51 protein-coding genes, 1 pseudogene and 2 riboswitches (1 of these 54 only partly in view) are annotated in these 56,427 nt (G+C 72.1%); of the genes and pseudogenes, 19 read left to right on the top strand and 33 right to left on the bottom strand.

What is annotated here, in order from left to right; all coding sequences use genetic code 11:
* Positions 1 to 79 carry the end of an alpha/beta fold hydrolase gene (locus ACWDD7_RS30230; protein WP_450459741.1) on the top strand. It extends 704 nt beyond the left edge of the window, so only the last 79 of its 783 coding nucleotides appear in the window; its start codon lies off the left edge, out of view; its stop codon occupies positions 77 to 79.
* Between the two features lie 26 nt (positions 80 to 105).
* On the opposite strand, the gene mnmA is transcribed toward ACWDD7_RS30230, so the two are convergent.
* The 4 genes from mnmA to ACWDD7_RS30210 all read right to left on the bottom strand — a co-directional run bounded on the left by mnmA (position 106) and on the right by ACWDD7_RS30210 (position 4,047).
* Positions 106 to 1,227, bottom strand: a complete 1,122-nt coding sequence (gene mnmA, locus ACWDD7_RS30225; protein ID WP_450459740.1) for a tRNA 2-thiouridine(34) synthase MnmA — start codon at positions 1,225 to 1,227, stop codon at positions 106 to 108.
* Between the two features lie 314 nt (positions 1,228 to 1,541).
* Positions 1,542 to 2,711, bottom strand: a complete 1,170-nt coding sequence (locus ACWDD7_RS30220; protein WP_450459739.1) for a cysteine desulfurase family protein — start codon at positions 2,709 to 2,711, stop codon at positions 1,542 to 1,544.
* Between the two features lie 859 nt (positions 2,712 to 3,570).
* Complete coding sequence (locus tag ACWDD7_RS30215) at positions 3,571 to 3,849, bottom strand: DUF4190 domain-containing protein (RefSeq protein ID WP_351866758.1); 279 nt, start codon at positions 3,847 to 3,849, stop codon at positions 3,571 to 3,573.
* A 30-nt stretch (positions 3,850 to 3,879) separates the two neighbouring features.
* Complete coding sequence (locus ACWDD7_RS30210) at positions 3,880 to 4,047, bottom strand: hypothetical protein (RefSeq protein WP_351866761.1); 168 nt, start codon at positions 4,045 to 4,047, stop codon at positions 3,880 to 3,882.
* 145 nt (positions 4,048 to 4,192) lie between these two features.
* Here ACWDD7_RS30210 and ACWDD7_RS30205 point away from each other — a divergent pair, with 145 nt between their 5' ends.
* Positions 4,193 to 4,819: a TetR family transcriptional regulator gene (locus ACWDD7_RS30205; RefSeq protein WP_351866764.1), complete on the top strand. Its 627-nt coding sequence runs from the start codon at positions 4,193 to 4,195 to the stop codon at positions 4,817 to 4,819.
* A gap of 27 nt (positions 4,820 to 4,846) precedes the next feature.
* On the opposite strand, the gene ACWDD7_RS30200 is transcribed toward ACWDD7_RS30205, so the two are convergent.
* The 5 genes from ACWDD7_RS30200 to ACWDD7_RS30180 form a co-directional block, all read right to left on the bottom strand.
* Complete coding sequence (locus ACWDD7_RS30200) at positions 4,847 to 5,626, bottom strand: ABC transporter permease (RefSeq protein WP_351866767.1); 780 nt, start codon at positions 5,624 to 5,626, stop codon at positions 4,847 to 4,849.
* Positions 5,623 to 6,618 (bottom strand): ATP-binding cassette domain-containing protein, encoded by a 996-nt coding sequence (locus ACWDD7_RS30195; RefSeq protein WP_392214441.1) that lies wholly within the window; start codon positions 6,616 to 6,618, stop codon positions 5,623 to 5,625. Before ACWDD7_RS30195 ends, ACWDD7_RS30200 begins: the two co-directional genes overlap by 4 nt.
* An 82-nt stretch (positions 6,619 to 6,700) precedes the next feature.
* Positions 6,701 to 7,540 (bottom strand): DUF4097 family beta strand repeat-containing protein, encoded by an 840-nt coding sequence (locus ACWDD7_RS30190; RefSeq protein ID WP_351866773.1) that lies wholly within the window; start codon positions 7,538 to 7,540, stop codon positions 6,701 to 6,703.
* Between the two features lie 82 nt (positions 7,541 to 7,622).
* Positions 7,623 to 8,132, bottom strand: a complete 510-nt coding sequence (locus tag ACWDD7_RS30185; RefSeq protein ID WP_351866775.1) for a toxin-antitoxin system HicB family antitoxin — start codon at positions 8,130 to 8,132, stop codon at positions 7,623 to 7,625.
* Between the two features lie 216 nt (positions 8,133 to 8,348).
* A complete protein-coding gene (locus ACWDD7_RS30180) occupies positions 8,349 to 9,227 on the bottom strand; it encodes a LysR family transcriptional regulator (protein ID WP_450459738.1) in 879 nt (292 codons plus the stop codon).
* A 98-nt stretch (positions 9,228 to 9,325) separates the two neighbouring features.
* On the opposite strand from ACWDD7_RS30180, the gene ACWDD7_RS30175 reads away from it, so the two are divergent.
* The gene (locus ACWDD7_RS30175; protein WP_351866781.1) at positions 9,326 to 9,691 is read left to right on the top strand and encodes a YybH family protein; all 366 of its coding nucleotides are present in this window, start codon (positions 9,326 to 9,328) and stop codon (positions 9,689 to 9,691) included.
* Between the two features lie 24 nt (positions 9,692 to 9,715).
* Here the strand turns inward: ACWDD7_RS30175 and ACWDD7_RS30170 are convergent, their stop codons facing one another.
* Complete coding sequence (locus ACWDD7_RS30170) at positions 9,716 to 10,579, bottom strand: thioesterase family protein (RefSeq protein WP_450459737.1); 864 nt, start codon at positions 10,577 to 10,579, stop codon at positions 9,716 to 9,718.
* Between the two features lie 153 nt (positions 10,580 to 10,732).
* On the opposite strand from ACWDD7_RS30170, the gene ACWDD7_RS30165 reads away from it, so the two are divergent.
* Positions 10,733 to 12,031 (top strand): alpha/beta hydrolase, encoded by a 1,299-nt coding sequence (locus ACWDD7_RS30165; protein WP_450459736.1) that lies wholly within the window; start codon positions 10,733 to 10,735, stop codon positions 12,029 to 12,031.
* Here the strand turns inward: ACWDD7_RS30165 and ACWDD7_RS30160 are convergent.
* The 9 genes from ACWDD7_RS30160 to ACWDD7_RS30120 form a co-directional block, all read right to left on the bottom strand.
* Positions 11,940 to 12,599: a trimeric intracellular cation channel family protein gene (locus ACWDD7_RS30160; RefSeq protein ID WP_450459735.1), complete on the bottom strand. Its 660-nt coding sequence runs from the start codon at positions 12,597 to 12,599 to the stop codon at positions 11,940 to 11,942. The genes ACWDD7_RS30165 and ACWDD7_RS30160 overlap by 92 nt on opposite strands.
* A 374-nt stretch (positions 12,600 to 12,973) precedes the next feature.
* Entirely contained in the window at positions 12,974 to 14,545 is a 1,572-nt protein-coding gene (locus tag ACWDD7_RS30155) for a dipeptide ABC transporter ATP-binding protein (RefSeq protein ID WP_450459734.1), read from the bottom strand.
* Positions 14,542 to 15,627, bottom strand: a complete 1,086-nt coding sequence (locus ACWDD7_RS30150) for an ABC transporter ATP-binding protein (protein ID WP_450459733.1) — start codon at positions 15,625 to 15,627, stop codon at positions 14,542 to 14,544. Before ACWDD7_RS30150 ends, ACWDD7_RS30155 begins: the two co-directional genes overlap by 4 nt.
* Positions 15,624 to 16,631: an ABC transporter permease gene (locus ACWDD7_RS30145; RefSeq protein WP_351866800.1), complete on the bottom strand. Its 1,008-nt coding sequence runs from the start codon at positions 16,629 to 16,631 to the stop codon at positions 15,624 to 15,626. Before ACWDD7_RS30145 ends, ACWDD7_RS30150 begins: the two co-directional genes overlap by 4 nt.
* A gap of 72 nt (positions 16,632 to 16,703) precedes the next feature.
* A complete protein-coding gene (locus tag ACWDD7_RS30140; protein ID WP_450459732.1) occupies positions 16,704 to 18,452 on the bottom strand; it encodes an ABC transporter substrate-binding protein in 1,749 nt (582 codons plus the stop codon).
* A gap of 53 nt (positions 18,453 to 18,505) precedes the next feature.
* Complete coding sequence (locus tag ACWDD7_RS30135; protein WP_351866806.1) at positions 18,506 to 19,504, bottom strand: ABC transporter permease; 999 nt, start codon at positions 19,502 to 19,504, stop codon at positions 18,506 to 18,508.
* A gap of 297 nt (positions 19,505 to 19,801) precedes the next feature.
* Positions 19,802 to 20,620, bottom strand: coding sequence for an enhanced serine sensitivity protein SseB C-terminal domain-containing protein (locus tag ACWDD7_RS30130; RefSeq protein ID WP_450459731.1), 819 nt, complete (start codon positions 20,618 to 20,620; stop codon positions 19,802 to 19,804).
* Positions 20,621 to 20,774: 154 nt separating this feature from the next.
* Entirely contained in the window at positions 20,775 to 21,536 is a 762-nt protein-coding gene (locus ACWDD7_RS30125; RefSeq protein WP_450459730.1) for an enhanced serine sensitivity protein SseB, read from the bottom strand.
* Positions 21,537 to 21,580: 44 nt separating this feature from the next.
* A complete protein-coding gene (locus tag ACWDD7_RS30120; RefSeq protein WP_450459729.1) occupies positions 21,581 to 22,264 on the bottom strand; it encodes an AAA family ATPase in 684 nt (227 codons plus the stop codon).
* A 176-nt stretch (positions 22,265 to 22,440) separates the two neighbouring features.
* Positions 22,441 to 22,538: riboswitch (glycine riboswitch) on the top strand.
* Positions 22,539 to 22,651: riboswitch (glycine riboswitch) on the top strand.
* 44 nt (positions 22,652 to 22,695) lie between these two features.
* Here ACWDD7_RS30120 and gcvT point away from each other — a divergent pair.
* The 4 genes from gcvT to ACWDD7_RS30100 all read left to right on the top strand — a co-directional run bounded on the left by gcvT (position 22,696) and on the right by ACWDD7_RS30100 (position 27,029).
* Positions 22,696 to 23,814, top strand: a complete 1,119-nt coding sequence (gene gcvT, locus ACWDD7_RS30115) for a glycine cleavage system aminomethyltransferase GcvT (RefSeq protein WP_351866817.1) — start codon at positions 22,696 to 22,698, stop codon at positions 23,812 to 23,814.
* A 130-nt stretch (positions 23,815 to 23,944) separates the two neighbouring features.
* The gene (gene gcvH / locus ACWDD7_RS30110) at positions 23,945 to 24,325 is read left to right on the top strand and encodes a glycine cleavage system protein GcvH (protein WP_351866820.1); all 381 of its coding nucleotides are present in this window, start codon (positions 23,945 to 23,947) and stop codon (positions 24,323 to 24,325) included.
* Between the two features lie 14 nt (positions 24,326 to 24,339).
* Entirely contained in the window at positions 24,340 to 25,605 is a 1,266-nt protein-coding gene (gene glyA, locus ACWDD7_RS30105) for a serine hydroxymethyltransferase (RefSeq protein ID WP_351866823.1), read from the top strand.
* A gap of 56 nt (positions 25,606 to 25,661) precedes the next feature.
* The gene (locus ACWDD7_RS30100; protein ID WP_392214424.1) at positions 25,662 to 27,029 is read left to right on the top strand and encodes an L-serine ammonia-lyase; all 1,368 of its coding nucleotides are present in this window, start codon (positions 25,662 to 25,664) and stop codon (positions 27,027 to 27,029) included.
* On the opposite strand, the gene ACWDD7_RS30095 is transcribed toward ACWDD7_RS30100, so the two are convergent.
* Positions 27,016 to 27,411: a hypothetical protein gene (locus ACWDD7_RS30095; RefSeq protein WP_450459728.1), complete on the bottom strand. Its 396-nt coding sequence runs from the start codon at positions 27,409 to 27,411 to the stop codon at positions 27,016 to 27,018. The genes ACWDD7_RS30100 and ACWDD7_RS30095 overlap by 14 nt on opposite strands.
* Positions 27,412 to 27,496: 85 nt before the next feature.
* Here ACWDD7_RS30095 and ACWDD7_RS30090 point away from each other — a divergent pair, with 85 nt between their 5' ends.
* Positions 27,497 to 28,051: a GH25 family lysozyme gene (locus tag ACWDD7_RS30090; protein WP_450459727.1), complete on the top strand. Its 555-nt coding sequence runs from the start codon at positions 27,497 to 27,499 to the stop codon at positions 28,049 to 28,051.
* 51 nt (positions 28,052 to 28,102) lie between these two features.
* Here ACWDD7_RS30090 and ACWDD7_RS30085 read toward each other — a convergent pair whose 3' ends face one another.
* Positions 28,103 to 28,315, bottom strand: a complete 213-nt coding sequence (locus ACWDD7_RS30085; RefSeq protein WP_285559990.1) for an EF-hand domain-containing protein — start codon at positions 28,313 to 28,315, stop codon at positions 28,103 to 28,105.
* Positions 28,316 to 28,374: 59 nt separating this feature from the next.
* Positions 28,375 to 29,286 (bottom strand): MerR family transcriptional regulator, encoded by a 912-nt coding sequence (locus ACWDD7_RS30080; protein WP_450459726.1) that lies wholly within the window; start codon positions 29,284 to 29,286, stop codon positions 28,375 to 28,377.
* A 49-nt stretch (positions 29,287 to 29,335) separates the two neighbouring features.
* Here ACWDD7_RS30080 and ACWDD7_RS30075 point away from each other — a divergent pair.
* Positions 29,336 to 29,959, top strand: a pseudogene (locus tag ACWDD7_RS30075) (GNAT family N-acetyltransferase); the annotation flags it as partial.
* Between the two features lie 153 nt (positions 29,960 to 30,112).
* Here the strand turns inward: ACWDD7_RS30075 and ACWDD7_RS30070 are convergent.
* From ACWDD7_RS30070 to ACWDD7_RS30045, 6 genes are all read right to left on the bottom strand, one after another.
* Positions 30,113 to 31,300, bottom strand: a complete 1,188-nt coding sequence (locus ACWDD7_RS30070) for a YVTN family beta-propeller repeat protein (protein WP_450459725.1) — start codon at positions 31,298 to 31,300, stop codon at positions 30,113 to 30,115.
* Positions 31,300 to 32,100 (bottom strand): polysaccharide deacetylase family protein, encoded by an 801-nt coding sequence (locus tag ACWDD7_RS30065; RefSeq protein WP_450459724.1) that lies wholly within the window; start codon positions 32,098 to 32,100, stop codon positions 31,300 to 31,302. The genes ACWDD7_RS30070 and ACWDD7_RS30065 overlap by 1 nt, the downstream gene beginning before the upstream one ends.
* A gap of 67 nt (positions 32,101 to 32,167) precedes the next feature.
* Complete coding sequence (locus tag ACWDD7_RS30060) at positions 32,168 to 32,671, bottom strand: ATP-binding protein (RefSeq protein ID WP_450459723.1); 504 nt, start codon at positions 32,669 to 32,671, stop codon at positions 32,168 to 32,170.
* 315 nt (positions 32,672 to 32,986) lie between these two features.
* The gene (locus tag ACWDD7_RS30055) at positions 32,987 to 33,754 is read right to left on the bottom strand and encodes an enoyl-CoA hydratase/isomerase family protein (protein WP_351866848.1); all 768 of its coding nucleotides are present in this window, start codon (positions 33,752 to 33,754) and stop codon (positions 32,987 to 32,989) included.
* A gap of 101 nt (positions 33,755 to 33,855) precedes the next feature.
* On the bottom strand, positions 33,856 to 35,082 hold the full coding sequence (locus tag ACWDD7_RS30050; RefSeq protein WP_450459722.1) for a L,D-transpeptidase: 1,227 nt from the start codon (positions 35,080 to 35,082) through the stop codon (positions 33,856 to 33,858).
* Between the two features lie 170 nt (positions 35,083 to 35,252).
* Positions 35,253 to 36,476 (bottom strand): L,D-transpeptidase, encoded by a 1,224-nt coding sequence (locus ACWDD7_RS30045; protein WP_351866851.1) that lies wholly within the window; start codon positions 36,474 to 36,476, stop codon positions 35,253 to 35,255.
* 269 nt (positions 36,477 to 36,745) lie between these two features.
* On the opposite strand from ACWDD7_RS30045, the gene glgX reads away from it, so the two are divergent.
* Positions 36,746 to 38,977, top strand: coding sequence for a glycogen debranching protein GlgX (glgX, locus tag ACWDD7_RS30040; RefSeq protein WP_450459721.1), 2,232 nt, complete (start codon positions 36,746 to 36,748; stop codon positions 38,975 to 38,977).
* A gap of 113 nt (positions 38,978 to 39,090) precedes the next feature.
* Positions 39,091 to 39,597: a SigE family RNA polymerase sigma factor gene (locus ACWDD7_RS30035; protein ID WP_351866857.1), complete on the top strand. Its 507-nt coding sequence runs from the start codon at positions 39,091 to 39,093 to the stop codon at positions 39,595 to 39,597.
* A 17-nt stretch (positions 39,598 to 39,614) separates the two neighbouring features.
* Here the strand turns inward: ACWDD7_RS30035 and ACWDD7_RS30030 are convergent, their stop codons facing one another.
* Positions 39,615 to 40,193 (bottom strand): hypothetical protein, encoded by a 579-nt coding sequence (locus ACWDD7_RS30030; protein WP_450459720.1) that lies wholly within the window; start codon positions 40,191 to 40,193, stop codon positions 39,615 to 39,617.
* A 25-nt stretch (positions 40,194 to 40,218) separates the two neighbouring features.
* Here ACWDD7_RS30030 and ACWDD7_RS30025 point away from each other — a divergent pair, with 25 nt between their 5' ends.
* Entirely contained in the window at positions 40,219 to 41,034 is an 816-nt protein-coding gene (locus tag ACWDD7_RS30025; protein ID WP_450459719.1) for a dolichyl-phosphate beta-glucosyltransferase, read from the top strand.
* On the top strand, positions 41,031 to 42,266 hold the full coding sequence (locus ACWDD7_RS30020; protein ID WP_450459718.1) for a hypothetical protein: 1,236 nt from the start codon (positions 41,031 to 41,033) through the stop codon (positions 42,264 to 42,266). Before ACWDD7_RS30025 ends, ACWDD7_RS30020 begins: the two co-directional genes overlap by 4 nt.
* On the opposite strand, the gene ACWDD7_RS30015 is transcribed toward ACWDD7_RS30020, so the two are convergent.
* Genes ACWDD7_RS30015 through ACWDD7_RS30005 form a run of 3 tightly spaced genes read right to left on the bottom strand, consistent with a single transcriptional unit; the run spans position 42,236 to position 46,411 of the window.
* A complete protein-coding gene (locus ACWDD7_RS30015) occupies positions 42,236 to 42,793 on the bottom strand; it encodes a GNAT family N-acetyltransferase (RefSeq protein ID WP_450459717.1) in 558 nt (185 codons plus the stop codon). The two genes, ACWDD7_RS30020 and ACWDD7_RS30015, sit on opposite strands and share 31 nt — an antisense overlap.
* 13 nt (positions 42,794 to 42,806) lie before the next feature.
* A complete protein-coding gene (locus tag ACWDD7_RS30010) occupies positions 42,807 to 44,621 on the bottom strand; it encodes an ABC transporter ATP-binding protein (protein ID WP_392218966.1) in 1,815 nt (604 codons plus the stop codon).
* The gene (locus ACWDD7_RS30005; protein ID WP_450459716.1) at positions 44,618 to 46,411 is read right to left on the bottom strand and encodes an ABC transporter ATP-binding protein; all 1,794 of its coding nucleotides are present in this window, start codon (positions 46,409 to 46,411) and stop codon (positions 44,618 to 44,620) included. Before ACWDD7_RS30005 ends, ACWDD7_RS30010 begins: the two co-directional genes overlap by 4 nt.
* 177 nt (positions 46,412 to 46,588) lie before the next feature.
* Here ACWDD7_RS30005 and ACWDD7_RS30000 point away from each other — a divergent pair, with 177 nt between their 5' ends.
* From ACWDD7_RS30000 to ACWDD7_RS29985, 4 genes are all read left to right on the top strand, one after another.
* Positions 46,589 to 48,310 carry an ABC transporter transmembrane domain-containing protein gene (locus ACWDD7_RS30000; protein WP_450459715.1) on the top strand — a complete coding sequence of 574 codons (1,722 nt, stop codon included), beginning with the start codon at positions 46,589 to 46,591 and terminating at the stop codon, positions 48,308 to 48,310.
* Complete coding sequence (locus tag ACWDD7_RS29995; protein ID WP_450459714.1) at positions 48,307 to 50,109, top strand: ABC transporter ATP-binding protein; 1,803 nt, start codon at positions 48,307 to 48,309, stop codon at positions 50,107 to 50,109. The genes ACWDD7_RS30000 and ACWDD7_RS29995 overlap by 4 nt, the downstream gene beginning before the upstream one ends.
* Before the next feature lie 349 nt (positions 50,110 to 50,458).
* Positions 50,459 to 52,114, top strand: coding sequence for a M4 family metallopeptidase (locus tag ACWDD7_RS29990; protein WP_450459713.1), 1,656 nt, complete (start codon positions 50,459 to 50,461; stop codon positions 52,112 to 52,114).
* Positions 52,115 to 52,186: 72 nt separating this feature from the next.
* Positions 52,187 to 52,708: a DUF1990 domain-containing protein gene (locus ACWDD7_RS29985; protein WP_351866883.1), complete on the top strand. Its 522-nt coding sequence runs from the start codon at positions 52,187 to 52,189 to the stop codon at positions 52,706 to 52,708.
* A 48-nt stretch (positions 52,709 to 52,756) separates the two neighbouring features.
* Here the strand turns inward: ACWDD7_RS29985 and glgP are convergent, their stop codons facing one another.
* Positions 52,757 to 55,375 (bottom strand): alpha-glucan family phosphorylase, encoded by a 2,619-nt coding sequence (gene glgP, locus ACWDD7_RS29980; RefSeq protein ID WP_450459712.1) that lies wholly within the window; start codon positions 55,373 to 55,375, stop codon positions 52,757 to 52,759.
* A 324-nt stretch (positions 55,376 to 55,699) separates the two neighbouring features.
* Between glgP and ACWDD7_RS29975 the strand changes: the two genes are divergently transcribed.
* On the top strand, positions 55,700 to 56,427 hold a 728-nt coding region (locus tag ACWDD7_RS29975; protein WP_450459711.1), incomplete at its 3' end, for a maltotransferase domain-containing protein.

The raw sequence follows: 56,427 nt of genomic DNA, 5'->3' as shown, positions 1-56,427 counted from the left end.
CCGGGTCCTGGAGGGGCAGACCCACATGGTGGAGCCCGAGGTGCTCGGCCCGGTGCTGGCCGGGTTCTTCGCGGGGTAGCCGGGTTCTTCGCGGGTCGGGCGGGCCTACGCCGCCGTCGTCGCCCGCGTGGTGGAGGCGATCGTGGCGGAGCCGACGACGCGCGTGCCGTCGTACAGGACGATCGCCTGGCCGGGGGCGACGCCGCGGACCGGTTCGGTGAAGGTGACGCGCAGTTCGCCGTCGACGGGCTCCGCGGTCACCTCGGTCTCGCCGCCGTGGGCGCGCAGCTGGGCGGTGTAGCTGCCCGGGGCGGTGGGGGCGGTGCCGCACCAGCGGGGCTTGATCGCGGTGAGGGCGGTGACGTCCAGGGCGGCGGCCGGGCCGACGGTGACGGTGTTGGTGACCGGGGAGATGTCGAGGACGTAGCGCGGCTTGCCGTCGGGGGCCGGGGTGCCGATGCGCAGGCCCTTGCGCTGGCCGATCGTGAAGCCGTACGCCCCCTCGTGCGTGCCGAGACGGGCGCCGGACTCGTCCACGATGTCGCCCTCGGCCTTGCCGAGCCGCTGGGCGAGGAAGCCCTGGGTGTCGCCGTCGGCGATGAAGCAGATGTCGTGCGAGTCGGGCTTCTTGGCCACCGCGAGGCCGCGGCGCTCGGCCTCGGCACGGATCTCCTCCTTGGTGGTGACCGTGTCGCCGAGCGGGAACATCGCGTGCGCGAGCTGCCTCTCGTCCAGGACGCCGAGGACGTACGACTGGTCCTTGGCCATGTCGGAGGCGCGGTGCAGTTCGCGGGAGCCGTCCGGTCCGACGAGCACCTTGGCGTAGTGGCCGGTGCAGACGGCGTCGAAGCCGAGGGCGAGCGCCTTGTCCAGGAGCGCGGCGAACTTGATCTTCTCGTTGCAGCGCAGGCAGGGGTTGGGGGTGCGGCCGGCCTCGTACTCGGCGATGAAGTCCTCGACGACGTCCTCGCGGAAGCGGTCGGCGAGGTCCCAGACGTAGAAGGGGATGCCGATGACGTCGGCGGCGCGGCGGGCGTCGCGGGAGTCCTCGATGGTGCAACAGCCCCGCGCGCCGGTACGGAAGGACTGGGGGTTCGCGGAGAGCGCGAGATGGACGCCGGTGACGTCATGGCCCGCTTCCGCGGCGCGCGCGGCGGCGACGGCGGAGTCGACCCCGCCGGACATGGCGGCGAGGACGCGGAGGGGGCGCTGCGGAGTCTCAGTCATAACGCTTCCAGAGTACGGGGCGGCGGGAACCGGGCGGCGGTCACCGGACCCCGGAAAAATCATGGATCAGGCCCTTTATGTCTGGTATGGGTGGGTCTATTCTTTAAGTAGACCTACGGGACGAGTGAGGGAGTTCAAGCGGAGTAGCCGACTTCAGCGTGAGACCGCGAGGGATCCGCTGGTGCCGACGTCGACGCTCGGGCTGAGAGGCTGGAAGGTCGCGAGACCGGAAGGCGACCCCCAGATACCTGATCCGGACAATGCCGGCGAAGGGAACCCGCCTCGTAGGTCGCTTCATGCGCTCTCGACGGGGGTCAGGTGAGACCGGCCGCGCGGGCGCGTTCCACCGCCGGGCCGATGGCCTTGGCGACCGCGTCCACGTCCGCCTGGGTGGAGGTGTGGCCGAGGGAGAAGCGCAGGGTGCCGCGCGCCAGGTCCGGGTCCACGCCGATGGCGAGCAGGACGTGGCTGGGCTGGGCGACACCCGCCGTGCAGGCGGAGCCGGTGGAACACTCGATGCCCTGGGCGTCCAGCAGGAGCAGCAGGGAGTCGCCCTCGCAGCCGGGGAAGGTGAAGTGCGCGTTGGCGGGCAGCCGGCCGCCGGGCGCGGGGTCGCCGCCGAGCACGGCGTCCGGTACGGCGGCGCGCACGGCGTCGGTCAACTGGTCGCGCAGGGCGCCCACTTCCCGCGCGAACCGTTCGCGCTGCCGGGTGGCCGTGCGGCCGGCGACGGCGAAGGAGGCGATGGCGGGGACGTCGAGGGTGCCGGAGCGCACGTGCCGCTCCTGGCCGCCTCCGTGCAGGACCGGTACGGGGGTGTACTCGCGGCCCAGCAGCAGGGCGCCGATGCCGTAGGGGCCGCCGATCTTGTGGGCGGAGACGGTCATCGCGGCGAGGCCGGAGGCACCGAAGTCGACGGGGACCTGACCGACGGCCTGGACGGCGTCGGCGTGCAGGGGAATACCGAACTCGGCGGCGACGTCGGCGAGTTCACGGATCGGCATGATCGTGCCGATCTCGTTGTTGGCCCACATCACGGTGGCCAGCGCGACGTCCTCGGGATTGCGGGCGATGGCCTCGCGCAGGGTGTCCGGGTGGACGCGGCCGTGGGCGTCGACGGGCAGGTACTCGACGGTGGCGCCCTCGTGCTCGCCGAGCCAGTGCACGGCGTCGAGGACGGCGTGGTGCTCGACGGGGCTGGACAGGACGCGGGTACGGGCGGGGTCGGCGGCGCGGCGGGACCAGTACAGGCCCTTCACGGCGAGGTTGTCGGCCTCGGTGCCGCCGGAGGTGAACACGACCTCGCTGGGGCGCGCGCCGAGCGCTTCCGCGAGGGTCTCGCGGGATTCCTCGACCGTACGACGGGCCTGGCGGCCGGAGGCGTGCAGGGAGGAGGCGTTGCCCGTAACGCCCAACTGTGCGGTCAGAGCCTCTGCCGCCTCCGGGAGCATGGGGGTGGTCGCGGCGTGGTCGAGGTAAGCCATGGTGGGGAGAGTCTACTTTGGCCGGGTGGCGCACCGGGGTCCCAGGCTCGGCGGCGAGGCGCCCGGCACTCCCCGCCGCGCCCGCCCTCCGCTCGCGCGGCGGCCCGTCGCCCTGCGGAACGTCCGCCCACAGCGGGCGAGCGGCTCCGCGCGACCGGTCACCGGGGGACCGCACCGACCGCCGGCGGCGGAATCGGGGCCACCTCTCGTTGCGGCGGCCGGCGGCTGCCCCGCGGCAGGAGAGACCGGCCACAGGGAGCCACCCACGGCAGGGGAGGACCGTGCCCCGAGGCGGGCGCCGCCGGCCCCCCGTCTCGAAAGCGCACGGCCCACTCGCAGCCGCAGCAGGAGGCCCTTCCCCGAAGAGGATCGGCAGCCGGTCTCGGCGGACCGGCCCAGGTCGACGACTGCGGCAGGAGCGGAAGCCCGCCCCCGAAGGGAATCCACGGCCGCTCGCCACGGAAACGCCGCCGAGATCGACAGCCGCTCACGCGGGAGCCTGCGGCTGCCACGCGGGCAGGAGCGGAGAGGCCGGCCGCGGCGATCTCCGGGAGCCGTCCACGGCAGGGAAGGACCTCACCCCGAAGCGGGCGCCGTCCGCTGACCGCGGCGGAAGCGCACGGCCCGCTCACGGTGGGAAACAGGAAGCCGCTCGCCGAAGGGGATCGGCGGTCGGTCGCGGGGGCATGTCGACCGCTGCGGACCGCGGGAGCGCGGCCGCGGTCGGTGGCCGGTCGCGTTGCTCGTGGCGGGGACGCGGCCCGAGGCGGCAAGGAGCCGGGGGCGCTGGGGGCAGGGGCGGTGCGGCCGGGTCGCGGAGGTGCGGGTGCCGCGGGGCAAGGCCGGTGAACAGCCGGTGTCACAGGCTCCAGGACACCGTGTTCGAGATCTGCATCGCGATCAGCAGGACCGCGAGGTCGGCGACGCCCAGGGTGAGGCCCAGGTAGGCCCGGCCCCGGCGGGACGTGCCGCGCCACAGGGAGACCGCGGCGAGGGCGATGGCGATCGGGCCGAGGAAGAGGTTGAGGACGAGGAGGCCGAGGAGGCCGAGGATGAAGGACGCGACGGCCATGCCGTCGGCGTCGCGGTTGCGGGCGGGGGCCGCGGGACGACCCGTGGCCGGTGCGGTGAGTTGCATGGTGCTCGACTCCTGATGGTCGGTGGGCGGTCAGCTGGCCGAGGTGCGCCGGCGGCGGCCGAGCCGCTCGCGGACGGCGAAGACGCCGAGCCAGACGACGATGACGGCGGCCAGTGCGCCGGTGACGGTCAGCGGTGCGTGGGCGACGGTGCCCAGCACCACACCGAGCAGCATGAGTGCGGCGACGAGGAACAGCATGGGATCAGATCCCCCTCCGAGATGCCTCGCGTTCCAGGCTCTGTGAAGTTTCGGTGAACAGTTGTAGTAACACTTGTTCACTGACTTCGAGTCTAGCGCGTCCGACGGCTTTCCAATTCCAGAGAACAGTTGTTAACTGGATGACATGAGTCACACCCTCGGCATCCGGCAGGCCCAGAAGCGGAAGACCCGGCAGGCGTTCCTCGACGCCGCGCTCGCGCTGCTGGAGGAGCAGAGCCTGAGCAGCCTGGGCCTCCGCGAGGTCACCCGGGCCGTCGGCGTCGCCCCCACCGCCTTCTACCGGCACTTCCGCTCGATCCCCGACCTCGGTGTCGCCCTGGTCGACGAGGCCCTCGGCAGCCTGCACCCGATGGTGCGCGAGACGGTGTCCACGACCGGCGACAGCGAGGAACGCATCTCGCGCGCCGTGGAGTTGATCGCCCACTACGTCGCCGCGCACCCCTCGCACGTCCGCTTCATCGCCCGCGAGCGGCACGGCGGGGTGCAGCCGGTGCGCGAGGCCATCGGCGACCAACTGGCCCGGTTCGCCCTGGAGGTGAAGGCCGAGCTGGCCAAGGACCCCGAGGCGGCGGGCTGGAGCGACGACGACGTCCTGATGCTCGCGCGCCTGTACGTCGACCAGATGCTGATCAGCGCCTCCCTGTTCCTGGAGGCGCTGGAGGGTTCCGCGGAGGAGCGGGACCGGGTGACCCGGCTGGCCACCCGGCAGTTGCGGCTCATCACCATCGGCCGGGACCACTGGCTGGACTGAACTCCCGTACGGCCCGGCCCGCTTGGCTCAGCGCTTGGTGCCGCTGTTGAACTGCGACCTCGACCAGAGGTAGCCGACCAGGGCGATACCCGCGCACCAGGCCAGCGAGATCCACCCGTCGTTGCCGATCTCCGTGCCGCAGAGCAGTCCGCGCAGCGTCTCGGTCATCGGCGTGAACGGCTGGTTCTCGGCGAACCAGCGCAGCCCCGGCGACATCGACCCGGCCGGCACGAACGCCGAGCCGAGGAACGGCAGGAACTGGATCAGCAGCGGCTTGTTGCTCGCCGACTCGACCGTCTTGGAGATCAGGCCGAGCGCCACCGACAGCCAGGTCACCGCGAACGCGATGGCCGCGAGCAGACCGGCCGCGGCGAGCCACTGGAGCGGGCCCGCCCCCGAGCGGAAGCCGATGGCGAGGGCGACGCCCACGACCAGCACGGAGCAGAGCATCGTCTGGACGACGCTGCCGAGGACGTGCCCCGTCATGAACGACGACCGCGTGATGTTCATGGTGCGGAAGCGGTTGATGATGCCCTCGGTCATGTCGTTGCAGACCGCGATCGAGGTCGACATGGAACCGGCGGCCACCCCCATGATGACGATCCCGGGGGTGAGGTAGCCGAGGTACGCGTCCCGGCCGCCCATGCCCGCGCCGATCGAGCCCCCGAAGGCGTACACGAACAGCAGCATCATCAGGATCGGCATCATGGCCGCGCCGAGTCCCACGGACGGGTAGCGGATCGCGTGCTTGAGGTTGCGCCGCAGCATCGTCCTCGAATCCTGCACGGCGTGGGCGAGCGTGCTCATCGGGTCTCCTTGAGGTGAAGCGGGGTGCTGCCGGAGGCGGTGCCCTCGCCGGTCAGGGCGAGGAAGACGTCGTCGAGGTCGGGGGTGTGCACGGAGAAGTCGGCGGCCCGGATGCCCGCCGCGTCGAGCCGGTCGAGCAGGGCGCGCAGCGCGTCCAGCCCGGCGTCGCCCGCCACCCGCAGCGCGAGGTTGTCGTCGTCCCGGGCGGCCCCGGGGAAGGCGGCGGCCGCGCGCTCGTAGTCGGCGGACTCGGTGAACCGCAGCCGTACATGACTGCCGGGGATGCGCGCCTTCAGCTCGTCGGCGGTGCCCTCGGCCACGATCCGGCCGCCGTCGAGCACGGCGATCCGGTCGGCCAACTGGTCGGCCTCCTCCAGGTACTGGGTGGTGAGGAAGACCGTCGTACCGCCCGCGACCAGCGCCCGCACCATGTCCCACATGGTGCGCCGGCTGCGCGGGTCGAGCCCGGTCGTCGGCTCGTCCAGGAAGATCACCTCGGGGTCGCCGACGAGTGTCATGGCGAGGTCGAGCCGGCGCCGCATGCCGCCGGAGAAGGTCGCGGCCCGCTGGTGGGCGACGTCCGCGATGCCGAAGGTTTCGAGCAGTTCCTTCGCGCGGGCGCGCCCTTCGCGCTTGCCGAGGCGGAGCAGGTCGGCCATGAGGAGCAGGTTCTCCTCGGCGGTGAGCAGGTCGTCGAGCGCGGCGAACTGCCCCGTGACACCGATCGCGGCGCGCACCCCGTCCGGCGAGGTGGCGACGTCGTGGCCCGCGACCTGGGCCCGCCCGCCGTCGGCGGCGACGAGCGTGGACAGGATCTGCACGGTGGTGGTCTTGCCGGCCCCGTTGGGTCCGAGCAGCGCGAACACGGTTCCGGCCGGGATGTGCAGATCGATGCCGTCGAGGACGGTCTTGTCGCCGTACGACTTGCGCAGATCGACGGCGGAGACGGCGGCGGGTGACTGCGCACCACCGTGACGCCTTGGTGTGGGCATGACAGAAGAAGGCATGGTGCCCCCCGTTCGAAGGCTGGAGTGGAGTGAGGAGTGAGCGAGTCGGCGGAGCCGGTACGACGGCTCAGTGCCGGGCGCGGCGCACGTCGATGCTGCCGTAGCGGGTACGGGCGCGGACCTTGACGATGTCCTCGGTCCGCTCGGGGGCCTCGGCGGCGGTGAGCGTGTTGCGCACGTGCCCGCGCTCGGAGCTGGCGTCGAGCCAGGCTGCGGTGCCCTCGCGGACACCGATCTCGATGGCGCCGTAGGAGGTCTCCAACTGGACCTCGCCGCGCGCGACTTCGGCGACCCGCAGGGCGCCGTGGGCGGTGGTCGCGACGACGTCGCCCTCGGCGCGCTCGATGTCGATGTCGCCGTTGGCGCCGCTCACCCGCAGATCACCCGTCACGACGCCGACGCCCGTGCTGCCGTGCGAGTTCTTCAGGGTGGCGGGGCCGTGGACGGTGCCGACGCGCAGGCTGCCGGAGCTGGTGGTGATCTCGGCCCCGCCCTCGGCCCGGTCGACGGTGATCGAGCCGTGGGAGACGGTCAGCCTCAGCGGCCCGGCCTCGTCGAGGCGGACGTCGCCGACCGAGGTCTTCACGCGGGCCTCGCCGAGGCCGCCCTCGCCGAACACCTGGACCCAGGAGCCGTTCACGTCGATGCGCGAGCCCGTCGGCAGTTCGACCGTCACCTCGACGGCGCCGGTGGGTCCGATGAAGGTGCGCTCCTTCGTCCGGACGGTCAGGACGCCGCCCGCGTAGGCGACCTCGGTCTGCTCGGCGGCCCGCACGTCCCGGCCGCGCTTGCCGCCGGGGCTCACCTCCACGGCGGTGTCGAGGCGGTCGCTCGCGATGAACCGGATGGAACCGGCGCCCACATGGGCGGTGACGGAGATCGGTTCGGGAGTGTCGAAAACAGGCATGGCTGTGCCGTCCTCATGAGTCCTCGGGACGTCCCCGCAGCTGGGACGCGGTGTGAGTGAAGTGGTCGGGCGTGGGGCGCGGCTAGCGCACCCAGCCCGTGAAGCTCTGTCCGATGGTCTGGACCTTCTCCGCCGGGCGCGGCCGGGCGCCGCCCTCGACCGCCGCCGCCACGGCTCGCACGAGCCAGGCGTTGACCGAGAGCCCCTCCCGGCTCGCGGCCTCCTCGGCCCGCGCCTTGAGCTGCGCCGGCAGCCGCAGATTGACCCGGGCGGTACCCCCCTCGTCGGTGTCGACGGGCACCTGCGGCACCGCGACCGGCTCCGGGGCCGCCGCCACGGGCGCCCCGGCGTCCGGCAGCGACACCACGAAGTCCGGGTCCAGCCCCCGCAGCCGCACATCGACCGAGCCCGGCGCCAGTTCGCGCGTGATCTCGTCCATCGCCGCGGACAGCACGTTGAGCATCGTCAGCCGAGCCGCCGACTCCAGCGGAGCCGTCAGCCTCTCGGCCAACTCCCGGGCTTCGTCTCCACCGGCCTCGGCGGCCACCGAGAGTTCGCGCCGGAGGTTGTCGACATAGGGGGTGAGGTCCATGACGCCATAATGACACCACAATGGCGCCACGCGCAAGGCGAAAGGCACCGCAGGACACCGCGCCTCCCCGAGAACACCTCTGAGCTGGGAGAACGAGGACGCCACCCGGAGTCACGGTGACACCGAGCGCGCTCGACAGTCCTCACGATGCGCCAAAGTGGCACCCGATGGCACCTGGTGGCACCTGGCGGCACCACGTGATGCCATCCGAGGGGCCTATCCGGCGAACGCCCGCCGACCGTGCGCCACCAGCTCACGCACCGCGGGGCCGGACGCCCCCCTCCACACCAGCGCGAGCACCGCGGGCGTCCTGGCGTCCTCGATCAGGCGCGCGGTGAGCCGTTCGGCGTGGCGGGCCGCCATGGACTCGCTCAGGACGGCGACGGCGAGGCCGCGGGCGGCGAGGTCGGCGATGGCGTCGGCGGCGGTGGCCTGAAGGGTGACCACGGGGTGGAGACCCCGCGCGGCGCAGTCCCGGTCGAACACCGCGCGCAGGCCGGTGCCGGGCGGCATGCAGACGATCGGGTGGGCGAGCAGGTCGGACAGACGGACCCGGGGCAGTCCGGCCAGGGGGTGGCCGGGCGGGACGGCGGCGACGAGCCGCTCGCTGACGAGGGTCAGTGCGTCCAGGCCCTCCGGGGCGGTGGCCGCGGCGCCGACGAGCGCCAGGTCGACGGTGCCGGCGCGCACCCCCTCGGCCAAACGGTCGGAGTCGTCCTCCACGAGCGAGATCTCCACGCCGGGATGCGCCCGGTGGAACGCGGCGAGGGCGTCGAACAGCGGGGCCACGGTGCAACCGACGGCCATTCCCACGGTGAGCCGGCCCCGGATCAGATCGGTCACCTCGCCGACCGCCTGACCGACCGCCCCCGCGGCGGCGAGCGCGGCACGGGCGTGTTCGAGCGCGGCCTCGCCCGCGACCGTGAGGGTGACGGTGCGCGCCGAGCGGTCGAACAGGTCGGCCCCCAGCTCCCGCTCCAGTTGGCGGATCTGGGCGCTGACGCCGGACTGGCTGATGTGCACCCGCTCGGCGGCCCGGGTGAAGTTCCGCTCCTCGGCGACCGCGACGAAGTACTCCAGCTGCCTCAGCTCCATGAGCGGGGATTCTAGTTCTCAGAAGTTCCATCTGTTGGACTTCTGACCGGGGTGCGGCCAGGCTGGAACGCGTCGACGTCGGACGTCAGGAGGAAGCCGTGCCGGAGTACGAGAAGGCCATGCGCCCCGAGGACATCACCCGCTTGTTCGTCGAGCGGTCCAACGCGGGGGACGCGGCCGGGGTCGCCGCGCTCTACGAGGAGGACGCGGTGCTGGCCTACCCGCCGGGCGAGCGGACCGTGGGGCGGGAGGCGATCCGGGCGCTGTGGGAGAAGGTGCTGGCGGGGCGTCCCCGTTTCGAGCCGGAGCCGCCGCTGCCGACGCTGGTCAGCGGCGACATCGCGCTCACCGCGACCCCGCCGAGGGACGGGACCGGTGCCCGCGCCCAGGTCGCCCGGCGCCAGCCCGACGGAAGCTGGCTGCGCCTGCTCGACCAGCCCGAGTTCGTCGCGCCCGCCCGTTGAACCCGGCCCGCAGGCGGGCCCGGCTCAGGCCAGCCTGACCCGCGCCAGCTGCCGGGACTGGGCCACCAGCCGGTCCTCGCTGTCCCAGACCTCCGCGTCCTCCTCCAGGAAGCCGCCCGCGAGGTTACGGGTGGTGATGGAGACACGCAGCGGGCCGGGTGCGGGGCGGTGGCGGACATGGGCGGTCAGTTCGACGGTGGGGACCCAGCCCTTGAGACCCATCTCGAAGGCGGTGGGAGGCAGGGCGTCCACGGCCAGCAGGAGGGAGAGGGGGTCGGCGTCGCGGCCGTCGGCGAGGCCGAACCAGGCGCGCATCTCGCCCTTGCCGGAGGGCCTGCCGAGCGCCCAGCCGAGGGTCGAGGGATCCAGCCCGAGCATCAGGCGCTCGGCGATCGCGGAGGTGCCCTTGAGCGGGTCGGGTCCGTCCGCCGGACCGAAGCACTCCTCCAGCGGCGGGATCGCCGGGGGCGCCGCGGTCGTACGGACGTCGTCGGGCAGCGAGGCGAGGTCGCCGTAGGAGGCGAGGACCCGGATGCGTTCGACCTCGTTGCCCTCGTCGTCGTACTGGAAGAGGGACGCCTGACCGGTGGAGAGGGTGCGGCCGGTACGCACGGTCTCCGTGCGGATCACGGCCTTGCCGGGGCGCGACGCGGTCAGGTAGTGCGCGGATATGCTGAAGGGGTCCGGGTGCGGGAGGGCGTCGCCGAGGGCCCGGCCGAGCACGGCCAGCAGATAGCCGCCGTTGACGGCGCCGAGGATGGTCCAGCCGGCCGACAGGTCGATGTCGTAGACGCCGGGCGAGCGGCGGACGACGGCGGTGTCACGGTCGAACTCGCTGTCACCGATCACGGCCCGCGACGGGGCGGGCGCGGAAGCTGCTTCTGCCATGACCGAACGGTACAACAGGCAATTACTAAGCGGTAGCTTTCCCGGGGTCATCGCCGCGCACGCGGCCTCCTCACAGGTGAGGCTTCGGCAATTTCTCGGTAAGTGTCAGGACACGTCCGTAACCTCGGACCCCCGTTTTCCCTCTATCGGGACATGAGCCTCACCGGGACTCCGTTCCTCTACACGACCGTCGTGCTGGCCGTGGTCGCACTCATACTGCCGCTTCTCCTGTGGTCGAAGATGCGCGGCCCCAAGCACCTGCGCACCGCGGCCCGGGTACTGATGCTGCTGTTCGCCCAGGGTACGGCCGTCACGCTGGTCTTCGTGCTGGTGAACAACCAGAACAACCTGTACGACAACTGGGCCGACCTCTTCGGCACCGGCAACCACGTCCAGCAGGCCGCCGACCTCGGCCGCGACGGCACCGGCGGCATAGCGGTCAAGCGCCTGCCCAAGGTCAGGCAGACCTTCACCCAGGCCACGGGGCCCGGCATGCACGCCGCCGGCGGGGTCCGCGTCACCCAGCTCAAGGGCCGGGTCTCGGGCGTCAACGCCGAGGTCTACGTCTGGCTGCCGCCGCAGTACGGCGAGCCGGCCTACCGGCACAAGAAGTTCCCGGTGGTCGAGGTCCTGCCCGGTTACCCCGGCTCGGCGCGGGCCTGGTTCGGCTCGATGAAGGCCCATGAGCAGCTGCTGCCGCTGATGGAGAGCGGCCAGGTGGCCCCCTTCATCATGGTCGCCCCGCGCACCAACCTGCTGGCCGGCGTGGACACCGGCTGTGCCAACATCCCGGGGCAGGTCAACGCGGACACCTGGCTCAGCATCGACGTACCCAAGATGGTCACGGACAACTTCCGCGCCCAGCCGGCCCCGCAGGGCTGGGCCATCGCCGGGTACTCGGCCGGCGCCCAGTGCGCGGTCAAGCTGGCCGTGGCGCACCCGGACCGGTACCGGGCCGCGGTGAGCATGTCGGGCTACAACGACCCGATCGGCGAGCGCAACTCCCTCGCCGCCCAGAACCCCGCCCTGCGCGCCGAGAACAACCCGTACCTGCTGCTGAAGAAGGCCGCGGTGCCGCCGCCCGTCGCGCTCTACGTCTCCGGCGAGTCCGGCGACGGCTACGAGGCGGGCATGGCGCTGGAGTCCGTCGCCAAGGCGCCGACCACCGTGCACGTGGTCTTCCTGCCGCGCAGCGCGGGCGGTCACACGATGGCGCTGTGGCGGCCCCAGGTGCCCGCGGTGTTCCGCTGGCTCACCCTCCAGATGGGCCAGAACCACGCCAAGGGCCGGGACCACTCGGTCACCGGGACCCCCGGGACCGGCATCGGAACCCCCGCGGGAACGGCCGGCGCCGCCGGTACTACTCCTCGGTCACCGTCGACCGGCGGTTCCACGCGCGCGGAGCTCGCCAGTGGTACCGCATCGCGAGCAGGCGCAGCACAAAAGCGGTGACGGCCGCGAACCCACTGGTGAGGGGGGTCAGCGCGTCGTAGCGGATGCACAGCACCACCATGCCCGCGCCGACCATCGCCGGGACCGCGTACAGGTCGCGGTCCCAGCGCAGCAGCGAGGGCACCTCGTTGGCGAGCACGTCGCGCAGCACACCGCCGCCGACCGCGGTGGCGAGGCCGAGCGTCGCCGAGGCGGTCAGGCCGAGGCCGTAGCCGTACGCCTTCGTCGTGCCGCTGACGCAGAACAGGCCGAGGCCGGCCGCGTCGAAGACCAGCACCGCCGTCTGGATCCGCTCCACGTGCGGGTGCAGGAAGAAGACGACGAGCGTGGCGAGCAGCGGCGTGAGGAAGTACCCGAGGTCCGTGAAGGCCGCCGGGGGCACGGCCCCGATCACCACGTCGCGGAAGAGTCCCCCGCCCAGCGCGGTGACCTCGGCGAGCACGGCGATGCCGAACACGTCGAAGTTCTTCCGGACGGCCAGCAGCGCGCCGGAGATCGCGAAGACGAAGATGCCGATCACGTCGAGCGTGTGCTGGACGGAGGGGCTGAAGAACTGTTGGAGCTGCACCCTGACATTCTCACCTGTCCAGCGGGCTGAACCTTACAAAGCCAGGCTCACAGGGCGGGTTTACCTGTGGTGAACAGCCAGGTGCCGGCGGGGTGGTCGACGGGGCCGGTGAGGGGCTGGGTACGCCGCCGTGGGTGACCCGCAGGGTGAAGCGCCGGTTCCCGGTCGGCGGGCGGCGCGGGGGGACGGTGACCTCGTCGCCGTCACGACTGAACCGCGCCTCCGCTCCGTTGCGGCGATCGGGAGGAAGGAGGCCGCGGCGGCGGCCGGGCCCCGCACATGCCGAACGGGAGAGTGCCATGAGTCGTCCCTTTCGGACGACTCCGCACTCTCCCGTTCAGGCATACACATGCCCTTGCTCGGCCGTTTCCCGGCTACTTGCCCTTCGGCTTCCGGGCCTTGGGGGTCTCGTCGGCCTCGGACTCGGGCTCCGGCTCGGACTCCGGCTCCGGCTCCGGTGCGGCTTCGGGCTCCGGGTCGGAGTCGGTGGCGGCCTCCGGCTCGGACTCCTCCGCGGAGGCGGCCTCGGGCTCGGACTCCTCCGCGGAGGCGGCCTCCGGCTCCGATCCGGCCTCGGCCTCGACCTCGGAGTCAGTGGCGTCCTCGGCCTCGGACGTGGCCTCGGGAGCGTCCTCCGCCGCCTCCGGCTTCGACTCCGCCGGGGCCTCGGACTCGACCTCGGACTCGACCTCGACCTCGGACTCGACCTCAGACTTGGCCCCGGAATCGGACTTGGCCTCGGACTCCGCCGCGGCCGGGGTCTCGGCCTCGGACTCGGCCTCGGCCTCGGATTCCGCCGCGCCCTCCGGACGCCCGGAGATCAGCGCGTCCGGCACCAGCTCCGACGCCTCCTTCGCCGCCGACAGCAGGACCGTGTCCTGCGGGGCCTGGTCGGCGAAGTTCTCCGGGTGGTGGCAGGCGACCCGCTGGCCCGGCTTCAGCTCCAGCAGCTGCGGCTCGGTCGTCCGGCAGATCTCCGTCGCCTTCCAGCACCGGGTGTGGAAGCGGCAGCCCGACGGCGGGGCGATCGGCGAGGGCACGTCGCCGCGCAGCAGGATGCGCTCGCTCTTCTGGCCCCGGCGCTTGGTGTCCGGCACCGGCACCGCCGACATCAGCGCCTTGGTGTACGGGTGCATCGGCGCCTCGTACAGCGCGTTGCGATCGGCCAGTTCGACCATCTTGCCGAGGTACATCACCGCGATCCGGTCCGAGACGTGCCGGACGACGGAGAGGTCGTGCGCGATGATGACGTAGGTCAGGCCCAGCTCCTGCTGGAGGTCGTCCATGAGGTTGACGACCTGCGCCTGGATCGACACGTCCAGCGCGGACACCGGCTCGTCGGCCACGACCAGCTTCGGCTTCAGGGCGAGCGCGCGGGCGATACCGATGCGCTGGCGCTGGCCGCCGGAGAACTCGTGCGGGTAGCGGTTGTAGTGCTCGGGGCTCAGACCGACCAGTTCGAGCAGCCGCTGGACCTCCTTCTTCACCCCGCCCTCGGGCTCGACGCCCTGGAGCCGGAAGGGCGCCGAGACGATCGAGCCGATGGTGTGACGGGGGTTCAGGGAGCCGTACGGGTCCTGGAAGATCATCTGGATGTCGCGGCGCATCGGGCGCATGTCCCCGACGGACAGCCGCGTGATGTCCCGGCCCTCGAAGGTGATCTTGCCGCCGGTCGGGTCCTGGAGGCGGGTGATGACCCGGCCCATGGTCGACTTGCCGCAGCCCGACTCGCCGACGACGCCCAGGGTCTCGCCCTTGCGCACCTCGAAGTCGATGCCGTCGACGGCCTTCACCGCGCCGACCTGGCGGCGCAGGATGCCCTTCTTGATCGGGAAGTGCTTGGTCAGGTTCTCGACCTTGAGCAGCACCTCTCGCTCGTCCGGAGCCGACGCCTGCTCGGGGACCTCGGCCTTCGCGGCGGGGTCCGTCTTCTTCGTCTCACTCACAGCTTCGGCGCAATCTCTTCGGTCCAGATCCGCTCACGGTCCTCGGCCGACAGGTGGCAGGCGGACCAGTGTCCGGCGCCGACCAGCTCCAGCTCGGGGCGCACCGTGCGGCTGACGTTCTCCGCGGGGATGTCCGCGTACGGGCAGCGCGGGTGGAAGGCACAGCCCGAGGGGATGTTGATGAGGCTCGGCGGCTGGCCCTTGACCGGGATGAGCCGCTCGGAGGTCTCGCGGTCGATGCGGGGCATCGAGCCGAGCAGGCCCCAGGTGTAGGGGTGCTGGGGCTTCTCGAAGACCTCGGCGGCCGGACCGCGCTCCACGCAGCGGCCGCCGTACATCACGAGGACGTCGTCGGCGATCTCGGCGACCACGCCGAGGTCGTGCGTGATCATGATGACCGCGGAGCCGAACTCCTTCTGCAGATCGCGGATCAGGTCGAGGATCTGCGCCTGGACGGTCACGTCAAGGGCGGTGGTCGGCTCGTCCGCGATGAGCAGCTCGGGGTTGTTCACCAGGGCCATGGCGATCATGGCGCGCTGGCGCATACCGCCGGAGAACTCGTGCGGGTAGCCGTCGACGCGCTTGGCCGGCTCGGGGATGCCGACGCGGTCGAGCATCTCGATGGCGCGCTTGCGGGCTTCCTTCTTGCTGACCTTGTGGTGCACCCGGTAGGCCTCGACGATCTGGTCGCCGACCTTGTAGTAGGGGTGCATCGCGGACAGCGGGTCCTGGAAGATCATCGCCATCTCGCGGCCGCGGAGCTTGCGCACCTCGTCCGGGGAGGCGCCGACCAGTTCCTTGCCGTTCAGCCAGATCTCGCCGGCCATCCGCACGTTCTTGCCGCGCGCGCCGAGGCGGTGCAGGCCCATGACGGCGAGCGAGGTGACCGACTTGCCGGAGCCGGACTCGCCGACGATGGCGAGGGTCTTGCCCTTCTCCACCGAGAAGGAGAGCCCGTCGACGGACTTGACGATGCCGTCGTCGGTCGGGAAGTGCACCTTGAGGTCGCGGACCTCCAGGAAGGCCGAGGGCGCCTTGGCGGTGGCGGTCTCGCCCGTGGCGGTCTTGGAGAGTTCGGTCACGAGAGCCTCACCCGCGGGTCGGCGGCGGCGTAGAGCACGTCCACCAGGAGATTTGCGATGACGACGAAGATGGCGGCGAGCAGGGTCACGCCGAGGATCTTCGGCAGGTCGTTGTCGGAGATGCCCTGCACCGCGTACTGGCCGACGCCGGGCAGCGAGAACACGGACTCGGTGATCACCGCACCGCCGAGCAGCAGGCCGAGGTCCATGCCGAAGACGGTGATGATCGGAGTGAGGGCGGCCCGCAGGCCGTGCCGGACGACGACCGTGCGTTCGGGCAGGCCCTTCGAGCGGGCCGTGCGGATGAAGTCCTCGTTCATCGTCTCCAGCATGCCCGAGCGGGTGAGCCGGGCGTAGATCGCGGAGTACAGCAGGGCGAGCGAACACCACGCCGGGATGAGGGTGTTGGCCCACTGCGCGGGGTTCTCGGTGAACGGGACGTAGGTGCGGCCGAAGATCGGCCACTTGTAGGTGAAGAGCAGGATCGCCAGGTTGCCCGTGAAGAACATGGGCAGCGAGACGCCGGCGAGGGCGACGCCCATGAAGGTGCGGTCGAACAGCGAGCGCGGCTTGAGCGCGGAGACGACACCGACGGCGACACCGGAGAGCAGCCAGAGCACGGCGGCACCCGCGGCCAGCGAGAGGGTGATCGGAATGCGCGAGGTGAGCTGCGGCCAGACCGCGACGTGATCCTTGAAGGAGTAGCCGAAGCAGGGAACGTCGCAGTGCACCGTCTTGGGGCCGAGATTGTAGTCGGCACCGACCACGATCCCCTTGATGAAGTGCCAGTACTGGACATAGACGGGCTGGTCCAGACCGAGGTTGTGCTTGACCGCGACGATGTCCGCCTTGGACGGGCTCTTTCCGATGTACTGCTGCGCCAGTTGATCCGCTGTCTGGCCCACGAGCCGTGGCAGCAGGAAGAAGATGGCGAAGGTGACCGCGGTGACGACCAGCAGCAGGATCACTGCCGCGAACGTCCGGCGGAGGATGTACGAGATCACGGGGACCGGCGCTGGTGCCCGCGGGCCGCGAAGCCCGCGGGCACCAATGCCTTCACCTGCCTTCCGGGGCTGCTACTTCTTCGTGGTGCCGAGGTTGAGGTAGTCGTACTGACCGCTGAAGGCGGCCGTGGAGACCACGTTGGTGGCGTACGGCGAGCGGTACAGCAGGACCTTGAAGTAGGTCAGCGGAACCAGCACGGCGTCGTCCATCGCCTGGGTGTCGATCTGCGCGTACAGGGCGTTGCGCTTGGCCGGGTCCGGCTCGGCGATCGCCTGCGCGAGCAGGGCGTCGACCTTCTTGTTCGTGTACTGCGACAGGTTGGTGTTGCCGGACTGGCTGATCGCCTTGCTGTTCAGGATCTGCTGGAGGAAGCCGTAGCCGGAGGGCCAGTCGGCACCCCACTGCATCATCATCAGGCCGATGTTCTGCTTCTTGTCGAAGCTCGGCACACCCGCGTAGTCGGTGAAGTACTTGCCCTGCGGGTACTGCTTGAGGGTGGCGTTGATGCCGACCTTCTTCAGCGAGTTGATGATCGCGGTGGCCGCGTCCACCTCGCCGGGGCGGTCGGAGCGGGCCGTGATGTTGGTGTTGATCGTCTTCTGGCCGCAGGCCTTCAGCTGGTCCTTGGCCTTGGCGACGTCGCCCTTGCTGCCCGCGGTCGCGTAGACGTCCGCCTTCTGGTAGCCGGTGATGTCCGGCGGCAGGACGGTGGAGGCGATGTCACCGCGGATCGGGCCGCCCATGGCGGTCTGCACGGAGACCTTGTCGATCGCGTACTCGACGGCCTTGCGGCAGGCGACGTTGTCGAACGGCTTCACCTTGGTGTTGATCGCCGCGTAGACCAGGCGGCCACCGTAGGCGTTGTCGGTGCTGGCCTTGCCGTCCGCGGACTTGAGGACGTCCGCCTGGGTGGAGGCCTGGACGCCGGTGCCCGCGAGGTCGACGGTGGCGTCGCCGGACTGGATGTCCTTGTCGATCGTCTCCGGGTTGACCTTCAGGTTGACGACGATCTTGTTGGCCAGCTGCTTGCGCAGCGGGTCGGTCTTCGGGTCCCAGTTCTTGTTCGGGACCAGGACGACCTGCTTGCCCTCCTGGTAGCTCTGGATCTCGTAGGAGCCGGAGGAGACGATGTGCTTGACGTAGTCGACGCCGTCGTCCTTGGACTGCGGCACCGGGGCCGTCTGCGGCGTGGCGACCAGGTAGTCGAACTCCTGGAAGGCCCGGTTCAGGTGGAAGACGATCGTGGTGTCGTCCGGGGTCTCGATCGAGGACAGGCCCTTGGCGTTCTTGTCCTTGTAGGGACCCTTGTACTTGTCGCCGTCCTTCATGAACTGCTGGAAGTAGTTCGGACCGAGCGAGAGCACGTCACGCGCGAAGTTGGACCGCTCGACGGCGTACTTGACGTCCTTCGAGGTGATCGGGCTGCCGTCCTGGTACTTCAGGCCCGGACGCAGCTTGTACGTCCAGGTCTTGCCGCCGTCGCTGGCGACGCCCTTGCCCGCGGCGAGGTCCGGGACCAGGGTGTTGCCCTTGGAACCGGGGGCCGGCTCGAACGTCATCAGCGGACGCGCGTAGAGGCGGCTGAAGTTGTACATGTACGCGTAGTACGTGTTGCCCGGGTCGAACGAGTCCGGCACGTCCGACATCTCGTAGGTGACCGTGCCACCCTTTTTGTCGGACGCGTTGACGACGCTCTTGGTCGCCGCGTTGGCGCCGGCCGCCTTCGGTGTGTCCTTGTTGTCATCGGCCTTGGAACAGCCTGCGAGCAGCAGGCTGGTGGAGCCGATAGCCGCGACCGCGGCCAGCGCTGACCTTCGCATGATGGTCTGCTTCCCCTCCATTGATCGGAAAACTTGATGGGCTCTCTGGCTGCCTAGCGGCTGCGCGGGTCGAGAGCGTCGCGGAGACCGTCGCCGAGCAGGTTGAACGCGAGGACGGTGATGAAGATGGCCAGGCCCGGCACGATCATGTACTGGGGATCGACCTGGTAGTAGGTGACCGCTTCGCGGAGCATGCCGCCCCAGGAAGCCTGGGGCGGCTGGATGCCGACGCCGAGGAAGCTCAGGGACGCCTCGAAGAGGATGTTGGTCGGGATGAGCAGCGTCGAGTAGACGATGATCGGGCCGACCAGGTTGGGCAGCAGCTCACGGAAGAGGATGTACGGGCCCTTGGCGCCCATGCCGCGGGCGGCGTCGACGAACTCGCGCTCACGCAGGGCGAGGGTCTGGCCGCGCACGATCCGGCCGAGATAGGGCCAGTTGAAGAAGCCGATCACGAAGATGAGCACGGCGAGGTGGAGCGGAAGTCCGTTCAGACCGAAGGCGCCGCCCTGGAGGGTTGCGGAGATCGCGATGGCGAACAGCAGCAACGGAAAGGCGAGGAAGACGTCCATCAGCCGGCTGATGATCGAGTCGACCCGGCCGCCGTAGTAACCCGCGATCACACCCATGATCGCGCCGATCACGTTGGACAGGACCGTGGCACCGAAGGCGACGACCAGCGAGACCCAGGAGCCCTCCAGGACGCGGGTGGCGATGTCCCGGCCGAACTTGGGGTCCACGCCGAGCGGGTGGTCCGCGCTCATGCCGCCCCAGCTGCTCTTGGGCAGCGAGGTGTTGGCGTCGATCAGGTCCTGGTGGAAGGCGTTGGGGTCGAGGCCGAGGACGGCCTGCAGGGGACGCGAGAGGACGGCCAGGAGGATCAGCAGGATCACGATGACGCCGCCGGCCACGGCGACTCTGTCACGCTTGAAGCGGGTCCAGGCGATCTGGCCCAGGGAACGACCCTCGATCCGCCCCTTCTCGGCTCCCGCGAGCACAGCCTCAGGCTGCGCGTCGGCTGCCGCCCCGGTGGTCTCGATCGGTGCGGTCACGATGTGCGACCCCTCTCGCCGGTGGTGACCGGCCTGCGCTGCCGCGGTTTGCGGCTTTGTCGACTTGCAAGCGAGCACGAGTTCTTGAGCCTCGTGGTCTGAGTGGGGAGTCTTCAGCGTCTTCGCGATCACTCGCCAGAGCTGACGGTGAAAGTATGCGCAACCGTGATGCACTGCGGAGGATTCCGTTATCCGGACAGTGGGTAACGCCCCTCGGACACGGGTCAGTTGGGACACATCGCCGTAATGCCGCGGTTCGGGAGGTACGGCGGGAACGGCGTCGGAAGCGACGGAACCTCAGTAACCACCGTGGACCGGCGGATAGCCATAGCCCGGCGCCGGGGACTGGAGCTGGGGCTGCGCGGCGGGCGCGGCGGCATGGGCCTCGCGGTCGTAGAACGGGCGGGCGTTGGCCCGCATCCACATCACGACCGGGTCGTGGTCGTCGGTCAGCGCGACGGTGGACACCGGAAGGCCCTCCGGAACGGCGCCGACCGAGCGCTGCATCATCGCGCGCACCGAGTCGACCGCGGCGGGCGAGGTCTCGTACAGGTCCAGACCGATCGCGAGGTACGGCGCCCCGAGCGCGGGCTGCACCCAGGCGCGGCGCAGGGAGCGCAGGGCGGGGGTGCGGTGGGCGTGCTGGGCGAGCAGGGCGTAGAACTGGGGGATCTCGATCCCGGGTTCGGACAGCCGCAGCGGCCCCGCGGGCTGGCGGTCCAGTCCGGTCGCGATGCGGCGCAGGTCCAGCCAGGGGATGCCGACGCCGCCGCCGGGGGCGTGCGGGTTGAGCCAGAGGCCGTAGTGGTCGGGATAGAGGGTGCGGGCGACGTCCAGGCCGTCGACGACCTCGTACGAACGGTTCCAGCCGCTCGCGGACAGCTCCTGGGCGGAGGTGACACAGGGCGCGTAGTGGAAGCCCTCGACCTCCATGTCCCCGTACTGGGCGTCCGGGGAGCCGGCCTGGCCGTGCCACAGCAGCATCCAGATCTGGCCCGCGGAGGGGGTGGCGAGGGCGCGGAGCAGGGCCTCGTACGCGTCGTAGCGTCCGGGCGTGACGTGGCGGAGCGTGTGTTCGACACCGCCGCCGACGCTGCCGCTGTGGCTCGCGCTCACCTTGTCGTGCCCTTCTTTTCAGTACTCCGCGTCGGGGGACAGCTTAAGCGCCTGGTGGCTCGGGGCCCGTGTGTTCGTGCGCGGGTGCGGGTCGTGGTGGGGCGGTCGCGCGGTTCCCCGCGCCCCTTCGGGGCGGGCCGCGCACCGTCGGGTTCTAGTGGGCGTGGAAGGGGCGGACATTCGTCCGCAGCCACTCCGCCACCGGGTCGTCCGTCACGTCCAGCAGGATCAGGTTGACCGGCCAGCGGACCGGGACCCGGCCGAGGGCGCGGCCCAGGGCTTCCAGGGGGAGGGCGCGGAAGTCGCCGTCCCACTGGGACAGCTCCACGCCGACGAACATGACCGGGTCGGCGGTCTCGATCGCGGCCAGGCAGCGGCGGGCGGTGAGGACCACACCCGTCGCGGCGAACTCGGCGGACGCGGCGGAGAGGAAGTCGACCGGGTCGTCCTGCCAGTCGGGCTCGAAGAGGCGGACGCGGCCGCCGGAGGCGGGGCCGTCCAGCGGGGTGCGGCCGGCGCGGCAGAGCTCGGCGACGGCGTCCGGCGGGAGCGGGATGCCGACCGTGCCGCCGGGGTTCACGGCGATGCCCGCCTGCGGGGGCAGGCCGCGGGCGAACTCCACGGCCGGGGCGATGGTGTACGACATGTGGGAGCCGACCGCCTGGCGGAACTGCTCCTCGGAGCTGAACACCGGGACGTACGCCTGGCCGTCGATCTCCAGGGTGGGCAGGTCCAGCGGGCCGCCGCCGGGTCCGCCGCCGGACGGCAGCGGCACCCAGACGAAGCTGCGGCCGAGTACCTCGATGATCCGGCCGCCCGCCGCGGGTATGCCGAGGGAGGCCGACAGCACCTCCTCCAGCTCGTTGCCGGGCCAACCGCCGTGCGGGTGGGGGTGCGCCTGTGCCGGGAAGTCCATCTGCCTACCGCCTGCTGGGAACCACTGCTCTGTGACCATGAAGGCTAGCGGGTACCGGTGACAGTGCCGTACTCCGTGAACACGATCCGCTGCACGGCGTCCGCCGCGGCCCGGTCGAGCAGCACCGCCGAACCGCAGCCCGCGGGCAGTTCGCCCCGCTCCACCGCGCCGAGCAACCGGGCCGTCGTACGGCGGTGGCGGCCGAAGGCGAGCCGCGAGACCGACCGGCCGCGCTCGCGCTGGCCCGCGCGGGCCGTCTCCTCCGGCACGTCCAGCAGGAGCAGGTGCAGGGTGCCGCCGGAGCGGCGGGCGGCGCGGGCGAGCCAGGCGCGCACCCAGGGCTGGGTGCCGCAGTCGTGCACGACCAGGCCCTGTGACGTGCGCAGGGCGCGACGCAGCCCGAGGTAGTGCGCGGCGCGCACCAGGGGGCGGTAGAGGGCGTACGGCAGCAGGCGGGGCAGGCGGGCGGCGAAGCGGGCCCGGGTGTCCTGGGAGTCGACGCGGCGGTCGGTGACCGCGCGGCGCATCAGCGTGGACTTGCCGCTGCCGGGCAGGCCGGTGAGCACCACGATGTCACGGGGGCCGAAGCGAAGGGTGCGCGGGCCGGGGGCCGCCCGGTCGCGCAGGTCCCGCACGAGGGACGCGGGGCGGCCGGCCGCGCGCTCGCGGGCCACGAGGCTCCTCGGCGCCGGGATGCCGGTCGCGTGCGCCATGGTCCTGTTCGCCATGATCGTCCTCCCCTTGTGGTTCGGTAATCTCCCTGCCCGGCCGACGTAAAGGAAAGGTAATGCCCGATGTGCCACGGGCGGGTGCGCGTACCGCCACAGGTCGGTTACGGATACGGCCCCTGACGGGTGGGGGTGCGACGTGCAATGATGTGGCCGCCAACTGCATACCGGCCGTTTGAATCCGCGCGGGAGAGTCCCCAGCAGGCTTCGCTGGGGCGCCGAAGGAGCAAGTCCCTCCCTTGAATCTCTCAGGCACCGTTACCGCGCGGGCGAGGCACATCTGAAAAGCGGGCCGCTGTGACAGCGGCCCCACCCAAGGTGCAAGCCGTGATCGCCCCCCTGGCGGTCCCGGCGAACCTCTCAGGTTCCGATGACAGATGGGGAGGAACGTTCCTCGCCCCATCCCTGTTGCCCTGGGAGACGACCGACCGATGAGCAGTACCGAACTCCGACACACCGCGCTGGACGCCGTGCACCGCTCGCTCGGTGCGACGATGACCGACTTCGCGGGCTGGGACATGCCCCTGCGTTACGGCTCCGAGCGCGACGAGCACGTGGCCGTGCGGACCAAGGCGGGTCTGTTCGACCTCTCCCACATGGGCGAGATCACCGTCACCGGCCCCGAGGCGGCCGACTTCCTGAACATGGCCCTGGTCGGCAACATCGCCTCCATCGGCGTCGGCCGCGCCCGCTACACGATGATCGTGCAGGCCGACGGCGGCATCCTGGACGACCTGATCGTCTACCGGCTCGCCGAGACCGAGTACATGGTCGTCGCCAACGCCTCCAACGCCCAGGTGGTCCTGGACGCCCTGGAGGAGCGGTCCGGCGGCCACGACGTCGAGGTGCGCGACGACCGGGACGCCTACGCCCTGATCGCCGTCCAGGGCCCGGCCTCCCCCGGCATCCTGAAGTCCCTCACCGACGCCGACCTCGACGGCCTGAAGTACTACGCGGGCCTGCCCGGCACCGTCGCCGGCGTCCCCGCGCTGATCGCCCGCACCGGCTACACCGGCGAGGACGGCTTCGAGCTGTTCGTGAAGCCCGAGCACGCCGTCGAGCTGTGGCAGGCGCTGACCAAGGCCGGCGAGGGCGTCGGCCTGGTGCCGTGCGGCCTGTCCTGCCGGGACACCCTGCGCCTGGAGGCGGGCATGCCGCTGTACGGGCACGAGCTGAACACCTCGCTGACCCCCTTCGACGCCGGGCTCGGCCGCGTGGTCAAGTTCGAGAAGGAGGGCGACTTCGTGGGGCGCGCCGCGCTCGTCGAGGCCGCCGCCCGCGCCGAGCAGAACCCGCCGCGCGTCCTGGTCGGCCTGATCGCCGAGGGCCGCCGCGTCCCGCGCGCCGGGTACTCGGTCGTCGCCGGCGGCGAGGTCATCGGCGAGGTCACCTCCGGTGCCCCCTCCCCCACGCTGGGCAAGCCGATCGCCATGGCCTACGTCGACGCGGCGCACGCGGCGCCCGGCACCGAGGGCGTCGGCGTGGACATCCGCGGCACCCACGAGCCCTTCGAGGTCGTGGCGCTGCCGTTCTACAAGCGCCAGAAGTAGACAGCGAGCCCGGTCCCGGTCCCGCCCCCCGCCGGGCGGGCACGTGACCCTGCGCACATTCGCCCGCCCATCGGCGGTCACCACCCTCCCCCCGTCATCAGCACCCCCGCGCGTACAGGAGAATTCAGGCATGAGCAACCCCCAGCAGCTGCGCTACAGCAAGGAGCACGAGTGGCTGTCGGGCGCCGACGACAACGGCGTCTCGACGGTCGGCATCACCGAGTTCGCGGCCAACGCGCTCGGCGATGTGGTCTACGCCCAGCTCCCCGAGGTCGGCTCCACCGTCGAGGCGGGCGAGACCTGCGGTGAACTGGAGTCCACCAAGTCGGTCTCCGACCTGTACTCCCCGGTCACCGGCGAGGTCACCGCGGTCAACGAGAACGTCGTCGACGACCCGTCGCTGGTGAACTCCGAGCCCTTCGAGGGCGGCTGGCTGTTCAAGGTGCGCGTCGCGGACGAGCCGGCCGACCTGCTCTCCGCCGACGAGTACGACGCCCACACCGCCGGCTGAGGAGTCGTAGCCGTATGACTGTCCTGAACACGCCCCTGCACGAGCTGGACCCGGAGATCGCCGCCGCGGTCGACGCCGAGCTGCTCCGCCAGCAGTCCACGCTCGAAATGATCGCGTCCGAGAACTTCGCGCCGCTCGCGGTGATGGAGGCGCAGGGCTCGGTCCTCACCAACAAGTACGCCGAGGGCTACCCGGGCCGCCGCTACTACGGCGGCTGCGAGCACGTCGACGTGGCCGAGCAGATCGCCATCGACCGCATCAAGGAGCTGTTCGGCGCCGAGTACGCCAACGTGCAGCCCCACTCCGGCGCCTCCGCCAACCAGGCGGCCCTGTTCGCGCTGGCCCAGCCCGGGGACACCATCCTCGGCCTGGACCTCGCGCACGGCGGCCACCTGACCCACGGGATGCGGCTGAACTTCTCCGGCAAGCAGTTCAACGTGGTCGCGTACCACGTGGACGAGGAGACCGGCCTGGTCGACATGGCCGAGGTCGAGCGGCTCGCCAAGGAGCACCGCCCCAAGGTGATCATCGCGGGCTGGTCGGCGTACCCGCGGCAGCTGGACTTCGCCGCCTTCCGCCGGATCGCGGACGAGGTCGAGGCGTACCTGTGGGTCGACATGGCGCACTTCGCGGGCCTGGTCGCGGCCGGTCTGCACCCGAACCCGGTCGAGTACGCGGACGTGGTCACCTCCACGACGCACAAGACCCTGGGCGGCCCGCGCGGCGGCATCATCCTCGCCAGGAAGGACTTCGCGAAGAAGCTGAACTCGTCCGTGTTCCCGGGCTTCCAGGGCGGCCCCCTGGAGCACGTGATCGCGGCGAAGGCGGTGTCCTTCAAGGTCGCGGCGTCCGAGGAGTTCAAGGAGCGCCAGCGCCGTACCGTCGACGGTGCCCGCATCCTCGCCGAGCGCCTGACGGCCGCGGACGCCCGTGAGGCCGGGGTGAACGTGCTGTCCGGCGGTACGGACGTGCACCTGATCCTGGTCGACCTGCGCGCCTCCGAGCTGGACGGCCAGCAGGCCGAGGACCGGCTCCACGAGGTCGGCATCACGGTCAACCGCAACGCGGTCCCGAACGACCCGCGTCCCCCGATGGTCACCTCGGGCCTGCGGATCGGCACGCCCGCGCTCGCGACCCGCGGCTTCACGGCCGAGGACTTCGCCGAGGTCGCGGACGTGATCGCGGAGGCGCTCAAGCCGTCCTACGACGCGGAGCCCCTCAAGGCCCGGGTGAAGGCCCTGGCCGACAAGCACCCGCTGTACCCGGGTCTGAACAAGTAAGTCCCCTGGTGGGGCACTCGACGGAGAGTGCCCCACCACTGCCCCAAGGAGTGACCGTGGCCATCTCGGTCTTCGACCTGTTCTCGATCGGCATCGGCCCGTCCAGCTCCCACACGGTCGGTCCGATGCGCGCGGCGCGCATGTTCGCCCGCCGGCTGCGCAACGAGGACCTGCTGGCCTCGGTCGCGTCCCTGCGCTGCGAGCTGTACGGCTCGCTCGGCGCGACCGGACACGGCCACGGCACCCCCAAGGCGGTCCTGCTCGGCCTGGAGGGCGCCTCCCCGCGCACGGTGGACGTGGAGAGCGCCGACGACCGGGTGGAGTCGATCAGGACGTCGGGGCGCCTGGCGCTCCTCGGCGAGCACGAGATCGCCTTCTCCTTCGACGACGACCTGGTCCTGCACCGCCGCAAGGCCCTGCCGTACCACGCCAACGGCATGACGATATGGGCGTACGACGCCTCGGGCGCCGAGCTGCTCAGCAAGACGTACTACTCGGTCGGCGGCGGCTTCGTCGTGGACGAGGACGCGGTCGGCGCGGACCGGATCGTGCTGGACGACACGGTCCTGAAGTACCCCTTCCGCACCGGCGACGAGCTGCTGCGCCTCACCAAGGAGACCGGGCTTTCGATCTCCTCCCTGATGCTGGAGAACGAGCGGGCCTGGCGCACCGAGGAGGAGATCCGGGCGGGCCTGCTGGAGATCTGGCGGGTGATGCGGGCGTGCGTGCAGCGCGGTATGACCCGGGAGGGCATCCTGCCCGGCGGGCTCAAGGTACGCCGCCGGGCCGCCGTCTCCGCGCGCCAGCTGCGGGCCGAGGGCGAGCCGCTGGCCCGCGCGATGGAGTGGATCACGCTCTACGCGATGGCGGTGAACGAGGAGAACGCGGCCGGCGGCCGGGTGGTGACCGCCCCGACGAACGGCGCGGCCGGCATCATCCCCGCGGTGCTGCACTACTACATCAACTTCGTGCCGGGCGCGGACGAGGACGGCGTGGTCCGCTTCCTGCTGGCCGCGGGCGCGATCGGCATGCTCTTCAAGGAGAACGCCTCCATCTCCGGCGCCGAGGTCGGCTGCCAGGGCGAGGTCGGCTCCGCGTGCTCCATGGCGGCGGGCGCGCTCGCCGAGGTGCTGGGCGGCACGCCCGAACAGGTCGAGAACGCGGCCGAGATCGGCATGGAACACAACCTGGGCCTGACCTGCGACCCGGTCGGCGGCCTCGTCCAGATCCCGTGCATCGAGCGCAACGGCATGGCCGCGGTGAAGGCGGTCACGGCCGCCAAGATGGCGATGCGCGGCGACGGTTCCCACATGGTCTCCCTCGACAAGGTCATCAAGACCATGAAGGAGACCGGCGCGGACATGTCGGTGAAGTACAAGGAGACGGCGCGGGGCGGGCTCGCGGTGAACATCATCGAGTGCTGAACGGGATCGCGCATCCGTGCTCGAACCGGGCGATGGCCGAGGGCGAACACCCGAGCCGCCGCCCGGTCCCGAGGGCCCAGGTCCTGCCCGGCGGATCTTCCTGCGGCATCCTAGGTGTAGCGCCAGCGGGTGCGGTCCGGGCGGTCACGGAGACCAGGCGGTCTTCGGCGCCCCGTTGGCAGTGCCAGGTCCTCCGGCTTGCTGCTTCCAGTGGGTCGAAGGTGTGGGCCAGGGTCACCGTCTCGCCGATGTGGCGGGCGAGTTCGCGGCCCAGTTCGTCGTATATGCGGCCGTAGCCGTCGCGCAGCATCATGAGCGTGGTGCCGTGGTACACCGTCCCGCGCCGGCGGGGTTCATCGCGCTCCGGTGTGAGCGGGCGCACCGTCGGTGGCTCCGTCCGGCTGTGGTGAAAGCCCCGCGACCGGGGGCAAGTTTCCGGGGGGCCGCGGGACGGGCACTAACCCTGCATGCTCCACGGCATCGACGTAAGTTCATTCCAGTCCACGTCATATGACACGGACGGTCTCTCCTTCGTCTTCACGAAGGCGACCGAGGGCCGTTCGTACGTCAACCCCCGCCTCGCCGCCCAGACCAAGACCGGCCGCGACGCCGGACTGGTCGTCGGCTTCTACCACTTCCTTTGGCCGGGCAACCTCACGGCCCAGGCCGACTACTTCCTCCAGCACACCCCGGAACGCGCCGGCGACATCCTGGCCGTCGACTGGGAGACCACGAGCGACGGCACCCACGCCAGCAACGCGGAGAAGGACATCTTCATCCGCAAGCTGAAAGATCTGCGGCCGCACAACCGGGTGGTGCTCTACACCAACAGGGACTTCTGGCTGAACATCGACCGCACCTCGTACGCGGGCGACGGCCTGTGGATCGCCGACTACGTCACCGCGGGCAAGCCCCGCATCAAGGCGAAGTGGCGCTTCCACCAGTACGCGAGCCAGCCGCACGACAGGGACCTGGCCGACTTCCCGTCCGAGGCCGCGCTCAAGGAGTGGGCGGCCGGGTGACGCACGCAGGGGTGCCCGCTGTCGGGAGAAGGGGCACCCCTGGCGGGCGGGTCACTTGTTCAGGTAGGTCCAGAACTCGTCGAAGGACAGGACCTGGTCGCCGTTGAGGTCGCGGGTCTTGATGATGGCCTCCGCGACCGCGTCGGTGACGTTCCAGTCGCCCCCCTGGGCGAGGGCGGACTTGAACTCGGCGGCGGTGATGAAACCGTCACCGTTCGCGTCGATCCGCTGGAACTGCTTGCGTGCTTCCTCGATGTCCGCCACCGATCCGCCCCTTTTGTTCGTGTTTCTCGTGCCATACTGGCGTACTGACGCTGGTCAGATTAACTGTCCGCGCGGGCACGAAGTGCCGCGACCACCCAGGCGAAGTCCTCGGCGTGCGGCGGCGCGGGGGTGCGGTTGACGATGGCGACCAGTTCGCGGTATCGGGCGACGCGGTCGTTGAAGCCGGCCGTCATGCGGTCGAGTACGGCGCCCCGGTCGGCGTCGCCGAAGAGGTCGTGCAGGACCGTCTCCGCCTCCGGCGACCCGGGTGCGATGCCGCGCTCGCGGGCCGGGGCCACCAGCTCCACCAGGCGCTTGGCGAACCAGAGGGACCGGCCGCGCGCCTCCCCCGGCGCCCCGTCCGCCGCGTTGAACTCCATCGCCCGGCGCATCTGCGCCCGGAAGTCCGGGTCCTGGAGCATCTCCGCCAACTCCACCCACGCGTCGACCTGTTCGGGCGTGGGGTCGTCCGCCAGATCGACGGTGGTGGCGCGCATCCGTTCCTGGATCTCGGGGTCCACGGCGTCCAGCCCCTGAAGGGTCTCCGCCACGAACTCCGCCATGATCCGCTGTCGTTCGGCCGCCGACAGCCGTGCCAGTCTGTTCATCAGGGTCATCTCCTTCGCGGTCGAGCCGCGTCGCGCGACGGACGACAGCACCGCTCGGGTCACCCGCAGCGACCTGATCTGCGCGTCCAGCGCCGCGACATGCGTCGCCGCCACCTCCGCCACGGTCCGCTCCCCCGCCAGCACCCGCCGGACGTCGTCCAGACCGAGACCAAGCTCACGCAGGGTCCGGATCAGCTCCAGACGGGCGACGTCCGCGACGTCGTACAGGCGGTACCCGCCCGCGGAGCGGGTCACCGGGGTGAGCACGCCCTCGTCGGACCAGTAGCGGATCGTGCGCACGGTCAGTCCGGTGGCCCGCGCCAGCTCGCCGATGGTGAGAAGTCCGGTGCCGTCGTCGTTCATGTCTGGGAGTCTGGGCCTTCCAGCGGGTGGAGACTCAAGGAGCGGCGCCTTGGAGACCTTGCGGGACATTCTCGACGGTGTGGCCCGGGGCGTGTTCCCGGCGGCGGACGGCAGTACGACGGTCGTACCGCCACCCTCGCCGCGGGACGCGGGCGTGCTGGGGTTCACCGCGCACTCCGTCGTCGTCACGGACGAGGACCCCGCATGGGTGTACGAGGCGCTGCGCGCCCCGGACTGTGATCCGCTGGCGGCCGCCCTGCACCCGCGTTTCCTGGCCGCGCTGCTGGAGCGCACCGGCCGGCGTTCGGAGACGGTGGACGCGTTGCTGGTGGGCGCCCCGCTCCCCGGTGGGCCGCCGCTCGCGCTGACGGAGATCCGCGACGTCGGCCATCCGCGCATCCGGTACGCCCTCGGCCGCCGCGACGACGTACGGGCGTGGCAGGCGGAGGGCGGGGTGCTGGTCATGGGGCGCGGGATGGCCGGACGGCTGGAGGTGTCGGTGGAGGTGGACGAGGGGGCCCGGGAAAAGGGCTTCGGGCGGCTGCTGGCGGGCGCGGCCCGGCGGCTGGCCGACGAGCCGGTGTGGGCGCAGGTGGCGCCGGGGAACGCCCGGAGTGTACGGGCGTTCCAGGCGGCCGGTTTCCGTGCCGTCGGCGCGGAACTGCTGCTTCAGCCCGCCGCCTCGGCCGCGGGCTCGGGCTCGGACTCGGGCTCGGACTCGGGCTCGGGCTCGGACTCGGGCTCGGACTCGGGCTCGGACTCGGGCTCGGACTCGGGCTCGGGCTCGGACTCGGACTCGGACTCGGGCTCGGGCTCGGGCTCAGGCTCAGCGGAAGACGCCGGTGTGCCCCAGTGAGTAGCGGCCCGGCTGGGGATAGACGGCGAGGCCGTGCGGGCCGCTGCCGACCGGGATGCGGGCCAGTTCCCTGCCGGTGCGGGTGTCGATGGCGTACACCTCCGCGTCGTAGCGGCCGGACAGCCACAGGACCTTGCCGTCCGCCGAGACGCCGCCCATGTCGGGGCTGCCGCCGCCGGGCAGTTCCCACTTCTTGGTGAGCTTGTTCCGGGCGAAGTCGAAGACGGAGATGGTGCCCTCGCCCCGGTTGGAGATGTACATCTCCCGGGAGTCGCGGCTGACGTAGAGCCCGTGCGCGCCCTTGCCGGTGTACAGGAGCGTCGGCCTGGTGAACCTGTCGCCGTCCAGGACCCACACCCCGTTGGCCATCATGTCGGCGATGTAGAACCGCTTGCCGTCCGGGGAGACCTTGACGTCCTGCGGCATGGAGCCGTGCACCGGCAGTTTCTCCTGGCCGACCACCTTCATCTTCGCGGTGTCGACCTTGAGGATCTCGCCGCTGAACTCGCAGGAGACGATGAAGTAGCGGCCGTCGCGGGAGAAGTCGGCGTGGTTGACGCCGTAGCAGCTGACCGGTAGCGCCTTGGCGGTCTTCATGGTGTGCGCGTCGCGGAACACCAGCTGGCGGTCCATGGAGGCCATGACGACCGCGTACTTGCCGTCGGGCGTGAAGTACAGGTTGTACGGGTCGTGCACGTCGACCGGCTTGCCCGCCTTGCCGGTGCGCGGGTCCAGCGGGGTCAGGCTGTTGCCGAGGTCGTTGTTGACCCACAGGGTCTTCAGGTCCCAGGAGGGCACGACGTGCTGGGGCTGGCGGCCCACCGGGATGGTGTCGATGACCTTGTAGGTCTCGGGGTCGATCACGGTGACGGTGTCGGAGTTGGTGTTGGGGACGTACACCCGGGAGGGGAAGTCCTTGACCACCGGGGAGAACCGGCCCGGACGGTCCGCCGCGTAGATGTCCGCCGGGTCCTCGACCGGGGGCATGCCGGGCAGGACGTTCACCCGGGCCTCGTTCACCTGCGGCTGGACCGGCGGTTTGCTGCCGACGGCCTCGTTCTCGCGGTGCGCGGCCCGACCGCTGCACGCGGACACCAGGGCGAGCGCGGTGAGGGCGGCACCGGCGGCCAGCCGGCGGGCGGCGTTCGTGGTTCGCATCAGCTCAGCAGCTCCGTGGTGGTGACGGCGCGCAGTTCGCGGCGGTCGAGTTCCTTGAGGACGTCGGGGAGGGCGGCGACCGTGTCCTCGTACCCGAAATGCAAACTCACCACCGAGCCCCCGCGCACCTCCGAGAGGACCTTGCGGGTGACGGCGGCGGCGCCGGGGCGGGTGTAGTCGAGCGAGTCGACGTCGTACGACAGCACGTGCGGGTAGCCGGCCCCGCGGGCCAGGCGGGCGACGAGCGGGGAGGCCGTGGGGGCGCGGGAGGGGCGGAACCAGGTGCCGATGGAGCCGGTGAGCCGGCTGAGCCGGTCGGCGCAGTCGGTGATCTCCTTGCGGGCGTCGGACTCGGCGAGGTCGTTGACGGAGATGTGCCGCTGGGTGTGGTTGCCGAGGTCGTGGCCGCCGTCGAGGATGCGGCGGGCGATGCCGGGGTGCTCGTCCAGCCAGGTGCCGACGGCGAGCACGGTGAGGCGGGCGCCGTGCTGTTCGGCGGTGGTGAGCAGGGCGTGGGCGATGTCCGGGGCGCCCTGGCCGTGGAAGGTGAGGGCGACCCGGGGGCGGGTGCGCGGGCCGTGGGCGATCTGGGCGGGCTGTCCGGGGTAGGCGCGGGGCGCCGGGGCGGGCGATGCCTTCACGGGGGCGGACGGGGCCCGTGGGGTGGCGACGGGGGACGCGGTGGCGGTGGTCGGGGCGGTCGAGCCCGTACCGCACCCGGCGGCGAGCGCGCCGCCCGCGACGAGCCCGGCACCCGCCCGCAGCGCGTCGCGACGGTTGGTGGTGGTCACCCGCGCCATTCAAAGGGCGAAAGGTAAGAAAGGGGCGGATTGCCCGAGGAGTGGGCATCGTGCGTCGCGCCCCGCCCTACCGCTCGTTCACCCGCATCTCGAACCACGTCGTCTTGCCGCGCGGCAGCAGGTCCACGCCCCAGCGGTCGGAGAGCTTGTCGATCAGGAACAGCCCGCGGCCGCTGACGTCCAGTTCCTGGACGGGCATCAGACACGGCAGCCCCCGCGAGGGGTCGCGGACCTCGACGCGCATCCAGCCGGGGCGGCAGCGCATGCGCAGGCCGAAGACGCGGGCGCCGGTGTGCCGTACGGCGTTGCCGACCAGTTCGGACACGAGCAGGACCGTATCCTCGGCCAGCTTGGGGGTGAGCCGCCAGGTGCGCAGGACCACGACCTGGGCGAGGCGGCGGGCGGTGGCGGCGGATTCCGGGCGGGACGGCAGCTGGACCTCTCGCTCCGTGGGATCGCCGAACAGTTCGAGCGCCTTGAGCGCCCGTTCGTCCTCGACCGTGGGCGACCAGCGTGCCGCGGACGCGCGGCTGTGTCCCCGCGGCTGTTCGATGCCGTCCAGCCCCGCCATGCCCCCATGATGGCCGTCCTGAGCCGTCTTGGGGGCCGTTCCCGAGGAATACGCCCCCCGCACGCCCCTGCTCCATACCGAGCTATTGGCATATGCCGGCGGCATGTCACTGGCCGGTAGGGCCCGGCTGAGCTGCGAGGACGACTCACTTCCGGGCAATCGCGGGGCTCCCTCGACGAGACAGGCTTAAGGGTGCTTCAAGGCTCCCATAATCCGCCCCAACGAGGGACCCGGATGAGACAGAACGTCAATTAAGAGTAGACGCAAGGGAGTTCAGCCCGACGAGCGGCCTCCTCGCGCCCACCCGCGCCTGGGCTAGAGGAACTTGGCCTTGCCCGGCCCCTCCTCGACGAAGCTGCGCATGCCGCGCTCGCGGTCCTCGGTGGCGAACAGGCCCGCGAACCAGTTCCGTTCGACCGCGAGACCGGTGTCGATGTCGGTCTCCAGGCCGGTGTCGACGGCCTCCTTCGCGGCGCGCAGCGCGATCGCCGGGCCCTGCGCGAGCCTGGCGGCCCAGGCGTGCGCCTGCTCGTAGACCTCGGCGGCCGGGACGACCCGGTCCACCAGGCCGATGGCGAGGGCCTCGTCCGCCTTGACCATGCGGCCGGTGAAGATCAGGTCCTTGGCCTTGGAGGGGCCGACCAGGCGGGGCAGGCGCTGGGTGCCGCCGGCGCCCGGGATCAGGCCGAGGAGGATCTCGGGCTGGCCGAGCTTGGCGTTGTCGGCGGCGATGCGGTAGTCGGCGCACAGGGCGAGCTCGCAGCCGCCGCCGAGGGCGTAGCCGGTGACGGCGGCGACGACGGGCTTGGGGATGCGGGCCACGGCGGTGAACGCGTCCTGGAGGCCGCGGGAGCGCAGGACCATCGCGGTGTGGTCCATGTTCTGCATCTCCTTGATGTCCGCGCCCGCCGCGAACACCCGCTCCCCGCCGTAGATCACCACGGCGCGCACGTCGTCGCGGCGCGTGGCCTCCTCGGCGAGTTCCTTCAGCCGGTCCTGGGTGGCGACGTCCAGCGCGTTCATCGGGGGGCGGTCGAGACGCAGCGTGCCGACGCCTTCGGCGACATCAAGAGTGACGGTCATGCGGTTCAGGTTAACGGCGACTAACGGCGGCGGGCCCGGTGCCGTAGGTCACAGCACCGGGCCCGCACACCGCACAGGGCCTGTCCCACGCCCCGAAGGGCCTACTTCTTCCAGTCCGCCCAGGACATGTTCCACCCGTTGAACCCGTTCGCCGGGTCCACGGTCTTCTCGTGGGAGTGCTTGACGACCACCACGTCGCCCAGGATCGAGTGGTCGAAGAACCACGCGGCCGGCGTCGAGGAGTCGTAGCCGCCCTTCACGTCGCGCAGGCCGATGCAGCCGTGGCTGGCGTTGTAGTTGCCGAAGGCGCCACCGCCCCAGTAGTTGCCGTGGGCGAAGGTGCCGGAGGTGGTCAGGCGCATGGCGTGCGGGACGTCCTTGATGTCGTACTCGCCGCCGTAGCCGACCGTCTCGCCGTTCATCCGGGTCACGGACAGCTTCTCGCTGATGACCATCTGGCCGTTCCACGTGTCGTAGCCGGGCTTGCCGGTGGTGACCGGGAGGGTCTTGATGACCTTGCCGTCGCGGGTGACCTGCATGGTGTGCTTGCTCGCGTCCACCACGGAGACCTGACTGCGGCCGATGGTGAACGACACCTTCTTGTGCTGCTTGCCGTAGACGCCGTCGCGGCCCTCGACGCCGTCGAGGTCGAGGTCGACGGTGACCTTGGTGCCGGACTTCCAGTAGTTCTCGGGGCGGAAGTCGAGCCGGTCGTTGCCGAACCAGTGGCCCTCGACGTCGACCGGCGGGTCCGTCTTGATCTTGATGGACTTCTCGACGGCGTCGGGGTGGGTGATGCCCCGGCTGAAGTTGACGGAGAACGGCATGCCGACGCCGACGGTGGAGCCGTCCTCGGGGGTGAAGTACCCGAGGAAGGTGCTCTTCGGGGTGAGGGTGGTGAAGCGGGAGTCCTTGGTGGTCTCGCGGCCGTCGGTGTCCTTGGCGACCGCGTGCACCGTGTACGTGGTGCCGGCGGCGAGGTGGGCGGACGGCGTCCAGGAGGAGCCGTCGCCGCTGATGCCGCCGTCGACCTTCGCGCCCTTGCCGTCCTTGACGGTGACCTCGGTCAACTTGCCCCGGGCCGCGCTGACTCTGAGGGCGCCGTCGGTGTCGACGCCCGTGGCACCGGACTCGGGCGCGATGCTGACCGCGGCGGTGGACGGGCGGCCCTGCTGGGTCGCGGCGCCTTTGCCGTCGTCGCCCTTGCCGCCGCCACCGCCCCCGCCGCACGCCGCGAGCGACAGCACCAGGGAGCCGGCTATGAGCCCCCCTGCCGCGCGCCGCCGCCGCCTCGCCACCGACGCCCCCGATATCGGCCGCACGTTCAAGTTGTTCTCCCCTCGCCGGGCCTGATCGGCCCGCTCCCCACCACATCGGTGCGCGCATATTAACTGCCCGGTTTTGAGCGGGGTGTCAGGCGAATGTCACCGTTCCGTCGCAACTTCCGCCTGTCACCCGCACCGTCCCCCCGCGCGCCGCCTTGTGGCCGTCCCGGTGGTTATCTCACCGCGGAACCCGCCTTCCAAGCCTGCCAGGACAGGTTCCACCCGCCGTAGCCGTTGCCCGGGTCGACGGTCTTGTCCCGGCTGTTGACGATCTCCACGACGTCACCGACCAGACTGCGGTCGAAGAACCACCCGGCGGGGGTGTCCGAGCTGCCGCCCTGGACGTCCCTGAGGCCCACGCAGCCGTGGCTGACGTTGGCCACGCCGGGGGCGGTCGGGTCCCAGTAGTTGCCGTGCAGGAAGGTGCCGGAGTCGGTGAGCCGCATGGCGTGCGGGACGTCGGGGATGTCGTACTCACCGCCGAAGCCGACCGTCTGACTGTTCATCCGGGTCTCCTCCAGCATCTCCATCACCACCATCTTGCCGTTGTAGGTGGGGTTCTCGGGGGCGCCCGCGGTGATCGGGACGGTGGCGAGCAGCCGCCCGTCGCGCCGCACCTGCATGGTGTGCGCCGCCACGTCGACCAGGGAGGTCTGGCTGCGCCCGATGGTGAAGGAGAAGCTCTTGTCCTGGAGCCCGTAGACGCCCTTGGCGGCCTCGACGTCGCGCAGCCCGAGGTCGACGGTCACCTTGGTGCCGGGCTTCCAGTACTTCTCCGGGCGGAAGTCGAGCCGGTTCTTGCCGAACCAGTGGGGGCGGATCTCCACGGCGGGCCGCGCGCTGACGCGCACGGCCCGTTCGACGGCGGCCTTGTTCACGATGTCCGTGCTGAAGGCCAGGGAGACGATCTCCCCGGTGCCGACGACCGAGCGGTTCTCGGGGGTGGCGTAGGCGATGAACCGTTTGTCGGGGACGTAGGTGGTGAAGGCGGTGTGCCGGGCCGAGCGGCGGCCCCGGGAGTCCAGCGCCACCGCGTCCACGGTGTACCTGGCGGCGAGCGCCAGTTCGTCGTCGTCCGGCCGCCAGGTCAGCCCGTCCGCGCTGAGGTGCCCGGGGACCGGGGTGGCCCGCGCGTCCTGCTCCTTGACGACCTTCACCTTCTCCAGACGGCCGTCGGGCACCCGCACCCGCAGCCGCTGGGTCTGCCGGACGGCCGTGCTGCCGTCGTCGGGGGCGACGCGGATCGCGTCGCGAGGGGCCGGTGTCCCGCCGGGTCTGCCGCCCAGGCCCAGCGGGCCCGAGCCGCCCGCGGTGCATCCGGCCAGCAGTCCGGCCCATGTCAGTACGGCGGCCAGTGCGGCCCCCGCGCGCCGTGCGCGTCGTTGTACGTGCCTCACGCGGTACCCAACGACCGGGCACGCTCCGGGGAAACGTGAGTGCGAGCCATGTGGTGGGCAGAACTGTGGGAAGGACGACACGTCGGGGAGCCGACCGCCGCGCCCGCACCGGAGCCGAGGGGCGCGGCCGCACCGGGTGGCCGGACCTGCCGGCGCCCTGGCACGGCGGGCCGCGCCGGGTCCGTCCGGGCGCCCCAGGGCATGCCCGGCGGCCCGGCGGGGCGGGCTGCGCCGCTCCCGGGCCGAGCCACTGGAAGAGGGGCCGACAGGTGACGAGCGCAGCCGAGCAGCGGGCACCGGCCGGACAGCGGGCCGCGGTACCCCCGACGAACGGCGCCCGGCGCGCCCCGGTACCCGTCCCGGCGGCGTGGCCGGGCGCGCCGACGCCGCTGGGGGCCCGCTTCCGGGTCGGTCCCGACGGGGTGGCGGGCACCAACTTCGCGCTGTGGGCGGCCGGGGCGGAGGCGGTCCGGGTCTGCCTGTTCGACGCGGACGGCGGGGAGACGCGGGTCCCGCTGACCGAGCTGACGCACGAGATCTGGCACGGCTTCGTGCCGGGCGTCCTGCCCGGCCAGCGGTACGGCTACCGGGTGGACGGGCGCTGGGACCCGTGGACCGGCGCCCGCTGGAACCCGGCGAAGCTGCTCCTCGACCCGTACGCGCGTGCGGTGGACGGCGAGTTCACCCTGCCGGCCGAGGTGTACGGCCATGTGCGCGACTGGCCGGAGCAGCACGTCGCCGACACGGTGCGCGACGAGCGGGACTCGGCGCCGTACGTCCCCAAGGGCGTCGTCGTCCACGATGACGACGACTGGTCCGACGACCGCCGCCCCAAGACGCCCTGGGCGGACTCGGTCATCTACGAGCTGCATGTGCGCGGCTTCACCAAGCTGCACCCCGGGATACCCGGACCGCTGCGCGGGACGTACGCCGGTCTCGCCCACCCGGCCGCCGTCGACCACCTGGTGAGGCTGGGCGTGACGGCCGTGGAGCTGCTGCCCGTCCACCAGTTCGCCCACGAGGACCATCTGCTGCGCCGGGGGCTGCGCAACCACTGGGGCTACAACTCCATCGGCTACTTCGCCCCGCACGCCGCCTACGCCGCCTCCGGTACGGCGGGACAGCAGGTCGGCGAGTTCAAGCGGATGGTGCGCGCGCTGCACGCCGCCGGCATCGAGGTGATCCTCGACGTGGTCTACAACCACACGGCGGAGGCGGGTGAGCTGGGGCCGACCCTGTCCCTGAAGGGCGTCGACAACCGCGCCTACTACCGGCTCCAGGACGACGCCCGCCGCTACGCCGACTACACCGGCTGCGGCAACACCCTGCACGTGGTCCGGCCCCAGGTGCTGCGGCTGATCACCGACTCGCTGCGCTACTGGGTGACCGAGATGGGCGTGGACGGCTTCCGCTTCGACCTGGCGGCGGCGCTCGCCCGCTCGATGCACGACGTGGACATGCTGTCGCCGTTCCTCGCGGTGATCGCCCAGGACCCGGTGCTGCGCCGGGTCAAGCTCATCGCCGAGCCCTGGGACATCGGCTCCGGCGGCTACCAGGTGGGCGCCTTCCCGCCGCTGTGGGCGGAGTGGAACGACCGCTACCGGAACGCCGTTCGGGACTTCTGGCGGCACGCGCTGCCCGATGTGCGCGAGATGGGCTACCGGCTGTCCGGCTCCAGCGACCTGTACGCCTGGGGCGGGCGGCGCCCGTACGCCTCGGTCAACTTCGTCACCGCGCACGACGGTTTCACGCTGCGCGACCTGGTGTCGTACGAGCGCAAGCACAACGAGGCGAACGGCGAGGACAACCGGGACGGCGCCGACGACAACCGGTCCTGGAACTGCGGCGCCGAGGGCGAGACGGCGGACGAGGGCGTCCGGGCCCTGCGCCGCCGCCAGTTGCGCAATCTGCTCACCACGCTGCTGCTGTCCACGGGCGTGCCCATGCTGGTGGCCGGCGACGAACTCGGGCGCACCCAGGGCGGCAACAACAACGCGTACTGCCAGGACAACGCGATCAGCTGGCTGGACTGGTCGCTGCTCGAAGAGCCGGGCTGGCGGGCCCTGTTCGAACTGACCTCGCGGCTGATCGCGCTGCGCCACCGCCATCCCGTGCTGCGCCGGCGCGCCTTCTTCTCCGGCCGGGCGCAGACCGCGGACGGGCTGCGGGACCTGGCGTGGTTCACGGCGCTGGGCGCGGAGATGACCGAGGGCGACTGGTACGCCCCCGCCGCCACGCTCGGCATGTTCCTCTCCGGGCGTGACATCCCGGGCCGCGACGAGCGGGGCGCGCAGGTGGTGGACGACAGCTTCCTCGCCGTGCTGCACGCGGGCGAGTCCCCGACCGCCTTCGTGCTGCCGGGTCCGCCGTGGGCCGAGCGGTACGAGGCGGTGGTGGACACCTCCCGCGAGGACCAGTCGGCGGCGCCGGGCACGGTGCATTCGGCGGGCACGGAACTCATGGTGCCGGGGCGGGCGGTGCTGCTGCTGCGGGTCGTCTGAGCCTGTGCGCGGGCCGTGCGTGACGCGGATCACGCCCGCCGGGTGCAGCGCGCGAGGGGGTCCAGGGCCTTTCCCCTTGTGAAGAGCGCCGGCGAGAGACGGAGACCGTGGGAATGGAGCAGGCTCGGGCCGGTGAGTACGACGCGTTCGTGGCGGCCCGCTGGTCGGTCCTGTGCCACCTGGCACGACTGCTCACCGGGGGCGATCGGCACCGGGCCGAGGACCTGTTGCAGGAGTCCTTGGTCAAGCTGTGGTTCGCCTGGCCGAAGGTGGCCGACGAGGCGCCGGAGGCGTATGTGCGCACCGTGCTGGCGCGGGCCGCGGCCCGTTCGGCGCGACGGCGCTGGTGGGGCGAGCGGCCCGTGGAGGAGCTGCCCGAGCCGGCGGCGGCCGGTGACCTGTCGGCGACCGTGGCGGAGCGCTCCCGCCTGGAGGCCGCGCTCGCGCGGCTGACGCCGCGGCAGCGGGCCGCCGTCGTCCTGCGCTACTACCAGGACCTGCCCGACCGGCAGGTCGCCGAGACGCTCGGCTGCCCCGTCGGCACCGCGCGGTCCCATGCCGCGCGCGGGGTGGCCCGGCTGCGGCAGCTGCTGTCGGACGTCAACGAGCCGGTGGGGTGAGTGATGAAGCTCGGGAATCACATGGACGGGACCGGCGCGATCGACGGAGTCGACGGGACCGGCGAGACCCACGAGGCCGACGGGTTCGAGCAGCGGCTGACGCGGCTGATGCACGGGACGCTGGAGCCGGCGCCGTTCGAGGCGCGGCACCGGGAGCGGCTGCGGGCGGGGGTGCACACCCGCCGCCGGGTGCGTGCGGCGTACCGGGCCGCCGGTTCCGCGGCGGTGGTCGCGGGGCTCGGCCTCGGCCTCTTCCTGTGGCCGCACGGCCACACCGAGGTGCGGCCCGGCGCGCCGAGGCCGCGGCCCGCGACGAGTCCGGCGCCCTCGGCGTCCATCTCGCCTACCACGTCACCGAGTTCGTCCTCGCCGCCGGTTTCGTCACCGCCCGGCGCTCCCGGAACGACGCCGTCGAACACCCCGACGGCGACGTCCTCCACGTCGTACCCGCCGACCGCGCCCCCGACGGGGACGCCGTCGAGCACCCCGAGCGCGACGCCCGCCCCGCCCTCCACGCCGACCACGCCCCCGACGACCTCGCTCCCGCCGCCCACCACGACCGCCACCACGACCGCCACGACCGCCACGACCGCCACCGAGTGACACCGAACGGGGAACCACGTGATCAGCATCCGACCGGGCCGGCCGACCGGACCGGCCCAGTCCCCGGCGCCCCGGCGCGCCCCGCTGCCGACGCACCACGACGAGCCCGTACTGGACCTGGTCGTACCGGTGTTCAACGAGGAGAAGGACCTGGAGCCGAACCTCCGGCGGCTGCACACACATCTGCGGGACACGTTCCCCTATCCCTTCCGGATCACCATCGCCGACAACGCGAGCACCGACCGCACCCCGCGCATCGCGGCCCGGCTCGCCCGGGAACTCGCGGAGGTGACCTCGCTGCGGCTGCCGCTGAAGGGCCGCGGCCGGGCGCTGCGGGCGGCCTGGTCGGGTTCGCGGGCACCCGTCCTGGCGTACCTGGACGTCGACCTGTCCACGGGCCTCGCGGCGCTGCTGCCGCTCGTCGCGCCGCTGATATCCGGCCACTCCGACCTGGCCATCGGCACCCGGCTCGCGTCCGGCGCGCGGGTGGTGCGCGGGCCCAAGCGCGAGGTGATCTCTCGCTGTTACAACACGCTGCTGCACTGGGCGCTCGCCGTCGGCTTCTCGGACGCGCAGTGCGGGTTCAAGGCGGTGCGGCGCGAGGCCGCCGAACGGCTGCTGCCGCTGGTGCGGGACGAGGAGTGGTTCTTCGACACCGAGCTGTTGGTGCTCGCCGAGCGGGCGGGGCTCAGGATCCACGAGGTACCGGTGGACTGGGTGGACGACCCGGACAGCAGCGTCGACATCCTCGCCACCGCGCTGGCCGACCTGCGCGGTATCGCCCGGCTGCGGCGCACCCTGGCCGCCGCCCGCCGTCCCCGTACGACCGCATGACCGCGACCCTGCCTCGGCCGCTCGCCCCGGCCCTCGCGCCCGGCTCCCGGCTCCGCGCGGCCGCCCGCCGGCACGGCCCGGTGCTCGCCGTGTTCGGGTCGCTGAAGCTGGTCGGCTTCTGCTCCTTCATGTACCTGCTGTCCGCCGCCGGCGACTACCGCGGCAAGGACCCGCGCTTCGGCGGCGGGGCGCACGCCTGGGACGTCCTGGCGACCTGGGACGGCTGGTGGTACCAGCAGATCGCGCTGCACGGCTATGACCCGAAGCTCGTCCCCGTCCCGGGCGCCACCGGGATGATCACGCTGGAGGGCAACTCGGCGGCGTTCTTCCCGCTGTACCCCGCGCTGATGCGGCTGACCTCCGCGGTGACCGGACTCGGCTCCTACGGCGCCGGACTCCTGGTGTCGATCCTCGCGTCCTTCGCGGCCGCGCTCGGCGTCTACGCGGTGGCGGAACGCTTCGGCGGCCGCCGCGCCGGCCTCGCCGCGGCGGGGCTGTGGGCGGTGTGGCCGGGCTCGGGCGTGGAGTGGGCGGTCTACTCCGACTCCCTCTACGTGGCCCTGGCCGCCTGGTCCTGCCATGCCGTACTGACCCGCCGCTGGCTCGCCGCCGGGGTGCTCACCTTCATGGCGGGACTCAACCGGCCCACGGCCGCCGCGCTGATCGCCGCGCTCGCGGTGGCCGCGCTGCTGGCGGTGCGCCGCCGCGAGGACGGGGTGCTGCGCCCGCTGTTCGCCCTGGCGGTGGCCCCGCTCGGGCTGCTCGGCTACCTGCTCTGGGTGGGCGACCGGATGGGCGATCTCGGCGGGTACTTCAAACTCCAGTCGGGCGCGTGGGCGCACCGCTTCGACTACGGCAGCCAGACCCTGGACGTGCTGCGGTCCGTGCCGGTGGGCCACTTCGGCGACTACCTCTTCGCCTACCCCTTCGCGGACATGATCGGCGTCGGCGTCGTCCTGCTCGCCTTCACGCTGCTCCCCCTGCTGATACGGCTGCGCCCGCCGGCGGTGCTGGTGGTGTACACCGTCCTCACCCTGGCCCTGGTCCTGGGCAGCCAGCAGATCTTCGCCAACGTCTCCCGCTATCTGCTCCCCTGCTTCCCGCTCTTCCTGCCCCTGGCCGCAGCCCTGCGCCGCCTCTCGCTGCCCGTGCTGTGCACCGTCCTCGCCTTCGCGGCCCTGGCCTCCGGCTCCTACGCGGGCTACGCCCTGTTCGAACTGGGCGTACCGTGACCGGGCCCCCGCCACAGCACCTCGCCGTCGGTGATCCGGTCCGTGGCCCGCAGGCCGAGCGCCCTCGCGATGCCCATGGACGCCTCGTGTCCGGGGTTGATGTGCGCGGTGAACCGGTCCACCCCGTGGGCGCGCAGCCAGTCGGCCATGGCGAGCGCGCCCTCGCGCCCGTAGCCCTCGCCCTGGTGGTCGACGCCGATCACCCAGGCCAGTCCGGCCTCGGTCACGCCCGGTTCCCCGTCCGCCTGCGGGTGGGAGAGGGTGGCCTGGACGGTGCCGACGAGCCGTCCGTCCGTCAGCCGCCGCAGCATCCAGTTCAGCCAGCCCTGCCGGCCGTCCGGGGAGTGCCCCGCCGACTGGCGCCGGTACCGGGCCCGGAGTTCCTCCAGGGTGGCGGGCGCGCCGCCGGTCCACGTGTGCAGGCGTACGTCGTCGAACACGCGGACCGCCTCCGCCGCGTGCGCGACCCGCAGGGGTTCGAGGCGCAGGCGCGGGGTGCCGGTGGGCGTGGCGGCCGGCCAGGTCACGGTGGGTCCTCCCTCAGGCCAGGCTGTCCTGCCACGCCTGGTGGAGATCGGCGAACCTGCCTGTCCCGGCGATGAGTTCGGCGGGCCGGCCGTCCTCGACGATGCGGCCGTCGGCCATCACCAGGACGCGGTCGGCGATCTCCACGGTGGACAGGCGGTGGGCGATGACCACGGCGGTGCGGCCGCGCAGGACGGTGGACATGGCGCGCTGGACGGCCCGTTCGCCGGGGATGTCGAGGGAGCTGGTGGCCTCGTCCAGGATGAGGACGGCCGGGTCGGCGAGCAACGCGCGGGCGAAGGCCACCAGTTGGCGCTGGCCCGCGGAGATACGGCCGCCGCGCTTGCGCACGTCGGTGTCGTAGCCGTCGGGCAGGGCGCTGATGAACTCGTGGGCGCCGATCACCTTCGCGGCCCGCTCGATCTCCTCCCGGGAGGCGTCCGGGCGGCCGATCGCGATGTTGTCCGCGACGGTGCCGGAGAAGAGGAACGCCTCCTGGGTCACCATCACCACCCCGCGCCGCAGTTCGGCCGTGGGCAGGTCTCGCAGGTCCACCCCGTCGAGCAGCACGCGCCCGTCGGTGGGGTCGTAGAAGCGGGCGAGCAGCTTGGCCAGCGTGGACTTGCCCGCGCCGGTGGCGCCGACGACGGCCACGGTCTGCCCGGCCGGAAGGGTCAGGTCGAAGCGGGGCAGCACCTCGCCGCCGGTGCGGTAGGCGAAGCGGACCCCCTCGAAGGTCACCGCGCGGCCCGGGAACGCCCCGGTGGACGGCGGCAGTTCGCGCGGCGCGCCCGGCTCGGGCACGGACGGCGTCTGGGCGAGCAGTCCGGCGATCTTCTCCAGCGAGGCGGCGGCCGACTGGTAGGAGTTCAGGAACATCCCGAGCCGGTCGATCGGGTCGTACAGGCGGCGCAGGTACAGCACCGCCGCCGCCAGCACACCCAGTTCCAGCGAGCCGGAGGCGACCCGGTAGGCGCCCCAGAGCACGATGCCCGCGACCGCCGTGTTGGCGACGAGCCGGGAGCCGACCACATAGCGGGCCATCTCCAGCAGCGAGTCCCCGTTGGTCCGCTCGTGGGCGCGGTTCAGCTCCGCGAACGCGGCGTCGTTGGCCGCCTCCCGGCGGAAGGCGCGCACCGGGCGGATGCCGTTCATCGTCTCCACGAACTTCACGATCACCGCCGCGATCGCCGTGGACCGCGCCCGGAACACCCGTTCCGCGCGCCGCTGGTAGAGCCGGATCAGGAAGTACAGCGGCACGAAGGAGGCCACCGCCACCGCGCCGAGCCCGAGGTCCAGCCACAGCAGCATGGCCGAGATGTAGAGGAACGACAGGACGACCGTCACCAGTTCCTGGAGTCCGTCCTCCAGGAGTTCGCGCAGCGACTCGACGTCGGTGGTGGAGCGGGAGATCAGCCGTCCGGAGGTGTAACGCTCGTGGAAGTCGACGCTCAGCGCCTGCGCGTGCCGGAAGATCCGCCCGCGCAGGTCCAGCAGCACGTCCTGGCTGACCCGGGCGGACGCCCGGACGAACGCGACCTGGAGCCCGCCGGAGAGCAGCGCGCACAGCAGATAGCCGACGCCCACCGCGATCAGCGGCCCGTACCGGTTCTCCCGGAAGGCCGGTACGGCACGGTCGATGGCGTACGCCACCAGGAGCGGGCCCACCTGCGCGGCCGCCTGCTGGAGCAGCAGCACGGTGGTGGTGAGGACGGCGCGGGCCTTCATCGGCGCGAGCAGCGAGCGCAGCAGGGCGGCGGTGGCGCCGGGCGGGGAGGGCAGGACGTCCCGGTCGAACGGGTTGTCGGGGCTCGGGCTCGTGGCGGTCAACGGGGGTCCTCCTCGCCGGACATGAGGTGCGCGTACTCGGCGTTGGTGCGCAGCAGCTCCTGGTGCGTGCCCACGGCCGCGATCCGGCCCCCGGACAGCAGCGCCACCCGGTCGGCGAGCAGCACGGTGGAGGGACGGTGGGCCACGATCAGCGCGGTGGTGTCCGCGAGCACCCGGCGCAGCGCGGCCTCCACGGCCGCCTCCGTGTGCACGTCCAGCGCGGACAGCGGGTCGTCGAGCACCAGGAACTCCGGCCGGCCCACGACGGCCCGCGCCAGCGCGAGCCGCTGCCGCTGACCGCCGGAGAGGCTGAGACCCTGCTCGCCGACGCGGGTCGCGGTGCCCTCGGGGAGGGCGTGCGCGAAGTCGGCCTGCGCGATGGAGAGGGCGCGGTCGAGCTCGGCTCGGCCGGTGCCGTCCGGTGCGCCCATGAGGACGTTCTCCCCGACGGTCGTGGAGAAGAGGGTGGGTTCCTCGAAGGCGACGGCGACCTTCTCGCGCAGTACCTCGCGGGGCATCGCGGTGATGTCGACGCCGTTCAGGGTGATTCGGCCCGAGGTGACCTCGTGGAGGCGGGGGACGAGGGCGGTCAGCGTGGTCTTGCCGCTGCCGGTGGCGCCGACGAGGGCCATGGACTCGCCGGGGCGGATGTGGAGGTCGATGCGGTGGAGGAGGGGCGGGGAGCCGGGGTCGGCGTCGGGGTAGCGGAACCGGACGTTCTCGAAGCGGAGTCCGGAGTCGGTGGCCGGCGCCGGCTCCGCCTGTCCGTGCTCGCGGGGTGCCGCCGCGGCCGCGTCCTCCGGCGCCTCGTCCATCGCCTCGAAGTACCGGTCCGTGGCCGTGGCCGCCTCCTGGCTCATGGCCAGGAGGAACCCGATGGACTCGACCGGCCACCGCAAGGCCAGCGCCGTGCTGAGAAAGGCCACCAGCGTCCCCGCCGAGAGATCCCGGTCGGCGACCTGCACCACCCCGAGCACCAGCGCCGCGCCGATCGCCACCTCCGGCAGCGTGACGATGACCCCCCAGATCGTGGCCAGCAGCCGCGCCTTGTGCAGCTCGGTCCCGCGCAGCCGCGCGGACAGGGCGTCGAACGCCCGCGCCTGGCTCCGATGCCGCCCGAACCCCTTGATGATGCGGATGCCGAGCACGCTCTCCTCGACCAGCGTCGTCAGATCCCCCACCTGGTCCTGGGCCCGCCGCGCCACCCGCGCGTAGCGCCCCTCGAAGACGACGCACGTCCACAGCACGGGCACGGCGGGCACGAGCACGACGAGCCCGAGCACCCAGTCCTGGGCCAGCATGAGACCCACGCCGACGAGAATCGTGACGCCGTTGACCAGGAGGAAGGTCAGCGGAAAGGCGAGGAACATGCGCAGCAGCATCAGATCCGTGGTGCCGCGCGACAGCAACTGCCCGGACGCCCAACGGTCGTGGAAGGCGACGGGCAGCCGTTGCAGATGCCGGTACAGATCGGCCCGCATCTCCGCCTCGACCCGCGACAGCGGCCGGGCCACGAGCCAGCGTCGTACACCGAACAGCACCGCCTCGGCGATCCCGAGCAGCAGCAGATACAGCGCCCCGAGCCACACGCCGGCCGGGTCCCGGTCGGCGACCGGCCCGTCCACGATCCACTTCAGGACGAGCGGGATCACCAGCCCCGTACAGGAGGCGACGACCGCGACGAGGGCCGCGGTGAGCAGTCGGGCGCGCACGGGCCGCACGTACGGCCACAGCCGCATCAGGCTGCGCACGGCGGATCGGTCCTGGGGAGTGGTGGGTGTCGTGGACATCAGGGCGAGCGTACGGACCGGCGCGGACATCGCCCACCGAGTTTCGGCCCGACCCGCCTCCGCCGCTGGTCCTACGCCCCGGGTCCCGCCGCTCCCCGCTGTTATTCGATGGAGCCCCGGAAGAGGGGACCGCTACCGTCGAGGTTTCCGGCGGGGGCACGGTAAGTGGGGGCCTTGATGGTCGACGCGTACGAGGAGCCGGGAGCGGCGGACAGACGCGGCGGGTGGTGGTACCTGTGGTGGGTCGTGGCGCGGCAGCGGAGGAGGCCGTGGGCCGCGGCCGGACTCGGCACCGTGTGGATGGCGTTGCTCGCGGCGCAGCCGTACATGATGCAGCGCGCCGTGGACGAGGGACTCGTGCCGGGGCGGCTCGGCGTGCTGGCCGCGTGGAGCGCGGCGATGTTCCTGGTGGGCGGCCTGACCGCCTGGCTGAGCATTCTGCGGCACCGGACGATGACCCGGCTGCGCATGGACGCCGGCTTCCGTACCGTCAAGGTGGCCGTGGAGCACGCGGTGCGGCTGGGGGCCGCGTTGTCGCGGCGGACCGGGGCCGGTGAGGTGGTGACGGTCGGGGTCGGGGACGTGAAGGCCGTCTCCGACTCGCTGACCATGGTCGGACCGGGCGTCGCCGCGTTCGTGTTCTACGGGGTGGTGGCCGGCCTGCTCGTCACCGTCTCGGCGCCGCTCGCCCTCGTCGTGCTGCTCGGACTGCCGGTCGTCGCGGTGGTCACCGGCCCGCTCACCCGCAGGCTCCAGGGTGCCGAGAGCGAGTACCGGGAACGGCAGGCAGTGCTCACCGCCCGCATCGGCGATCTCGCGGGCGGGCTGCGGGTGCTGGGCGGGCTCGGCGGCAGGGAACTGATCGCGGACGCCTTCCGCACGGACTCACGGCGACTGCGCGAACAGGGGTACCGGGTCGGCGCGGTGGCCAGCTGGGTGCAGGCCCTCGCCGTCGGCCTGCCCACCCTCTTCCTCGCCGTCGTCACCTGGCTCGCGGCCCGGATGACCGCCCAGGGCACCCTGAGCATCGGCCAGTTGGTCGCGGTCTACGGCTACGTCGCCGTACTCGTCGGCCCCGTCTCCTTCTTCGTGGAGATGGCCTACGACCTCAACCGGGGCGTCGTCGCCGCGCGTCGTGTCGTGGCACTGCTCCGCCTGGAACCCGAGCCGGACGAGGGCACGCTCCCCGCGCCCGACCGGCCCGCCGAGCTGTACGACCCCGCCTCCGGGACCCGGGTCGCGCCGGGCCGGCTGACCGCGCTGGCCGCCGCCCGGCCCGCCGACGCCGCCGCCGTGATCGACCGCCTCGGCCGGTACGGGCCGACCGACGCCACCTGGGGCGACGTACGGCTGGACGCCGTACCGCTGGCGGATGTGCGCCGCCGCGTCCTCGTCGCGGACAACGAGGCGGACCTGTTCGCCGGGCCGCTGCGGGAGGTCGTGGCCGCGGGGCGGCCGACCGGTGAAGCCGCCCTGCGCCGGGCGGTGTTCGCGGCCGCCGCCGAGGACGTCGTCCGCGGACTGCCGGACGGGCTGGACACCGCGGTCTCGGGGCAGGGCCGCAGCCTCTCCGGCGGCCAGCGGCAGCGGCTGCGGCTGGTGCGCGCCCTGCTGGCGGACCCCGAGGTGCTGCTCGCCGTCGAACCGACCTCCGCGCTGGACGCGCACACGGAGGCGACGGTGGCCGAGCGGTTGCGGGCGGCCCGGAACGGCCGTACGACCCTGGTCACCAGCACCTCCCCGCTCGTGCTGGACCAGGCGGACACGGTGGTGTTCCTGGCCGAGGGGAAGGTGGCGGCGACCGGTTCGCACCGGCGGCTGCTGGCCGAGGAGCCCGCGTACCGGGCGCTGGTGGCCCGGGACGCGGGAGACGCCGACGGGCGGGGAGCCGCCTCGTGAGCACCGGTGAGACCTTGCTGCCCGTCGCCGATCGCGCGGGCGTGCGGCGGGCCGTGCTGCGGCTGGTGCGCGCCGACCTGCGGGCCTTCGCCGGGACACTGCTGCTGAACGTGCTCGCCGCGGCGGCCGGGCTCGCCGGGCCCTGGCTGGTCGGCCGGATCATCGACGAGGTGCGGGCCGGGCGCGGGGCCGGCGCGGTGGACCGGCTGGCCCTGTGGATCCTGCTGTGCTCACTGGCCCAGCTGCTGCTGGCCCGTCGGGCGCGCTGGGCGGGCAACCGGTTCGGCGAGCGGACGCTGGCCCGGGTGCGCGAGGACTACGTCGAGAACGTGCTCGCGCTGCCCTCCTCCGTCGTGGAGCGGGCCGGCGCCGGCGACCTGACCGCGCGGGGAACGGCGGACGTCGCCACCGTCGGCACGACCCTGCGGGACGCCGGTCCCGAGCTGCTGATCAACACCGTGCAGGGCCTGTTCGTCCTCGGCGCGGTGTTCGTGCTCGACCCGCTGCTCGGCGGGATCGGACTGCTCGCGCTGACCCCGATCTGGCTGGTGCTGCGGTGGTACCTGCGGCGCGCCCGGGACGCGTATCTCGCCGAGGGCGCGGCGGGCTCGGCCGTGGCGGAGATCATCGCGGCGACGGCCGAGGGCGCCCGCACCGTCGAGGCGTTCGGGCTCGCCGAGCGGCGGATCACCGCGAGCCGCGACGCCGTGGAACGCTCCCGCCGGGCCCGTTTCCGCACCCTGTTCCTGCGCTCGGTGTTCTTCCCGGTCATCGAGACGACGTACGCCCTGCCGGCCGCCGCCGCGCTGCTGCTCGGCGGCTGGCTGCACGCGCGGGGCGAGGTCGGCGTGGGCGCGGTGGTGGCGGCGGCTCTGTATCTGCGGCAGTTCGTGGACCCGCTGGACCAGATCCTGATGCGGGTGGAGCAACTCCAGAGCAGCGGCGCGTCGTTCGCGCGGGTGGAGGGGCTGGCGGGGGCCTGCGGCCCGGCGGAGGGCCGTACGACGCGGACCGATTCGGCAGCCGGCCGTACGGTCCCCGCCCCCGCGCCGGAGTCCGACGCCCGTATCGAAGTCCGCGGCGTCCACTACGCCTACGACCACGGCGCCGAGGTCCTGCACGGCGTCGACCTCGCCATCCGTCCCGGCGAACGCCTCGCCCTGGTGGGACCGTCCGGCGCCGGCAAGACCACCCTGAGCCGGCTCCTCGCGGGCGTCGACCGCCCCGGCACCGGCACGGTGACCGTCGGCGGCGTACCGGTCGCCGACCTCGCGCCAGAGGTACTGCGCCGCCGGGTCGTCCTCGTCACCCAGGAGCACCACGTCTTCCTCGGCACGGTCCGCGAGAACCTCCGCATCGCCGAACCCGCCGCCACCGACGCCGGCCTGTGGGCCGCGCTCACGGCGGTCGGCGCCGACGCCTGGGTCCGCGAGCTGCCCGCCGGCCTCGACACCCGCCTCGGCACCGGCGGCCACCCGACCGACGGCTCCCAGGCCCAGCAACTCGCCCTCGCGCGCGTGGTGCTGGCGGACCCGCACACCCTGATCCTGGACGAGGCGACCGCTCTCCTCGACCCGGCGACCGCACGCCACACCGAACGCGCCCTCGCCGCCGTCCTGCGCGGCCGCACCGTCATCGCCGTGGCCCACCGGCTGCACACGGCCCATGACGCGGACCGCGTGGCCGTGATGGAGCACGGCCGGCTGACCGAACTGGGCGCCCACGACGAGCTGGTGGCGGCGGGCGGCACCTACGCGGCGCTGTGGCGGACCTGGCACGGGGACGCCGCGCGACCTTGACCGGACGGGCGAATCGGCCAATGCGGGAAAGTTTGCGGGGCTTGGATCCGGCCACGTCCGCCGCGACCTCGACGGGCGGCCGGAATCTGACGTTCTTGCAAACCACACGTCAAGGCGCCGACAACACAAGGAAGTTGAGAGTCGCAAACCGATCCCGCGCCACTTGTTTACACCACTGCAATGTTTCCCTGGACATCGCTTTTCAGCCAACATCACTTCAGGGTCCTGACATGTACGCGCCCTGGATGTCACTCTCTCACCACGCCGCAAGCAGCACAGCAGCTTCATAGCGAAACACCTCCCGGCCAGTAACCCCACGCTGGTCGGCCTCCCCCACGAAGGAGCTTGCGTGAGCCCCCTCTACGCGCGTCACAAGCGCACCAGCCTGGTCATCGCCACCGCCGTCGCCGCCGGAGCCCTCGTCTCCGCCGGTCTGGCCACCAGCGCCTCGGCGGCCCCGACCCAGGCCGCCGCCAAGCCGCTGGCCGCCGCGCCGACCGCGCTGTCCGCCGCCGCCCACACCTCGCTGATCAAGCAGGCGCAGGCCGACGCCCCGGAAACCGCGCAGCGGATAGGCCTCGGCGCCAAGGAGAAGCTGGTCGTCAAGGACGTCGTCAAGGACGTCGACGGCACGCTGCACACCCGCTACGAGCGCACCTACGCGGGCCTGCCGGTCCTCGGTGGCGACCTGGTCGTGCACACCGCCAAGTCCGGCAGGACCGAGGGCGTCACCAAGGCCAACAAGGCGACCATCAAGGTGGCCTCGCTCACGCCCAAGCTCACCCCGGCCGCGGCCGAGAAGCAGGCCGTGTCCGCCGCCAAGACCCTCGGCTCGGCCAAGTCCACCGCGGACGGCGCCCGCAAGGTGATCTGGGCCGGCTCCGGCAAGCCCGTCCTCGCCTACGAGACGGTCGTCGGCGGCCTCCAGGACGACGGCACCCCGAACCAGCTGCACGTCATCACCGACGCGGCCACCGGCAAGAAGCTCTTCGAGTACCAGGGCATCGAGAACGCCACCGGCACCGGCAAGACCCTGTACTCGGGCACCGTCAGCCTGGACACCACCCTGTCGGGGTCGACGTACCAGCTCACCGACGCCACCCGCGGCGGCCACAAGACCTACAACCTGGCCCACAAGACGAGCGGCACCGGCACGCTGTTCACCGACGCCGACAACATCTGGGGCACCGGCACCGCCTCCAGCTCCTCGACGGACCAGACCGCCGCCGCGGACGCCGCCTACGGCGCCCAGGAGACGTGGGACTTCTACAAGAACACCTTCGGCCGCAGCGGCATCAAGAACAACGGCGTCGGCGCCTACTCCCGCGTCCACTACGGCAGCTCGTACGTGAACGCGTTCTGGGACGACAGCTGCTTCTGCATGACCTACGGCGACGGCTCCAGCAACACCCACCCGCTGACCTCGCTGGACGTGGCCGGCCACGAGATGAGCCACGGCGTCACCTCGAACACCGCGGGCCTGAACTACAGCGGTGAGTCCGGCGGTCTGAACGAGGCGACCTCCGACATCTTCGGCACGGGCGTGGAGTTCTACGCGAACAACAGCTCGGACACCGGTGACTACCTCATCGGCGAGAAGATCAACATCAACGGCGACGGCACCCCGCTGCGCTACATGGACAAGCCCAGCAAGGACGGCGGCTCGGCGGACTACTGGTCCTCCTCCGTCGGCAACCTGGACGTCCACTACTCGTCCGGCGTCGCCAACCACTTCTTCTACCTGCTGTCCGAGGGCAGCGGCTCGAAGACGATCAACGGGGTGTCCTACAACTCCCCGACGTACAACGGCTCCACGGTCACCGGCATCGGCCGGGCCAAGGCCCTGCAGATCTGGTACAAGGCGCTGACGACGTACTTCACGTCGACCACCAACTACAAGTCGGCCCGCACGGGCACGCTGTCCGCGGCGGCCGCCCTGTACGGCTCCGGCAGCGCCGAGTACAACGCGGTGGCGGCGGCCTGGTCGGCGGTCAACGTCAGCTGACGCCGGCAAGGATGTGAAGAGGGCGGCACCCGGAGCGGATCTCCTCCGGGTGCCGCCCTACTCTTGTGCCCCATGTCCTCGGCACCCTTCACCTACGAACCGGTCGGAGCGACCCGCGACGACCTGACCTTCTGCCCGCCCGGGTTCCGCCCGCTGCTGGTGCGCACCCGCCTCGGCGAGGGCCGGGAGGTCTTCAGCCGGGCCGCCGAGGCGGTCCTCACCTGGGAGATGCACCGCGCGCTCGGCGTGGGCATCGACGCCACCGCCGACCGCGCCGCCCCCGGCGTGGACGTCACGGTCACCCTGGCCGGCCTGGTCAGGGCCCCCTGCCGGATCATCTGGTCCGCCGAGGAACCCCGCCGCGCCGGCTGGGCCTACGGCACCCTTGAGGACCACCCCGAGTGCGGTGAGGAGGCCTTCCTCGTCGACCGCACCGGCGACGGCACGGTCTGGCTGACCGTCGCCGCCTTCAGCAGGCCGGCCAAGTGGTACGCCAAGGCGGGCGGCCCGGCGACGAGGGGCCTTCAGCACGCGTACGCGCGGCGGTGCGGGGCGGTTCTCCGGAGGATATGCGCCGAAGCGGAGACCGGCTGACCGCCGCCGCCGGGCGCCGCGCACGGAGCGGTCGGCACCGGGTGGGCCTCACCGCAGCAGCACCCCCGCCCCCGCCCCCTGCTCCAGGGCCGGCAGCGCCACCAGACCCGGTTCCGCCGCCGAGGCGAGCAGCCGGTGGGCCGGCAGGATGCGGATCGTGTAGCCGTAGGGGCCGGTGCGGTCGAGGGAGAGGTGGCCTTCGTAGAGACGGTGGCCGTCCAGGTCGGGGGTGCCGGCCGGTTTCAGGGGGACGACGGCGGCGTCGGTGATGCGGTCCTGCGCGTCCACGCGGCCGGACACCGCCTGGACCTCGACGTCGTCCGGGGTCAGCGCGCCGAGGCCGACCCGCACCCGCAGGCCGACCGTCGTGCCCAGTTCCGCGGTGGCCGTCGTCTCGGTCGTCTCCACGTGGTCGACGCTCACGGCGCCCCAGGCACTCCGCACCCGGGCCTTCCAGTCGGCCAACTCCCGTGCGACGTCCGGGACCAGCGCGCGGTGGGAGCGGGCGGCCGGCGTGTAGAGCCGTTCGACGTACTCGCGCACCATGCGGCCCGCCAGCACCCTGGGGCCGAGCAGGGCGAGGGTCTGGCGGACCATCTCGATCCAGCGGTCGGGCAGCCCGCCCCGGCCGCGCTCGTAGAAGCGCGGGGTGATCCGCTGCTCCAGCAGGTCGTACAGGGCCGCCGCCTCGATGTCGTCGCGCCGCTCGGCGTCCGTGCCGCTGCCGTCCGCCGTCGGGATGGCCCAGCCGAAGTCCGGCCGGAACCACTCGTCCCACCAGCCGTCGCGCACCGAGAGGTTGAGGCAGCCGTTGAGCGCCGCCTTCATCCCGGAGGTGCCGCAGGCCTCCAGCGGGCGCAGCGGGTTGTTCAGCCAGACGTCGCAGCCGGGGTAGAGCTTCTGCGCCATCGCCATGCCGTAGTCCGGCAGGAAGACGATCCGGTGCCGCACCCGGGCGTCGTCCGCGAACCGCACCAGTTCCTGCACCAGCCGCTTGCCGCTGTCGTCGGCCGGATGCGCCTTGCCCGCCACCACGATCTGCACCGGCCGCTCGGGGTGCAGCAGCAGCTCCCGGAGCCGGTCACGGTCGCGCAGCATCAGCGTCAGCCGTTTGTACGACGGCACGCGCCGCGCGAACCCGATGGTCAGGACGTCCGGATCGAGCACCCCGTCGATCCAGCCCAACTCGGCGCTTTCGGCACCTCGTTGCCGCCAGGACGCGCCGAGCCGCTCCCGTACCTCCAGCACCAGCTGCTCGCGCAGGGTGCGGCGCAGCTCCCAGATCTCCTGGTCCGGGATGTCCGCCATCGAGTCCCAGCGTTCGGAGCCGCCGACGGCGAGCGCGTCCTCGGCCCGCTGGGCGCCGATCCGCCGGGCGCCGAGCCGCAGCACCTCCGGTGCCACCCAGGTGGGCGCGTGCACCCCGTTGGTCACGGAGGTGATCGGCACCTCCTCGGCGTCGAATCCCGGCCACAGCCCCGCGAACATCTCCCGGCTGACCCGGCCGTGCAGCAGCGAGACCCCGTTGGCCCGCTGGGCGAGCCTGAGCCCCATCACGGCCATGTTGAACAGGTTCGGCTCGCCGCCCGGGTACGTCTCCATGCCGAGCGCGAGGACGCGCTGGGTCTCGATGCCGGGCAGTTCGGCGTCGGGGCCGAAGTGCCGGGCGACCAGGTCCCGTTCGAAACGGTCGATGCCCGCCGGGACCGGGGTGTGGGTGGTGAACACCGTGCCACCGCGCACCGATTCGAGCGCGGCGCCGAAGTCCAGCCCCCGCGCGCACAGTTCGGCGATCCGTTCCAGGCCGAGGAAGCCCGCGTGGCCCTCGTTGGTGTGGAACACCTCCGGCTCCGGGTGCCCGGTGAGCCGGCAGTACGTGCGCACCGCCCGGACACCTCCTATGCCGAGCAGCATCTCCTGAAGGAGCCGGTGCTCGCCGCCGCCGCCGTAGAGCCGGTCGGTGACGGAGCGAGCGCCGAGGTCGTTCTCCTCCACGTCCGAGTCGAGCAGCAGCAACGGCACCCGGCCGACCTGCGCCAGCCAGATCCGCGCGTTCAGGGCCCGGCCGCCGGGCAGCGCGAGGGAGATCCGCGCGGGCGTCCCGCCGGCCTCCGCCAGCTGGGTGAGCGGCAGCTCGTTGGGGTCGAGCACCGGGTAGTGCTCCTGCTGCCAGCCGTCCCGGGACAGGGTCTGCCGGAAGTACCCGTGCCGGTACAGCAGACCGACCCCGATCAGCGGTACGCCGAGATCGCTGGCCGCCTTCAGATGGTCGCCGGCGAGGATGCCCAGCCCCCCGGAGTACTGCGGCAGCGCGGCCGTGATGCCGAACTCGGGGGAGAAATAGGCGACGGCGGCGGGCAGCCCCTCGGACTGCGTCTGGTACCACCGGTCACCGGTCAGATAGTCGTCCAGGTCGTCGACGGCCGCGTTCAGCCGGCGCCGGAACCGCCGGTCCCCGGCCAGCTCGGCCAGCCGCGCGGGCCGCACCCGGCCGAGCAGCCGCACCGGGTCGCACCCGGCCGCACCCCACGCCTGCGGGTCGACGGACTGGAACAGATCACGCGTCTCCGCATGCCATGACCAGCGCAGATTGTGCGCCAGCTCGCCCAACGGCCGGAGGGGTTCGGGGAGAACGGGACGGACGGTGAACCGACGGATCGCCTTCACATGCCACCTCGGCGGGCGCGTTACGGGGTGAGACGCACGGCGGCGTACGTCTCGTCGTCCCTCTCGACGGTAGTGGTTACCGGGGCGTCGGTGGGGACGCGCCGGCGGGGGTGTCGGAGCGTGGGGAGGCCGGTCGGGGGCACTCGTACAGGTGGGCCGGTCCGGTGGGTGGACATACGCGCGAGTAGTTAACAAAGTTCCGGATTGCCCACCCGAAAAGGATGGGAAGGCTCCACCGGTACCCACCCCACGGGTACCACTCGGTTCACCCCGCAGGACCCACCTCCCCTGGTCATCCCACAGTTGACGCGGACAGGAGCGGTCATGCCCGCCACGCACCACTCGTCAGCCGCCACGCACGCCTCGTCCCCGCCCCCGCCGGCCGGCGCCCCCAGGGCCGCGGCGAAGAAGACAGCGGCCCGAAAACGCGCCGGGTCCGCCGCCGGGACACCACCGAAGCAGGCCACCGCCCTCGGCCGCATCCCGGTCCTCGACGTACGCCCCGTGGTGCAGTGCGGGCGCAGGCCGGCCAAGGCCGTGACCGGGGAGGCGTTCGAGGTCTCGGCCACCGTGTTCCGCGAGGGGCACGACGCCGTGGCGGCCAACGTGGTGCTGCGCGATCCCCGGGGCCGGCCCGGCCCCTGGACGCCGATGCGCGAACTGGCCCCGGGAACCGACCGCTGGGGCGCCACCGTCACCGCGGGTGAACCCGGCCGCTGGACGTATACGGTCGAGGCCTGGGCCGACCCGCTCACCACCTGGCGACACCACGCCCGGATCAAGATCCCGGCCGGCCTCGACACGGAACTGGTCCTGGAGGAGGGCGCCCGGCTGTACGAACGCGCCGCCGCCGGGGCCCCCGAGGCGCACCGGCGCGAGATCCTGGACGCGGTGGCCGCCCTCCGGGACGGGGAACGCCCGGCCGCCTGGCGGCTCGCGGAGGCGCTACGGCCCCCCGTGCGGGAGGTCCTGGAGCGTTACCCGCTGCGGGAGTTGGTCACCGCCTCCGACCCGATGCCGCTGCTGGTGGAGCGGGAGCGCGCGCTGTACGG

Source organism: Streptomyces sp. NPDC001056 (genome assembly GCF_053598955.1).
Note: the sequence above shows the minus strand (reverse complement) of the source record. Positions and strands in the feature narration are given on the sequence as shown.

Excerpts from the sequence above, each read along its gene's own strand:
- ACWDD7_RS30120 (WP_450459729.1), bottom strand. The coding sequence starts at position 22,264 with ATGGCGAACAGGACCATGGCGCACGCGACCGGCATCCCGGCGCCGAGG.
- ACWDD7_RS30080 (WP_450459726.1), bottom strand. The coding sequence starts at position 29,286 with ATGAACGACGACGGCACCGGACTTCTCACCATCGGCGAGCTGGCGCGG.
- ACWDD7_RS30210 (WP_351866761.1), bottom strand. The coding sequence starts at position 4,047 with ATGCTGTTCCTCGTCGCCGCACTCATGCTGCTCGGTGTGGTGCTGGGC.
- ACWDD7_RS30170 (WP_450459737.1), bottom strand. The coding sequence starts at position 10,579 with ATGGCAGAAGCAGCTTCCGCGCCCGCCCCGTCGCGGGCCGTGATCGGT.
- ACWDD7_RS30090 (WP_450459727.1), top strand. The coding sequence starts at position 27,497 with ATGCTCCACGGCATCGACGTAAGTTCATTCCAGTCCACGTCATATGAC.
- gcvT (WP_351866817.1), top strand. The coding sequence starts at position 22,696 with ATGAGCAGTACCGAACTCCGACACACCGCGCTGGACGCCGTGCACCGC.
- ACWDD7_RS30000 (WP_450459715.1), top strand. The coding sequence starts at position 46,589 with ATGGTCGACGCGTACGAGGAGCCGGGAGCGGCGGACAGACGCGGCGGG.
- ACWDD7_RS30220 (WP_450459739.1), bottom strand. The coding sequence starts at position 2,711 with ATGGCTTACCTCGACCACGCCGCGACCACCCCCATGCTCCCGGAGGCG.
- ACWDD7_RS30140 (WP_450459732.1), bottom strand. The coding sequence starts at position 18,452 with ATGCGAAGGTCAGCGCTGGCCGCGGTCGCGGCTATCGGCTCCACCAGC.
- ACWDD7_RS30195 (WP_392214441.1), bottom strand. The coding sequence starts at position 6,618 with ATGCCCACACCAAGGCGTCACGGTGGTGCGCAGTCACCCGCCGCCGTC.
- ACWDD7_RS30055 (WP_351866848.1), bottom strand. The coding sequence starts at position 33,754 with ATGACCGTCACTCTTGATGTCGCCGAAGGCGTCGGCACGCTGCGTCTC.
- mnmA (WP_450459740.1), bottom strand. The coding sequence starts at position 1,227 with ATGACTGAGACTCCGCAGCGCCCCCTCCGCGTCCTCGCCGCCATGTCC.
- ACWDD7_RS30035 (WP_351866857.1), top strand. The coding sequence starts at position 39,091 with ATGGAGCAGGCTCGGGCCGGTGAGTACGACGCGTTCGTGGCGGCCCGC.
- gcvH (WP_351866820.1), top strand. The coding sequence starts at position 23,945 with ATGAGCAACCCCCAGCAGCTGCGCTACAGCAAGGAGCACGAGTGGCTG.
- ACWDD7_RS30065 (WP_450459724.1), bottom strand. The coding sequence starts at position 32,100 with ATGGCGCGGGTGACCACCACCAACCGTCGCGACGCGCTGCGGGCGGGT.
- ACWDD7_RS29985 (WP_351866883.1), top strand. The coding sequence starts at position 52,187 with ATGTCCTCGGCACCCTTCACCTACGAACCGGTCGGAGCGACCCGCGAC.
- ACWDD7_RS30070 (WP_450459725.1), bottom strand. The coding sequence starts at position 31,300 with ATGCGAACCACGAACGCCGCCCGCCGGCTGGCCGCCGGTGCCGCCCTC.
- ACWDD7_RS30190 (WP_351866773.1), bottom strand. The coding sequence starts at position 7,540 with ATGCCTGTTTTCGACACTCCCGAACCGATCTCCGTCACCGCCCATGTG.
- ACWDD7_RS30215 (WP_351866758.1), bottom strand. The coding sequence starts at position 3,849 with ATGCAACTCACCGCACCGGCCACGGGTCGTCCCGCGGCCCCCGCCCGC.
- glyA (WP_351866823.1), top strand. The coding sequence starts at position 24,340 with ATGACTGTCCTGAACACGCCCCTGCACGAGCTGGACCCGGAGATCGCC.
- ACWDD7_RS30205 (WP_351866764.1), top strand. The coding sequence starts at position 4,193 with ATGAGTCACACCCTCGGCATCCGGCAGGCCCAGAAGCGGAAGACCCGG.
- ACWDD7_RS30125 (WP_450459730.1), bottom strand. The coding sequence starts at position 21,536 with ATGGACTTCCCGGCACAGGCGCACCCCCACCCGCACGGCGGTTGGCCC.
- ACWDD7_RS30180 (WP_450459738.1), bottom strand. The coding sequence starts at position 9,227 with ATGGAGCTGAGGCAGCTGGAGTACTTCGTCGCGGTCGCCGAGGAGCGG.
- ACWDD7_RS30165 (WP_450459736.1), top strand. The coding sequence starts at position 10,733 with ATGAGCCTCACCGGGACTCCGTTCCTCTACACGACCGTCGTGCTGGCC.
- ACWDD7_RS30185 (WP_351866775.1), bottom strand. The coding sequence starts at position 8,132 with ATGGACCTCACCCCCTATGTCGACAACCTCCGGCGCGAACTCTCGGTG.
- ACWDD7_RS30060 (WP_450459723.1), bottom strand. The coding sequence starts at position 32,671 with ATGGCGGGGCTGGACGGCATCGAACAGCCGCGGGGACACAGCCGCGCG.
- ACWDD7_RS30005 (WP_450459716.1), bottom strand. The coding sequence starts at position 46,411 with ATGTCCACGACACCCACCACTCCCCAGGACCGATCCGCCGTGCGCAGC.
- ACWDD7_RS30200 (WP_351866767.1), bottom strand. The coding sequence starts at position 5,626 with ATGAGCACGCTCGCCCACGCCGTGCAGGATTCGAGGACGATGCTGCGG.
- ACWDD7_RS30020 (WP_450459718.1), top strand. The coding sequence starts at position 41,031 with ATGACCGCGACCCTGCCTCGGCCGCTCGCCCCGGCCCTCGCGCCCGGC.